Raw genomic sequence first — 56783 nt, 5'->3', positions numbered from 1 at the left:
CCAGGTGCAGGAGGCCGAGAACTACCGGTGGGCCGAGCGGGTGCCGGACGGCCCGACCGTGCAGCGCATGCGGACCCTCGCCCGGGAGACGGGCATGGTGACGGTGGTGCCGGTCTACGAGATCGAGCAGGACGGCTTCTACTACAACACCGCCGCGGTGATCGACGCCGACGGCAGCTATCTCGGCAAGTACCGCAAGCACCACATCCCGCAGGTCAAGGGCTTCTGGGAGAAGTACTACTTCAAGCCCGGCAACCTGGGCTGGCCGGTGTTCGACACGGCCGTCGGCAAGGTCGGCGTCTACATCTGCTACGACCGCCACTTCCCGGAGGGCTGGCGTGCGCTCGGCCTCGCGGGAGCACAGCTGGTCTACAACCCCTCGGCGACCCACCGCGGGCTCTCCTCCTACCTGTGGCAGCTGGAGCAGCCGGCCGCGGCCGTCGCCAACGAGTACTTCGTCGCCGCCATCAACCGGGTCGGCCAGGAACCGGTCTACGGCGACAACGACTTCTACGGCACGTCCTACTTCGTCGACCCGCGGGGCCAGTTCGTGGGCGACGTCGCCTCCGACAAGGAGGAACAGCTGATCGTGCGTGACCTGGACTTCGACCTGATCCCCGCGGTGCGCCAGCAGTGGGCCTTCTACCGGGACCGCCGCCCTGACGCCTACGGCACTCTGACGGAGGCGTGAACACGTCCATGACCATCACCGAGAACCCGCACGCCGCGCTCCTCTCCCGCCACCGGGCCGTGATGCCGCAGTGGCTCGCGACGTACTACCGGGAGCCCATCGAGATCACCCACGGCGAGGGCCGCCACGTCTGGGACGCCGAGGGCCGCCAGTACCTCGACTTCTTCGGCGGCATCCTCACCACCATGACCGCGCACGCCCTGCCGGAGGTCACCGCGGCGATCCGCGAGCAGGCCGGGAGGATCCTGCACTCCTCCACGCTCTACCTGAGCTCCCAGGCCGTCGACCTCGCCGAGCGCATCGCCCGGCTGTCGGGCATCCCGGACGCCCGGGTCTTCTTCACCACCTCCGGCACCGAGGCGAACGACACCGCGCTGCTGCTCGCCACCACCTACCGGAAGTCCAACCAGATCCTGGCGCTGCGCAACAGCTACCACGGACGTTCCTTCTCCGCGATCGGCATCACCGGCAACACCTCCTGGTCGCCGACGAGCCTGTCACCGCTCCAGACGCTGTACGTGCACGGCGGCGTCCGCCACCGCGGCCCTTACGCGCACCTGTCCGACGCCGAGTTCACGGCCGCGTGCGTGGCGGACCTGGAGGACATCCTCGGCCAGGCCAACGGCCAGGTCGCCGCCCTGATCGCCGAACCGGTCCAGGGCGTCGGGGGCTTCACCTCGGGTCCCGACGGGCTGCTGGCCGCCTTCAAGGAGGTCCTCGACCGGCACGGCATCCTGTGGATCACCGACGAGGTGCAGACCGGATGGGGACGGACCGGTGAGCACTTCTGGGGCTGGCAGGCGCACGAGGGTTCCGGCCCGCCGGACATCCTGACCTTCGCCAAGGGCGTCGGCAACGGGCTGTCGATGGGCGGCGTCGTCGCCCGCGCCGAGGTGATGGACTGCCTCACCGCCAACTCCATCTCCACCTTCGGCGGCAGCCCCATCACCACGGCGGGCGCGCTGGCCAACCTCCAGTACCTCCTCGACCACGACCTGCAGGGCAACGCGCGGCGCGTGGGCGGTCTGCTCAGGTCGCGGCTGGAGGCCATCTCGGCCGGGCTCCCGGTGGTGCGCGAGGTGCGCGGCCGCGGGCTGATGCTCGGCCTCGAACTGGCGTCGCCGGCCGCGGCGGGCGTCGTCCTCGAGGCGGCGCGTGAGGGCGGTCTGCTGATCGGCAAGGGCGGCCGGGCCGGCGACGCGCTGCGCATCGCCCCGCCGCTCTCCCTGACCGTCGCCGAGGCGGAGGAGGGCGCCTCGATCCTGGAGGCGGCGCTCAAGCAGGCGCAGAGCGAGCTGGGCGACGGCCCGGCCTGAGGGGACGTCACGACATCGCGTGGACCGGGTCCTTGGCCCGGCCCGCGCGATGCCGTCAGAGCTCCAGGTCGACGACGAGCGGCCGGTGGTCGGAGACCGGCACGGCCGGCGCCGCCGCGGAGCGCACGGCGGCCCGCCCGATGCCCGCCGCCAGTACGTGGTCGAACTGCACCAGGGGACGGTGCGAGGGGTAGGTGCGCGTACGGGCGAGCGCCCGCCAGGCCCCGCCCAGCGCCAGCGGCGGCACCGGGCCCACCAGGTTGAGGTCGCCCAGGAGCAGGTGGGGCCGGGGCAGGCCGGCGATCCAGCGGCGGACCGCCACCAACTGGCCCACGTTCCAGCCGGGGACGAACGACAGGTGCACCGCGACCACCGTGAACGGCCCGCGCGCGCCCTCCAGGACGGCGGCCAGGGCGCAGCGCGGCTGGTCGGTCATCATCCGGAGCCCGGCGAGTCCGGGCACCCGCAGGGGCAGCCCGACGGGCGAGGGGGACAGCCGCCGGGCCCGCCACTCCCGTACGGGAAGCCGGGTGGCCAGGGCTGTCCCGTGCGACGGCGGGCCGTCGCCGTCGGCCGCGTCCCGCGGACCGTAGACGCGCAGCCCGGGCTCGGCCGGATCGGGCACCCAGCCCCTGCCCGGCACCGAGCTGCCATGCACCGCCGACGCGTAGCGCCAGTCCCGGGCGCCCGACGCCGCGGCGGCGGCCGCTGCCTGGTCCACCCGGCCGGACCGTTCCTGGAAGCGGTCCAGCTCCTGCAGCGCGAGGACGTCGGCGTCCAGGGACGCGACGGCCCGCGCGAGGGGTTCCCCGGCGTCACCGCCGGGGAAGGGGGCCGGTCTGCCGTCACTGATCGGCAGGCCGTGCAGCACGTTGAACGTCGCGAACCTCATGGGCCCGCCGCCCGTGGTCCGGTGGCGGCGGGGGAGGGCGCCGGGGTGCCGGCCCGCTGCCGCGGACGGCCCGGCCTGCGGAAGTGGGCGTACGGCGGGTACGCCTTGAAGGCGACGTCGAGTTCGGGCCCGCGCCCGCGGCCCGCGGACTCCAGCAGAGGAGTGAGCTGTTCGACCAGGGCCATGCGCCCCTTCACCACGCCCTTCTTGCGCGGCCCCTGACCGGCCGCCCACGCCAGCTGCGTGGCGGCGCAGGAGAAGGTGCCGCGGCCGCCGACGAGGAACAGCGTCCGGGCGTGCCCGACAGGCCGCAGCCGGTCACGGGAGTCCGCGTGGCCGTACCCCTGCCACCAGGCGTCGGCGTCGCGCGCCGTGCGCGCCTCGTCGGTACGGACCGTCAGGGGCACCCCGCCGGTCAGCCGGCGGCGCAGCCGGGGCCACTCGCTCACCCGCAGGCCCAGCGAGTGATGGACGAGGACGAGGTCGACGCGGCCGCCGGCCGCCTCCAGGTACGCCTCCTCGTCCAGAGGGACTCCGCGGCGCAGCGGCACGTGGACGACGGTGCGCCGCGAGCACGCCGCGAAGGAGAACAGCCCGGCCAGCGCCGAGAGCCCCGCATGGTCGCCGACCAGGAAGCCGTACCCGGCCGGGTCGGTGAGGGCCGTGTGGCGCGGGGGATGCCAGGGCTGCACGATCCGGTGCTCCACCGGGCCGGTGCGCGGACGGAAGTGACGCAGCCTCAGCCGCATACGGGATCCTCCATGCGCCCATCGTCGCCGTGCCACCGCGGCCGGGGCAACGCGATTTCACACCTCGTCACCTACAGACCCGAACGCCCGGTTCATGGCATATTGTGAGCGTTCGCCGTACGGGGGTGCGGGGTCGCAGCGATCGTCCCCGTAGATGGAGAGCAGCGGTATTGCCACCGTGGGTGACCGGTCATACGTTTTCCACCATGGCGGGGTCTACGTGCGTAGAGCCGTTCCGACATGGCATCGAGGTTTCCGGGGACCCCGCCCTCAGCCATTGGAAGGAGTGGGAGCATGAGCCGCATCGTCATCCGGGGCGGACTGGTCGTCACCGCCGCGGAGGAGGTCCACGCGGACGTCCTCGTCGAGGGGGGCAGGGTCGCCGCCCTCGCGTCGCACGACTCCGACCCGGCACGGGGCTGGACCGCGTCCGCCGACCGCGTCATCGACGCGACCGGGAAGTACGTCATCCCGGGCGGCGTCGACGTGCACACCCACATGGAGCTGCCCTTCGGCGGCACCCATGCTTCCGACACCTTCGAGACCGGCACCCGGGCCGCCGCCTGGGGCGGTACGACGACGATCGTGGACTTCGCCGTCCAGTCGGTCGGCGAGTCGCTGCGTGCCGGACTCGACGGCTGGCACGCCAAGGCCGACGCGCAGTGCGCGATCGACTACGGCTTCCACATGATCCTCTCCGACGTCAACGAGGACACCCTCAAGGAGATGGACATCCTCGTCGAGGAGGGCGTCACCTCCTTCAAGCTGTTCATGGCCTACCCCGGGGTCTTCTACAGCGACGACGGCAGGATCCTGCGGGCCATGCAGCGCGGCGCCGACAACGGCGGCCTGATCATGATGCACGCCGAGAACGGCATCGCCATCGACGTCCTGGTCGAACAGGCCCTGGCGGCGGGCCGGACCGACCCCCGCTACCACGGCGAGGTACGGCACGCCCTCCTCGAGGCCGAGGCGACCCACCGCGCCATCCGGCTCGCTCAGGTCGCGGGCTCCCCGCTCTACGTCGTGCACGTCTCCGCCCAGCAGGCGGTCGAACAGATCGCCCTCGCCAGGGACGAGGGGCTGAACGTCTTCGGAGAGACGTGTCCGCAGTATCTGTTCCTGTCCACGGACAACCTCGCGGAGCCGGACTTCGAGGGCGCCAAGTACGTGTGTTCCACGCCGCTGCGCCCGAAGGAGCACCAGGCGGTTCTCTGGCGGGCCCTGCGGACCAACGACCTGCAGGTGGTGTCGACGGACCACTGCCCGTTCTGCTTCGTGGGGCAGAAGGAGCTGGGCCGGGGTGACTTCTCGAAGATCCCCAACGGGCTGCCGGGGGTGGAGAACCGGATGGACCTGCTGCACCAGGCCGTGGTGGACGGTCAGATCAGCCGCCGCCGGTGGATCGAGATCGCCTGCGCGACGCCGGCGCGGATGTTCGGCCTCTACCCGCGCAAGGGCACCATCGCGCCGGGCGCGGACGCCGACATCGTGATCTACGACCCGGGCGCGGAGCAGGTCGTGTCCGCCGCCACCCACCACATGAACGTGGACTACTCCGCCTACGAGGGCAAACGCCTGCGCGGCAAGGCCCGCACCGTGATGTCCCGCGGCACGGTCGTCGTCGACCAGGACCGCTACCTGGGCCGGGCCGGCCACGGCCGTTACCAGACCCGCGAGACCTGCCAGTACCTCGTCTAGCCACCCCAGGGAGCAGAGCCATGGACTTCGGACTCGTCCTGCAGACGGACCCGCCCGCTGCGGGGGTCGTGGAGCTGATGCGGCGCGCGGAGCGCAACGGCTTCACCCACGGCTGGACCTTCGACTCGACCGTGCTGTGGCAGGAGCCGTTCGTCATCTACAGCCAGATCCTGGCGCGGACGGAGCGGATGGTCGTCGGCTCCATGGTCACCAATCCGGGCACCCGTACCTGGGAGGTGACCGCCTCGACCTTCGCCACGCTGAACGAGATGTTCGGCAACCGGACGATCTGCGGCATCGGCCGGGGCGACTCGGCGATGCGGGTCGCGGGCCGCAAGCCCAACACCCTCGCGCGCATCGAGGAGGCGATGCACGTCATCCGCGAGCTCGCCGAGGGCCGGGAGGCCGACCTCGGCAGCGGGGCGGTGGTGAAGTTCCCGTGGGTGCGGCCCGGTGCCGAACTCCCGGTGTGGATGGCGGCGTACGGGCCCAAGGCGCTGGCGATCGCCGGGGCGAAGGCGGACGGGTTCATCCTGCAGCTCGCCGACGTCTATCTGACGGAGTGGATGGTCAAGGCCGTCAGGGACGCCGCGGTCGCCGCCGGCCGGGATCCGGCCGAGGTGAAGGTGTGCGTGGCGGCTCCGGCGTACGTCACCGAGGACGACTCCCCGCAGGCGCTGGCCCACGCCCGCGAGCAGTGCCGCTGGTTCGGCGGCATGGTCGGCAACCACGTCGCCGACCTCGTCTCCAAGTACGGCGAGCACTCCGCCTCCGTGCCCGACGCACTCACCGACTACATCAAGGCCCGCCAGCGCTACGACTACTCCCACCACGGCCGCTCGGGGAACCCCGACACCGCGTTCGTCCCCGACGAGATCGTCGACCGCTTCTGCCTCCTGGGCACCCCGGAGCGCCACGTCGAGAAGCTGCGCGCCCTCAAGGCCCTCGGCGTCGACCAGTTCGCGGTCTACGACATGCACGACGCCAAGGAGTCCACCATCGACGCCTACGGCTCCGCCGTCATCCCCGTACTCCGCGGCTGAGGGGGAGCACCGCGCCCATGACGGCCCCCACGCCGCCCGCCCAGATCACGCACCCCGACGGCCGCGTCGAGCTCCGACTCGACGCGGCCGTCCCGCACGGCCCGTACGCCAACCAGGACCTGCTGCCGATTCCCATCGCCAAACGGCACTGGACCACCTACAACTTCACCGCGCTGTGGATCGGGATGGCGCACAACATCCCGTCCTGGACCCTCGCCTCGGGCCTGGTCGCCCTCGGCATGGACTGGAAGCAGGCGGTGTTCACCATCGCCCTCGCCAACGTCATCGTGCTGGTGCCGATGCTGCTCACCGGCCACGCCGGCCCCAAGTACGGCATCCCCTTCCCGGTGCTGGCGCGTTCCTCGTTCGGGGTGCGCGGCGCGAACCTCCCGGCGCTGCTGCGCGCCGCCGTGGCCTGCGCCTGGTTCGGCATCCAGACCTGGATCGGCGGCCAGGGCATCTTCGTCCTGCTGGGCAAGATCTGGGGCGGCTGGGCGGGCGCCGCGCACGTCGCGGGCTACCCGTGGACGCTGTGGGTCTGCTTCCTCGCCTTCTGGGCGCTGGAACTGGCGATCATCTACCGGGGCATGGAGACGCTCCGCCGGTTCGAGAACTGGGCCGCGCCCTTCGTCCTCGTCGGCGCCGTCGTCCTGCTGGTCTGGATCACGAACAAGGCGGGCGGCCTCGGCCACCTGCTGGACCAGCCCTCGGAACTGGGCTGGGGCGGGGACTTCTGGAAGGTCTTCTTCCCCGCCCTCATGGGCATGATCGGCTTCTGGTCGACGCTCTCCCTCAACATCCCCGACTTCACCCGCTTCGGTGCCGGGCAGCGTGCCCAGGTCTGGGGCCAGACGCTCGGCCTGCCGACCACGATGACCCTCTTCGCCGTCCTGTCGGTGCTCGTCACCTCCGGCTCCCAGGCGGTCTACGGCGAGGCCATCTGGGACCCGGTCGAGCTGGCCGGCAAGACCGACAACGTCCTCGGGCTGCTCTACGCCCTGGTCACGGTGCTGGTGGCCACCCTCAGCGTCAACATCGCGGCCAACGTGGTCTCCCCGGCGTACGACCTGTCCAACCTCGCGCCCCGGCACGTCGACTTCCGCACCGGCGCGCTGATCACCGGCGTCGTGGGGGTGCTGATCTTCCCCTGGAAACTGACCTCCACCCCCGAGCTGTACATCTTCACCTGGCTGGGCGTGGTCGGCGGCGTCCTCGGCACCGTGGCCGGCGTCCTCATCGCGGACTACTGGGTCGTGCGGCGCACGCACTTGGCGCTGCCGGAGCTGTACGAGGCGGGTGCCGGGCGCTACTGGTACCGCCGTGGCTGGAACTGGCGGGCGGTGCTCGCCCTCTTCATGGGCGGCCTGCTCGCGGTCGGCGGCTCGTACTCCACCGTCGACGCCGAGGGCCGCAAGCAGGGTCCGTTCCCCGTCGACGGACTGATCCCGCTGCTGAAGCCGCTCGCGGACTACGGCTGGGCGGTGGGCCTGGTCACCTCGTTCGTGCTGTACACCGCCCTGATGCGGAAGGCGGGACCCGCCGCGCGGACGGCGTGAACCCGCCAAAGCCACGGCGGGTGCGCGGCGCCGCGGCCGATCTGGTCTGATGGAGGAGTGATCGATGACGCACTCTTCAAGGCCGTCGAGGACACCGTGCGCGCGGCCGCCGAGGCGGAGGTCGTGCCGCGCTGGCGACAGCTGGGCGCCGGCGACATCAGCCACAAGACCGGACCGGGGGACCTGGTCACCGTCGCCGACCGCGAGGCGGAACTGCGGCTCGCGCGGGAGCTGCCGGCGCTGCTGCCCGGTTCCGTCGTGGTGGGGGAGGAGGCGGTGCACGCCGACCCGGGCATCCTGCGCCGCATCGGCGGCGACGACCCGGTGTGGATCGTCGACCCTGTGGACGGCACCGCCAACTTCGTCGCCGGCAGGCCCGAGTTCGCCACGCTCGTCGCCCTCGCCCACGGCGGCGAGGTCCACGCCTCCTGGACGTACGTGCCGCGCCTGGACCTGATGGCCACCGCCCGCCGCGGCGGGATCGCCCGGCTCAACGGCGAGCCGATCCGCACCGCCGGCGACTCCGGCGGGGCCGCGCTCAAGGTCGCCACCTCGCAGTTCGCCTTCCTCGACGAACAGGAGCGGCGCCGGTTCGAGGGGCTCGGCACCGACGGCGTCGAGGCCCGCCAGTGCACCTGCGCCGGGCTGGACTACCTGGAGGTCGCCCGGGGCGCCATCGACGCCGTCGCCTTCACCTGGGAATCGCCCTGGGACCACGCGGCGGGCGTGCTGCTCGTGGCCGAGGCCGGCGGCGCCAGCGTCACCGCCGGGGGCGTGCCCTTCCGGATCGGCGGCGGCAACGCCTTCCCCTTCTCCGTGGCGCGCGACGAGGCGACCGCGCGACGGGTCGTCGACCTCATGGCGGGTGACCGATGAGCAGGGCACACGTCACGGACGTCATCCTCGTCGGCGGCGGGCCCAACGGCCTGACCGCCGCGGTCGAACTCGCCCGGGCCGGGCACTCCGTGGAGCTCTTCGAGGCCGCCGACCACGTCGGCGGCGGCGCCCGCACCGAGGAACTGACGCTGCCGGGCTTCCGCCACGACCCCTGCTCCGCCGTGCACCCGTTCGGCGCCGGCTCGCCCGCGTTCAACGCGATGCCGCTCGCCGAGCACGGACTGCAGTGGCTCCACCCCGAGCTGCCGCTCGCGCACCCCTTCGACGACGGCACCGCGGCGGTCCTGGCCCGCACCGTCGGCGCGACCGCCGCCTCGCTCGGACCGCGCGACGCGGGCACCTACCGCCGGCTCCTGGCCCCGTACGTCGGCCGCTGGGACACCCTCGCCCACGACTTCCTGCGCCCCCAGTGGCGGGGACTGCCGAGCGACCCGCTGCGCTTCGCGGGCTTCGGGCTGACCGGGCTGCCGCCGGTGGCCGTGCTCGCCCGGCTGTTCCGCGACGAGAAGGCGCGCGGGCTGCTGGCCGGTCTCGCCGCCCACGCCATCGCGCCGCTGACCAGCCCGCTCACCGGCGCGACGGCGCTGCTGTTCGCCGTCTCCGGCCACGAGGTCGGCTGGCCGGTCCCGCGCGGCGGCTCCCAGTCGATCGCCGACGCCCTCGCCTCCTACCTGCGGCTGCTCGGCGGCACCATCCACACCGGCGTCATGGTCCGCAAGCTCGACGAGCTGCCGCCGGCCCGGGCGTACGTCTTCGACACCTCGCCGACCGCGCTGGCGCGTATCGCCGGGCTCGGCGACGCGTACCGGAACTACCGCTACGGCCCCGCGGTCTGGAAGATCGACTACGCCCTCGACGGCCCCGTGCCCTGGACCGCCGCCGAGCCCCGGCGGGCCGGCACCGTGCACATCGGGCCGAGCTTCGCGGAGATCGGCGACGCCCTGAACCGGGCGGTGCGCGGCCGCCCGCCGCAGACCCCGTTCCTCATCACCGCCCAGCCCACGGTCGTCGACCCGGGGCGCGCCCCCGAGGGCAAGCACGTCTTCTGGGTGTACGGACACGTGCCCAACGGCTGGCGCGGCGACGCCACCGAGGCCGTCGAGCGGCAGATCGAGCGCTTCGCCCCCGGTTTCCGGGACCTCGTCCTCGCCCGGGCGGTCAGCGGCCCGGCCGAACTCGCCGCCCGCAACGAGAACTACGTCGGCGGCGACATCGGCAGCGGCGCCTTCGCCGGCCTGCAGATGGCCTTCCGCCCCAAGGTGAGGTGGAACCCCTACGCCACCTCGCGCCCCGGGGTCTTCCTCTGCTCCTCCGCCAGCCCGCCCGGCCCCGGTGTCCACGGCATGTCGGGCCACCACGCGGCCCGCGCCGTCCGCCGCCACCTGGCGGGCGCCGCCCGCCGGTAGCCCCTGCCCCGTCGGCGGCGGGCGGCGGGGCAGCGACTAGCATCGAAGGCATGGAGCAGCGCGTATTGGGCAGGACGGGCCGCAAGGTGTCCGTCGTGGGTCTCGGCACCTGGCAGCTGGGCGCCGACTGGGGCGAGGTCCGTGAGGAGGACGCACTCGCCGTCCTCGACGCGGCCGTGGCGGAGGGCGTGACCCTCTTCGACACGGCGGACGTCTACGGCGACGGACGCAGCGAGCAGCTGATCGGCCGCTACCTGCGGGAGCGCCCGGACGCCGGGATCTTCGTCGCCACGAAGATGGGCCGCCGGGTCGCCCAGGTCCCCGAGAACTACGTCCTGGACAACTTCCGTGCCTGGAACGACCGTTCCCGGGCCAACCTGGGCGTCGACACCCTCGATCTCGTGCAGCTGCACTGCCCGCCGACCGCCGTCTACTCCTCGGACGCCGTCTTCGACGCCCTCGACACCCTCGTCGAGGAGCAGCGCATCGCGGCCTACGCCGTCAGCGTCGAGACCTGCGAGGAGGCGCTGACCGCGATCGCCCGCCCGGGCGTCGCCAGCGTGCAGATCATCCTCAACGCGTTGCGGCTCAAGCCCCTGGAGCAGGTCCTGCCGGCCGCCGCCGAGGCCGGCGTGGGCATCATCGCCCGCGTCCCCCTCGCCTCCGGCCTGCTGTCCGGCCGCTACACCAAGGACACGGTCTTCCCGGCCGACGACCACCGCACCTACAACCGGCACGGCGAGGCCTTCGACCAGGGCGAGACCTTCTCCGGCGTCGACTACGCGACCGGCCTGGAGGCCGCCGCCGAGTTCGCCGCCCTCGCCCCCGAGGGTGCCACCCCGGCCCAGACGGCGCTGCGCTGGATCATCCAGCAGCCCGGCGTCACCACGGTGATCCCCGGCGCCCGTTCCGTCGAGCAGGCCCACGCCAACGCCGAGGCCGCCGCCCTGCCGCCGCTGCCGCAGAGCACGCTGGACGCCGTCCGGGACCTGTACGACCGGAGCATCCGCGCCCAGGTCCACCACCGCTGGTAGTCGCGGCGCAGGACCTGCCGTGAGCCGTGCCCCCGGAGATGCCGTCCGGGGGCACCCGCGTCAGCCGGTCGGGGCCTGCCGGGCGATCCCGTCCAGGAGCGCGGGCAGTGAGCTCCCGATCGGCTCGCGCACCAGCTCGTCCGCGATGTCGTCGTACGGCGTCGGCTCGGCGTTGACGATCACCAGCCGCGCGCCGTGCTCCGCCGCCATCCCGGCGAGCGAAGCGGCCGGCTGCACCTGCAGGCTGGTGCCGACCGCGACGAGGACCGTGCACCCCTTGGCGATGGCCATCGCGTTGCCCAGGACCACGGGATCCAGCCGCTGCCCGAACATCACCGTCGCCGACTTCAGGATCCCGCCGCACTTCCCGCACGCGGGGTCCGGCTCGCCCGCCCGGACCCGTGCCAGCGCCTCGTCCATGGGCGTACGGTCGTGGCACCGCGTGCACTCCACGCTACGGGCCGTGCCGTGCAGCTCCAGCACCTTGCGCTCGGGCAGCCCCGCCATCTGGTGCAGACCGTCGACGTTCTGCGTGATCACGCGCACCGGCACCCCCGAGCGCTCCAGCCGGACGATCGCCTCGTGCGCGGCATTGGGCCGCGCCTCCAGCGCCGCGCTGTCCATGCGCATCAGCCACGACCTGCGGCGCACGTCGGGATCGGCCATGTAGTGCTCGTACGTCACGAGCTTTTCGGCCTCCGGATCGCGCCGCCACAGCCCGTTCGGACCGCGGTAGTCCGGGATGCCGGAATCGGTGGAGATACCTGCGCCACTGAGAATGGCTACGAGAGGCCTGACCATGAGCCGAGAGTAGGACGCCCGCAGGCCTTCGAGCGAACGGATATCGCGCCGCGCGGCACGCGCCGCCCGTCCCCGCCGGCCTTCGCCGCATGCTCGCCCACCTGCGATTTTGTCTCGATTAACAGCGGTCGAGAACAGTCTCGTAGCACTGGACCTAGCAGGGAAAGGCGACCATGAAGCAGTCAGCAGAGGTCTCGCGAGCTCCCCGATCCTTGAGCGTTCACCGGGGGGACTCCCTCGAGTTCGTCGAGTCGCACCCGAGTGAGCCGGGCAAGGGCGTGCGTGTGGCGCACTTCCTCGGCCCGGACGATGGCGCCAGTCATCTGTCGATCGCGATCGTCGAACTCGAGCCCGGTGGCCACGTCGTCGGACACCGGCACCCGTTCGAGGAGTCGTACTTCGTCCTGGAGGGCAACCCGCTGCTCGCGGTCGCCGACCACCACTACGCCCTGCGCCCACAGGACTTCGGCCTCGTGCCCTACGCCGTCGGCCACGCGTGGAGCAACCCGACCGATCAGCGGGTGCGCATGCTGCGCGTGCACGCCCCCCAGCCGCGCCCCATCGACGGCAGGGGGACGTGGGGGGTGTTCGAGGCGCCCGGGACGCACGTGCCCACACAGGGCGTGCCCGTCGACGAACTCGACCCGGCCAAACCGTACGCCGGTCACTTCGACCAGGCGGACATGGCGCCGCCCGGGTCCATCTCCATGCCGGGTTACCACGGTGCGAACGTGCAGAACGTCCAGATCCGCATGATGGTGGACGATCTCCTCGGGGCGCGCCACCATGCGATGTTCATCGTCCAGTTCACGCCCGGCGTTGTGGACAACGCTCCTCTCAAGACCGCGAAGGAGCACTTCCACCCCTTCGAGGAGATCTACTACCTGATCTCCGGGCAGGCGCGCTCCTTCTGCGACGGCGAGCAGGACCTGGCCGGGGCCGGCGACCTCGTCTTCGCGCCCGTCGGCGCGTCGCACGGCTTCGCGGCGCTGGGCACGGAGCCCCTGTGCTGGATCGAGGTGCAGTCGCCGATGCCGCCGGCGAGCGGCGGATTCACCTTCCACAACGACTGGTCGCAGCAGACCAACATCGGGTGACCGTCGCCGCCGCGCGCGAGACGGGTCCACGGGGAGGGCGTCACCGGTTCCGCGCCCTCCCCGGGGGACGCGGCCGGCCGCAGGCGGGCGTCGGGTCGCCGCCCGGGGTTCCGCCTCCGGGTCAGCCCAGCGCCGTCCGGACCTGTCCGACCAGCGCCGACGCGTCCTCCACCGCCGCCACCGGGTCGCCGAGGCCGGCCAGCACGGCCTCGGCGCGGGCCCGGAAGCCGGGCGGGGTGTCCGGGAGGGCGCCCGCGGCGGCGAGGGCCCCCTTCTCGTTGAGGCACCACTCGCGGTGGTGGGCGTGGAGCGACTGCGTCAGCACCCCGACCGCCCGCGACAGGCAGAGCGCGGCGTGCAGGACGTCCCCGGCACCCGCGGACTTGCGGGCGTTCACCACGAGGAAGTCCGCCTCCCAGGACGCCCCGACGAGCGCCTCGCGCAGCGGCTCGGGGTAGACCAGCGTGGCTTCGCGCAGCGCGGTCAGCTCGCCCGCCGGATCCGCCAGGACACGGCCGAGGGCGACCTCGCCGGCGTACACCGGGGACCAGAAGCCCAGCGGATGGCCGGCCTGGACGCCCACCTCGTAGCGGCCGGCGCGGCAGTCGTCCCACACCCGCCGCACACGGTCCAGGTCCCGCAGGATCCAGTCGACCTGCAGGCCGCCGACGCGCAGCCACGCCCCGCCGTTCACCCAGGGCCCCCAGCCGCCGGGGCCGGCGATCTCCACCGGCCCGCCCGTCGCCTCGGCGGCGAGCGCGGCGAGCGCCTCCAGGTCCGGTTCCCCGCGGTAGTACACGCCGAGGTCCCAGTCGGAGTCGGGGCGGTGCGTGCCGCGCGCCCGGCTGCCGCCGAGCATCACCGCGACCACACCGGGGACCCGGGCGAGAGCCCGCGCCATGGGGGAGACCGGGGGTACGTGTTCGGGCTCGTGGGGCACCGTGCGAGTGTAGGAGGACCCCCGGCGCGAGGAGTACCGAATTGTTCACGACCCGGCCCACCCTCCAGGGCACCTTCGGAATGGCCTCCTCCACGCACTGGCTCGCCTCGCAGTCGGCGATGGCCGTGCTGGAGAGCGGCGGCAACGCCTACGACGCGGCGGTGGCCGCCGGGTTCGTCCTGCACGTGGTCGAGCCGCACCTCAACGGACCGGCGGGCGAGGTGCCGATCATCGTCGCGCCCGCCGGCGGTCCCGTACGCGTGCTCTGCGGCCAGGGCCCCGCTCCGGCAGGGGCGAGCGTCGACCACTACCGTGCGCTGGGCCTGGAGTTCGTCCCCGGCACCGGTCCGCTCGCGGCAGCCGTGCCCGGTGCCTTCGACGCGTGGATGGTGCTGCTGCGCGACCACGGCACCAAGCCGCTCACGGACGTGCTCTCCTACGCCATCGGCTACGCCGAGCAGGGCCACCCCGCGGTGGAGGCGGTCGGCGCCACCGTCGGGTCCGTGCAGGCGCTGTTCGAGACGGAGTGGACCACCTCGGCCGGGCTGTACCTGGCCGGCGGCCGTCCGCCCCGTCCGGGCGCCCTCCTGCGCAACCCCGATCTGGCCGCCACCTGGCGGCGGTTGCTGCGGGAGGCGGAGGCCGCCGGCAGCGGCCGGGAGGCGCAGATCGAGGCGGCCCGCAAGGTGTGGCGCGAGGGCTTCATCGGCGAGGCGCTGGCCGCCTTCGCCGCCCGTCCCGCGATGGACGCCACCGGCGAGCGCCACGCCTCCACCCTGACCGGGGACGACCTCGTCGCGTACGAGGCCCGCCACGAGGACCCGGTGACCTTCGCCTGGAACGGCTGGACGGTCTGCAAGGCGGGAGCCTGGAGCCAGGGCCCGGCCTTCCTGCAGCAACTGGCCCTGCTGCCGGACCCCGCCGACCTGGAGTACGGCACCGCCGACTACGTGCACACCCTGGTCGAGGGCACCAAGCTCGCGATGGCCGACCGCGAGGCCTGGTACGGCGACGGCGAGGACGACGTCCCCCTCGCCGAACTGCTCTCACCCGCCTACAACGACGCGCGGCGCGCCCTGGTCGACCCGGCCAAGGCCTCCCACGAGCTGCGCCCCGGCAGCCCGGGCGGCCGCACACCGCGGCTGCCCCGTTTCCCGCTCCACGACCCGGCGGCGGCAGCAGGCTTCGACGCCATGGGTGTCGGAGAGCCGACCGTCGCCCACAACGGGGCGACCCGCGGCGACACCTGCCACCTCGACGTCGTCGACCGCTGGGGCAACATGGTCGCAGCCACCCCCAGCGGCGGGTGGCTGCAGTCCAACCCGGTGGTCCCCGGGCTCGGCTTCCCGCTCGGCACCCGTCTGCAGATGACCTGGCTGGAGCCCGGACTGCCGAACTCCCTCACCCCGGGCCGCCGTCCGCGCACCACGCTCACCCCCTCGCTCGCGCTGCGCGACGGCGTGCCGGTGATGGCCTTCGGCACGCCGGGCGGAGACCAGCAGGACCAGTGGTCGCTGCACTTCTTCCTGGGTGTCGCCCTGCGCGCCCCCGTCCGGGGCGGCCTCGACCTCCAGGGCGCCATCGACGCGCCCAACTGGCACAACGACAGCTTCCCGAGCTCCTTCCACCCGCGGGAGATGCGGCCGGGCAGCCTCACCGTGGAGAGCCGCTTCGAGGAGTCCGTCATCGCCGCGCTGCGCGGCCGCGGCCACGACGTCACCGTCGCCGCCCCCTGGTCCGAGGGCCGTCTGTGCGCCGTGGCCCGCGACCCGGAGACCGGCGTGCTGTCCTCGGCCGCCAACCCGCGCGGGATGCAGGGCTACGCGGTGGGCCGCTGACCGGCCCCTGGGGCCGTGTGGGTCGGGTCGGTCGTGTCCGTGACCCGGCGCCGGGCGTGCGCCCGCCGTGACCCGGCGCCGGGCGTGCGCCCGCCGTTGGCCCTTGCGGGACGCGCGTGGACACCGCAGGTACCAACGGCGCGTCCCGGCCGGGGCCGCCCCCGACCCTGGGGGCCGGCCCGTTCGCGCCGCCGGGGGCGGGCCGCCGACCCCCGCGGGATGCAGGGCTACGCGGTGGGCCGCCGACCGGCCGCCGGAGGAAGGCCGTTGACCAGCTCGACGGGGCAGACGCCGTCCTCCAGAGCGGCCAGAGCGGCACGGACCCGGCGGTAGAGGCCGGGGGAGAGGTACTCCTCGGCCTCCTCGGGCGTCGCCATCCGCCAGGCGGACAGCTCCTCCTCCTGCAGCACGATCGCGCCGAGCGCGGCCTCGTCGAGCACCCCGCCGTCGTACATGTACGAGGTCAGCGGCGGCCGCCCGGACGGCCCCTGCACCCAGTCGACGGTGAGCAGGGCGCCCGGCTCGACGTCCAGCCCGACCTCCTCCAGGGTCTCCCGGCGCGCCGCCTCGCGGGGCGTCTCCCCGTCGGCCGACTCGATGGTGCCGCCGGGCAGCACCCACTTGCCGTCCTCGCGGTAGGTGGTCTCGGCGATCAGGATGCGGCCCCCGGCGTCGCGGAAGAGCGTGCTGGCCCCGGCGAGGACCTTCGGCAGGCTGTCGATGTACGCGGAGAAATCGGTGGTGGTCACGCGCCCCAACCTACGGGGTCGCGGCCCTCGACGGCGGCGGCCACCTGCGCCGGCTCCAGGCTTCCGGGGGCGCGGCGGTCGCGTGCCGCGCGGTTCGCGAGCCGCCGCAGCGTCTCGTTGACCGGCACGGGTATCCCGTGGAGCCGCCCGAGGAGCACGATCTCGCCGTTGAGCCAGTCCGCCTCGACGCTCCCGGTGCCCCGGGTCAGGCTCTGCCAGGACGAGCCGCCGCCCCGGGCGAAGCTGTCGACCGGCCGCAGGCTCACCAGGTCCCCGCGCACCGCCGCCTGCTCCTCGACGCCCGCGTACGGGATGCCGGCGGCGTCGAGCACCGCGGTGCCCTCCGCCTTCGCCCGTTCGAGGAGGCCGGCGGCCGTGTCGTCCCAGCCGCCGCACAGGGCCTCGACGGCGTTGCCGAGGTTCGACAGCAGCTTGGCGTACTTCCAGCGCATCACGTCGGGCACGACCGGGGCCGCGAAGGAGGACTTCTCCAGGTCCGCGGAGACGGCCCGCGCCAGGTCGTCCGTCCCGTGCGGGTAGCGGCCCAGGTGGAGGATCCCCGTCAGCGGCCCGCAGGGGGCGACCACCTCACCGGGCTCCAGGTGGGTCGACGGCAGCCACACGCACATCCCGTAGACGTCGCGGAAACGGCGCAGCGCCATGCGTTCGTTGGCCACGCCGTTCTGGGCGCAGACCAGCGGCAGGCGGTCCGCGACCGGGGCCCAGGCATCGAGCGCGGCCTGTGTGTCCTGCGTCTTCACGGCCAGCACCAGTACGTCGTCCGCCCGGAGTGACAGCTCCTGCGGACCGGCGGCGACCGGGACGGGCAGCTTCAGCGTCCCGTCCGGCGTCCGCAGCGTGAGCCCGCGATCGCGCAGCGCCTCAAGGTGCGCTCCCCGCGCGACCAGGACGACCTCGTGACCGCTCTCGTACAGCCGTCCGCCGATCGTCGCGCCCACCGCGCCCGCTCCCACAACGATGTATCGCACACGCGAGACCCTACGGCACCAGAAGAACCGTGCGGCGGGCCAGTTCGCTGATCGCCGCCCCGTCGAAGCCGAACACGGCGCTGCGCACCCGGTCCTGCAGCGGCTCGGTCCACTGCGGGGGGATCGCGGCCGCGCCGCAGAGCACCCCGGCGACCGAACCCGCCGTCGCGCCGGCGGAGTCGGTGTCCAGGCCGCCGCGTACGGTCAGCGTGATGGTGGCGGTGAAGTCGCCCGCGCCGTAGAGCAGTCCGGCGGTGACGAGCGCGGCGTTGGGGACGGTGTGGATCCAGTGCAGCCCGCGGGTCTCCTCGTCCAGCTCCGCCATCGTGGCGGCCCAGTCGAGCCCCGCCTCGTGCAGCGCCATGGTCCCCCGCACCGTACGGGCCAGCCGGCAGCCCGGCGGGACGTGCTGCAGCGCCGACTCCAGCGCGGCCCGGGCGCCGGGCGCCGTGAACGCGGCCGCGATCAGCGCCGCCGCCCACATCGCGCCGTACACCCCGTTGCCCGTGTGCGACAGCACCGCGTCCCGGCGGGCGAGCGAGGCGGCCCGGCGCGGATCGCCGGGGGAGGTCCAGCCGTGGACGTCGGCGCGGATCAGCGCCCCGATCCACTCCTGGTACGGGTTGTCGGCCGTGGCCGTCAGCGGCGGCCTCAGCCCGTTGGCGAGGTTGCGGTACGCCGCCCGCTCGGCGGTGAAGGTCTGCAGGTAGGGGAGGCGCAGCAGCCACAGTTCGCCGACCTGCTCGGTGGTGAAGTCCGGGCCGTACGTCTCCAGCAGGTCGAGCCCGAGGATCGCGTAGTCGACGTCGTCGTCCCGCGCGCTGCCGTGGATGTTGCCGCGGGTGCACTGCGGCCACTCCGGGCGCAGTGCGAACTCGGCCGGGTCCGGCGGCGGGTCGAGCACCGGGATGTAGTCGGTCAGCGGCAGCGCGCCGGCCATGCTCAGGTAGCGGTCGATGCGCTCGCGGGTCCAGTGGTCGCCGCGCTCGACGGGCTTGCCGAGCATGTTGCCGGCGATCCGGCCGAGCCAGCCGCCGAGGACGCGGTCTTCGAGGGAGAGGGCGGAGAGGGCCATGCCTACGGTGTACCGCCCGGGCACCCCGGGATAGGGTCCAAGCGGCGCGACCTGCCGTAAGGGAGATCAAAGTGACGGACGCACGGCCTGTGCGGGTGCTCATAGCAGCGGACAAGTTCAAGGGTTCGCTCACCGCCGTCGAGGTGGCGGAGCGGCTCGGGGCGGGACTGCGGCGGGCCGCCCCCGGTCTCGTCGTCGAGTCCGTGCCGGTGGCCGACGGCGGGGACGGCACGGTGGACGCCGCCGTCGCCGCGGGGTTCGAACGGCGGCTGGTGGAGGTCACCGGGCCGCTCGGGGAGCCGGTCACCGCCGCGTACGCGCTGCGCGACGGCACCGCCGTGGTGGAGATGGCCGAGGCCTCGGGACTGCGGCACCTGCCGCCGGGAGTCTTCGCGCCGCTGACGGCGACCACCCGCGGCACCGGTGAGCTGCTGAGGGCGGTGCTCGACGCGGGGGCGCGGTCCGTCGTGCTCGGCGTCGGCGGCAGCGCGACCAACGACGGCGGCGCGGGCATGCTCGTCGCGCTCGGCGCCCGTCTGCTGGACGACCGGGGCGAACCGGTCGGTCCGGGCGGTGCGGCGCTCGCCGGGCTGGCCTCGGCGGACCTGTCCGGTCTCGACCCGAAGCTCGCCGCCACCGAGGTCGTCCTCGCCAGCGACGTCGACAACCCGCTGCTCGGCCCCAAGGGCGCCGCCGCCGTCTACGGTCCGCAGAAGGGCGCCACGCAGGAGGACGTCGCGACGCTGGACGCCGCGCTCGCCCGCTACGCCGAGGTGCTGGGGGCCGGTGCGGCCGCCGAGTCCCCGGGCGCGGGCGCGGCCGGCGGGGTCGGGTTCGGGGCGCTGGTGGGCCTGGGCGCCTCCTTCCGGCCCGGCGTCCAGGTGCTCCTGGACATGCTCGGCTTCGCGGAGGCCCTGGAGCGGGCCGACCTGGTCATCACCGGCGAGGGCTCGCTGGACGAGCAGACCCTGCACGGCAAGGCCCCGGCCGGTGTCGCGGCCGCCGCCCGTGCCCGGGACGTGGACGTGGTCGCCGTCTGCGGCCGTCTCACGCTGTCCGGGCCGGCCCTGGGCGCGGCCGGCATCCGGCGGGCGTACGCGCTGACCGACCTCGAGCCCGACCCGGCGCGCTGCATAGCGGAGGCCGGGCCGCTGCTGGAGCGCCTCGCCGGGGACATCGCGCGCGACCTGGCGGCCTGACCGGGGAACGCCAGGGGCCCCGAGCCTTCCCGGCTCGGGGCCCCTGTCACGTACCTCGTACGGCTGTGCGGCCGTACGGCTACGGAAGCTGCGCCGTACGCGCCTCACGGCGGTTGTTGCGGATCGTGTTGACCCGGCGGGTCGTCGCGAAGAGCGGGATCACCGCCGCGGCGCAGATCTGCAGGGCCGCGCCCGTCTGCAGCAGCACGTCACCGCCGGGGACGGCGAACGCCCAGCAGACCAGGCAGCCCATGCTCAGCACGATCCAGGCGAGCGTGATCGTCGCGAGCCGGCCACGCGGCTTCGGGTACTCGACCCGGCTGACCATCAGCCACGCCACACCGACGATGGCCAGCACCGTCGGGATGAAGGGCAGCTCCAGGAGCACGACCGAGATGACCGTCATCGCCCCGAAGGGGCTCGGCATGCCCTGGAAGATCCCCTCCCGCACCGTCGTGCAGGAGAAGCGTGCCAGGCGCAGGACGACCGCGAGCAGCACCACGACCGCCGCCACCGCCGACACCTTGCCGTAGGCGTCGTCCGAGATCAGGCCCCAGACGACCACGAAGTAGGCGGGGGCCAGGCCGAAGCTGATCAGGTCCGACAGGTTGTCCAGTTCCGCGCCCATCGCCGAGCTGCGCAGCTTGCGCGCCACGAGCCCGTCGAAGAGGTCGAAGACCGAGGCCATGAGCATCAGCAGCACGGCGGTGGCGGCGCTGTGCCGCGTCATGCCGCCGTCGGTGTTGCCCATCAGGTGCGGGACCAGCACCCCGGTGGTGGTGAAGTACACCGCCATGAATCCGCAGATCGCGTTGCCGAGGGTGAGGCCGTCCGCTATCGACAGGCGCGTCGACAGAGGCATGTCATCGTCGTCGTCCTCGTCCACCGAGGCGACCCATGGTGCCTGGGTGTCGGGATCAATCACGGTCAAGGCGCGTCACCCCAGCCACGGTGGTCTGGCCGACCTCGACGGCGGGCTCGACGCCCTCCGGGAGGTAGATGTCCACACGGGAGCCGAAGCGGATCAGGCCGATGCGCTCGCCCTGCTCCACCTTGGTGCCCTGCGGCACGTAAGGGACGATGCGGCGCGCCACGGCTCCGGCGATCTGCACCATCTCGATGTCGCCGAGCTCGGTGTCGAAGTGCCAGACGACGCGCTCGTTGTTCTCGCTCTCCTTGTTGAACGCCGGAACGAATCCACCGGGGATGTGCTCCACGGACGTGACCGTGCCGGCGAGCGGCGCGCGGTTCACGTGGACGTTCAGCGGGCTCATGAAGATCGCGACGCGGGTGCGCCCGTCCTTCCACGGCATGATGCTCTGCACCACGCCGTCGGCCGGCGAGATGACGCGGCCCTGGGCGATCTCGCGCTCGGGGTCGCGGAAGAACCACAGCATGCCCGCCGCGAGGGCGGTGGTGGGGACGGCCACGGCCGCCCAGCGCCCGGAGCGGCGGGCGCGGACGAGGCTGACCGCCGCGGTGGCGACGGTCGGGAGGAGCCACGGCGACGCTCCGCGCGCGAGGCGTACGCCGGCCCGGCTGTCGCGTTGTGCAGAGGAATGGCTGTGGGGCATGGAAGACCTTCGTAGCGGAGGGTGCCGCAATGATGGTGCAGGGGACGGCGGCTTTCCGTGAATGGTATCGGGAGTCCCCGGCAACTGGGCAAGCCAGCAGTCGAGTCAGTGGCCGGTATTTGATGACTGGGTGTGACCTTTGGCTCGCACAAAGTGTCACAACCCAGACATTCACCCCTGGATCCGGTACTCCTCGAGCAGCCGGCGGCCGATGATCATTTTCTGGATCTCGGCGGTGCCCTCGCCGATGAGCAGCATCGGTGCCTCGCGGTACAGGCGCTCGATCTCGTACTCCTTGGAGAAGCCGTAGCCGCCGTGGATGCGGAAGGAGTCCTCCACGACCTCCTTGCAGTACTCCGAGGCCAGGTACTTCGCCATGCCGGCCTCGAGGTCGTTGCGCTGGCCGGAATCCTTCTTGCGGGCCGCGTTCACCATCAGCGCGTGGGCCGCCTCGACCTTGGTGGCCATCTCCGAGAGCTTGAACTGGATCGCCTGGTGCTGCGCGATCGGCTTGCCGAAGGTCTGCCGCTGCTGGGCGTACGCGATCCCCAATTCGAAGGCCCGCTGTGCGACACCGCAGCCCCGGGCCGCCACGTTGACCCGGCCGACCTCGACACCGTCCATCATTTGGTAAAAGCCGCGGCCGCTCTGACCGCCCAGGACGCGATTTGACGGAATCTTCACATCCTCGAGGATGAGTTCGGTCGTGTCGACGCCCTTGTAGCCCATCTTCTCGATCTTGCCGGGCACGGTGAGACCCTTCACCTTCGGGTTCGGGCCGAAGCCCGGCTCCTTCTCGATGAGGAAGGTCGTCATGGACTTGTGTGGGGCCGCGCCCTCGGGCTGACCCTCGTCGGTCCGGCACAGCACCGCGACGAGGTTGGACGTGCCGCCGTTGGTCAGCCACATCTTCTGGCCGTTGATGACGTAGTCGTCGCCGTCCCGGACCGCCTTGGTGCGGATCGCCGAGACGTCGGAGCCGAGGCCCGGCTCGGACATCGAGAAGGCGCCGCGCACCTCACCGGTGGCCATGCGGGGCAGGAAGTACTCCTTCTGCTCCTCGGTGCCGTGCTGCTTGAGCATGTAGGCGACGATGAAGTGCGTGTTGATGATGCCCGACACGCTCATCCAGCCGCGGGCGATCTCCTCGACCGTCAGGGCGTAGGTGAGCAGGGACTCGCCGAGGCCGCCGTACTCCTCGGGGATCATCAGCCCGAAGATGCCGAGTTCCTTGAGGCCCTCAACGATGTCGGTGGGGTACTCGTCCTTGTGCTCCAGCTCGTTGGCGACCGGGATGATCTCCTTGTCGACGAAGCTGCGGACGGTGGAGAGGATCTCCTGCTGGATGTCGGTCAGCCCGTCGGTCTGCGCGAGGCGGCTCATGTCTGCGGTCTCCTAGGCGTTCAGCTCGGGGCGGCCGGGCTGCTCGCCGCCGCGCTCCTTGATGTAGGTGGCGGTGGGGACCATCACCTTGCGGCGGAAGACGCACACCAGGGTGCCGTCCTGCTTGTACCCCTTGGTCTCCACGTGGACGATCCCGCGGTCGTCCTTCGACTTCGACGGCCATTTGTCCAGCACGGTCGTCTCGCCGTAGATGGTGTCGCCGTGGAAGGTCGGCGCCACGTGCTTGAGCGACTCGACCTCCAGGTTGGCGATCGCCTTGCCGGAGACGTCCGGCACCGACATGCCGAGCAGCAGGGAGTAGACGTAGTTCCCCACGACCACGTTCTTCCCGAAGTCGGTGGTCTTCTCGGCGTAGTTCGCGTCCATGTGGAGCGGGTGGTGATTCATGGTCAGGAGGCAGAAGAGGTGGTCGTCGTACTCGGTGACCGTCTTCCCGGGCCAGTGCTTGTAGACGGCGCCGACCTCGAACTCTTCATACGTACGGCCGAACTGCATCTCTCCTACGCCTCCGGGGTGTCGAACGTGTTCGTACGGGTGTTCGTCGCGGGGGTCACGCGGCGACCTCCAGCGGGTCCAGCTTGTTGGCCCTGCGGATCTCGTCCACGATCCTGCCGATGATCTCGGTGATCCCGAAGTCCTTCGGCGTGAACACGGCCGCGACACCGGACTCGACCAGCTTGGCCGCGTCCGCCGGCGGGATGATGCCGCCCGCGATGACCGGCACGTCGTCCACGCCGGCCCTGCGGAGCCGGTCCAGCACGTCCGGCACCAGCTCGGCGTGCGACCCGGAGAGGATCGACAGGCCCACGCAGTGGACGTCCTCGGCGACCGCGGCCGAGACGATCTGCTCGGGCGTCAGCCGGATGCCCTGGTAGACCACCTCGAAGCCGGCGTCGCGCGCCCGTACGGCGATCTGCTCGGCGCCGTTGGAGTGACCGTCCAGGCCCGGCTTGCCCACCAGCAGCCGCAGCTTGCCGGTGCCCAGCTCCCCGGCCGTCCGCGCCACCTTGCGGCGTACCTCGGCCATCGGCGTGCCCGGCTCGGCGGTGACCGCGACGGGGGCGCCGCTCACGCCCGTCGGGGCGCGGAACTCGCCGAAGACGTCGCGCAGCGCCCAGGACCACTCGCCCGTGGTGACGCCCGCCCGGGCGCACTCCAAGGTGGCCTCCATGAGGTTGCCGGTGCCGGCCGCCGCGGCCTTGAGGGCCTCCAGCGACCGCTGTGCCCGTACCTCGTCCCGGTTGTCGCGCCACTCGTGGAGGGCGGCGACGACCCGCGCCTCGTTCTCCGGGTCGACGGTCATGATGGCGCCGTCCAGATCCGAGGTGAGGGGGCTGGGCTCGGTGCCCTCGTAGCAGTTGACGCCGATGATCTTCTCCTCGCCGGACTCGATCCGCGCCCGGCGCTCGGCGTGCGAGGAGACCAGCTGCGACTTCAGGTAGCCGGACTCCACGGCTGCCATGGCGCCGCCCATCTCCTGGATGTGCCCGATCTCGGCCAGCGACCGCTCGACCAGCTCGGCCACCTTCGCCTCGACGACGTGGCTGCCGTCGAAGATGTCGCCGTACTCCAGCAGGTCGCTCTCGTGGGCCAGCACCTGCTGGATGCGCAGGGACCACTGCTGGTCCCAGGGGCGCGGCAGGCCCAGCGCCTCGTTCCAGGCCGGCAGCTGCACGGCTCGGGCCCGGGCGTCCTTGGAGAGCGTCACGGCCAGCATCTCCAGCACGATGCGCTGGACGTTGTTCTCCGGCTGCGCCTCCGTCAGGCCGAGCGAGTTGACCTGCACCCCGTAGCGGAAGCGGCGCTGCCTGGGGTCCTCGATGCCGTAGCGCTCGCGGGTGACCTTGTCCCAGATGCGGGTGAAGGCCCGCATCTTGCACATCTCCTCGACGAAGCGGACGCCCGCGTTGACGAAGAAGGAGATCCGCGCGACGACGTCGCCCATCCGCTCCTGCGGCACCTGGCCGGAGTCGCGGACCGCGTCGAGGACGGCGATCGCGGTGGACATCGCGTACGCGATCTCCTGCACCGGCGTGGCCCCGGCCTCCTGCAGGTGGTAGCTGCAGATGTTGATCGGGTTCCACTTGGGGAGGTGGTTGACCGTGTACGCGATCATGTCCGTCGTCAGCCGGAGCGACGGGCCGGGCGGGAAGACGTACGTCCCGCGCGACAGGTACTCCTTGACGATGTCGTTCTGCGTCGTCCCCTGGAGCCTGGTGACGTCGGCGCCCTGCTCCTCGGCGACCACCTGGTAGAGCGCGAGCAGCCACATGGCGCTGGCGTTGATGGTCATCGAGGTGTTCATCTCCTCCAGAGGGATGTCCTGGAAGAGCCGGCGCATGTCGCCGAGGTGGGCGACCGGGACCCCGACCCGGCCCACCTCGCCGCGGGCCAGGATGTGGTCGGGGTCGTACCCGGTCTGCGTCGGGAGGTCGAACGCGACCGACAGGCCGGTCTGGCCCTTGGCGAGGTTGCGGCGGTACAGGGCGTTGGACGCCTCGGCGGTGGAGTGCCCCGCGTACGTCCGCATCAGCCACGGACGATCCTTCTGACGCTCGTTCATGGTCCCTCCCGGTCTCAGACGTTCCGGAAGCGGTTGATGGCGTCGATGTGCCTGGCCCGCAACTCCGCGTCGCGGACGCCGAGGCCCTCCTCGGGGGCGAGCGCCAGCACGCCGACCTTGCCCTGGTGCACGTTGCGGTGCACGTCGTGGGCGGCCTGGCCGGTGTCCTCCAGGCGGTACGTCTTCGACAGCGTGGGGTGGATTTTGCCCTTGGCGATGAGGCGGTTGGCCTCCCACGCCTCGCGGTAGTTCGCGAAGTGGGAGCCGACGATGCGCTTGAGCGACATCCACAGGTAGCGGTTGTCGTACTCGTGGTTGTAGCCCGAGGTCGAGGCGCAGGTGACGATCGTGCCGCCCTTGCGGGTGACGTAGACCGAGGCGCCGAAGGTCTCGCGGCCCGGGTGCTCGAAGACGATGTCGACGTCCTCGCCGTCGGTCAGCTCGCGGATGCGCTTGCCGAGGCGCTTCCACTCCTTCGGGTCCTGGGTGTGCTCGTCCTTCCAGAACCGGTAGTTCTCGGCGGTGCGGTCGATGATGGCCTCGGCGCCCATGCGGCGGCAGATCTCCGCCTTCTGCGGCGAGGAGACCACGCAGATCGGGTTGGCGCCGCCGGCCAGCGCGAACTGGGTGGCGTAGCTGCCGAGGCCGCCGCTGGCGCCCCAGATCAGGACGTTGTCGCCCTGCTTCATGCCGGCGCCGTTGCGGGAGACCAGCTGGCGGTAGGCCGTGGAGTTCACCAGCCCCGGGGCCGCGGCCTCCTCCCAGCTGAGGTGCCTGGGCTTGGGCATCAGCTGGTTCGACTTGACCAGCGCTATCTCGGCGAGGCCGCCGAAGTTGGTCTCGAAGCCCCAGATGCGCTGCTCGGGGTCGAGCATCGTGTCGTTGTGGCCGTCCGCGGACTCCAGTTCGACGGACAGGCAGTGCGCGACGACCTCGTCGCCCGGCTTCCAGAGGTTCACGCCGGGCCCGGTGCGCAGCACGACGCCCGCCAGGTCGGAGCCGATCACGTGGTACGGCAGGTCGTGCCGCTTGGTCAGTGGGGAGAGCCTGCCGTACCGCTCGAGGAAGCCGAACGTCGACACGGGCTCGAAGATCGAGGTCCACACCGAGTTGTAGTTGACCGAACTGGCCATGACGGCCACCAGGGCCTCGCCCGGGCCGAGCTCGGGCACGGGCACCTCGTCCAGGTGCAGCGACTTGCGCGGGTCCTTCGCGCGGCTGTCCACGCCCTCGAACATGCCGGCCTCGTCCTTGTGGACGGTGATGGCGCGGTACGACTCGGGCAGCGGCAGGGCGGCGAAGTCCGCGGCCGTGCTTTCGGACGCCATGATTGCGTCGAGGATGTCCTTCACGGTGATGCCTCCGGCGAAGCGCGACGTAGGGACGCTTGAGGGAACGTCGGGGGTTTGCTGGGGGTGGTGCCGTCGGTTCGGCGGTGGTTCCGGCTGTCCGTGGCGGTCGCACGGATGGAGCGGAGCGCGTGGTGGCGCGGTGAATGCCTGTGACGCAGGCGCCCGGGCCTTGGGGGACAGACGGCGTGCGACGGATCCCGGCACGCCGCCCGCCCGGACAGCTCTCACGTTATGGCACCGCGTGCCACCCTGCAAGACACTGGGTGCCAACAATTATTCTCAGATGGCACCACGGCTACACGTTTGAGCAACACAGGCAGGCGCCCCCGGCACGAAGGCCTGGGGGCGCCGGTGGGAAGGCGGAGGTGCAGGAGGGCGCCGGGGGCGCGAACGGGCGGCTACGCGCCCTTCAGGGCTTTTTCGATCGTCCGCATGACCTCGGCCGGAGAGGCGTCCGTGCGGGCCACGGCGATGACGACCTCGCCCTGCTGGGAGGCGAGCACCGGGGCGGGGGAGGGGCGCCGGCCGATGCCGGTGCCGAAGGTCTGCTTGATCACCTCGAAGGCGTGGTCGAGCTGCGACTCGACGTCCCCCTTGCCGCCCGCGCGGAGCCAGCGGCGCAGCACATGGTTGTGGGCGGCGACGACGGCGGACGCGGCGACCTCCGCCAGCAGCGGGTCGTCGTCCCCGTCGTGGTGGGCGCCCTCGTCGAAGTGGCCCAGCAGATAGCGGGTGAACAGCCGCTCGTAGCGGGCCACCGAGGCGATCTCGCGCTCCCGCAGGATCGGGATCTCGCGGGTCAGGCGGTAACGCTCCACCGAGACCTCGGGAGCCTCGGCGTACATGCGCAGCACCTCGGTGATGCCGCGGCACACCGTGTCGAGCGGGTGCTCGTGCGGTTCGGCGGAGTCCAGCACCTGCCCCACGCGCACCAGGGTGTCGTCGTGGTCGGGGAAGATCGCCTCTTCCTTGGAGCGGAAGTGCCGGAAGAACGTCCTGCGCGCGACCCCGGCGGCCGCCGCGATCTCGTCGACCGTGGTCGCCTCGTACCCCTGGGTCGCGAAGAGATGCATCGCCGCGGCGGCCAGTTCCTGGCGGACACGATGGCGCTGGGCGGTGCTGGAGGACGCGCGGGCGGGCTTCACGGGCTGGGGCATACCGCGAACGTACTGCATTCCCGCTGAGGCGTGGACCGAGCCCGGTGTGCGGAGGCGGTGGGGCGGTCCCAGGAGACCGCCCCAGCCGCCAGGATCGTCCCGGCCGTCCCAGGCGCCCGTGTGATCAGCGGCGGGCATACTCGCGGAAGCCGCGGCCCGTCTTGCGGCCGAGGCAGCCCGCGGACACCAGGTGCTCGAGCAGCGGCGCCGGCGCCAGGCCCGGGTCGCGGAACTCCTTGTGCAGCACCTGCTCGATCGCGAGCGAGACGTCCAGCCCGACGACGTCGAGCAGTTCGAAGGGCCCCATGGGGTAGCCGCCGCCGAGCTTCATCGCCGAGTCGATGTCCTCGACCGTCGCGTAGTGCTCCTGGACCATCTTCACGGCGTTGTTGAGGTACGGGAACAGCAGCGCGTTGACGATGAAGCCGGCCCGGTCGCCGCAGTCCACGGGGTGCTTCCTGATCCGTCCGCAGACCTCCTGGACCGTGGCGCGCACGTCCTCGGCGGTCAGCACGGTGCGCACCACCTCGACCAGCTTCATGGCGGGCGCCGGGTTGAAGAAGTGCATGCCGACGACGTCCCGCGGGCGCGTGGTGGCCGTCGCGACGGCCACCACGGGCAGCGAGGACGTGGTCGTGGCCAGCACCGCGCCCGGCTTGCAGACCTTGTCCAGGGTCGCGAAGAGCTGCTGCTTGACGGGCAGGTCCTCGGCGACCGCCTCGACGGCCAGGTCCACGTCGGCGAAGGCGTCCAGCGAGCCGGCCGCGGTCACCCGCGCCACGGCGGCGTCACGCTGCTCCTGGCTGAGCCGGCCCTTGGCGACGGACCGGTCCAGGGACCTGGCCAGCGCCGCGACCGCCTTGTCGGCCTTCTCCTGGCCGCGTGCGGCCAGCACCACCTCGTACCCGGCCTTGGCGAAGACCTCAGCGATGCCGGTGGCCATCGTGCCCGAGCCGGCGACGCCCACGCTGCGCACGGGACGCCCGCCGCCAGCACCGGCGGCATCGGCCGGCGTCTCGGCGTCCGCGACGACCGTCGCGCTGCCGGGGGCCTCGTAGGTGTAGAAGCCTCGCCCGGCCTTGCGGCCCTTGAGACCGGCGGCGGTGAGCTGCTTCAGGACGGGCGCGGGGGCGTGCAGCCGGTCGCGCGAGGCCTCGTACATCGCCTCGAGGACGGTCTGCGCCGTGTCGATGCCGATCAGGTCCAGCAGCGCGAGCGGGCCCATGGGCAGGCCGCAGCCCAGCCGCATGGCCGCGTCGATGTCCTCGCGGGTGGCGTACCGGGCCTCGTACATGGCCGCGGCCTGGTTGAGATAGCCGAAGAGCAGTCCGTCGGCGATGAAGCCCGGGCGGTCGCCGACCGCCACCGGCTCCTTGCCGAACGAGCGGACCAGGTCGGTCACGGCGCCGGTGGTCTCGGGGGAGGTCAGCACGGTGGAGACCACCTCGACCAGCTTCATGACCGGGGCGGGGGCGAAGAAGTGCAGGCCGAGGACGCGGTCCGGGCGCGAGGTGTGCGAGGCCAGCCCGGTCACCGACAGCGCGTTGGTGCCGGTCGCGAGGACGGCGCCGGGCTTCACGATGGCGTCGAGGGCCGTGAGGACCTCGCGCTTGATCTCGAAGTTCTCGGTGACGACCTCGATCACCAGGTCGGCGTCGGCCGCCGCCTGAAGGTCGGGGAAGGTGCGGAACCGGGCCAGGATGTCGCCGCGCTCGGACTCGGTGATCCGCTCGCGCTGCACGGCGCGGGCGGTGGAGGCCTCCAGGGCGGCGACGGCGCGCTGTGCGGCCGCGTCGTCGATCTCGATGCCGATGACTTCGTGGCCGGCCCGGGCGACGACCTCGGCGATGCCGGTGCCCATGGTGCCGAGACCGATGATGGCGACGGTGGGGAAGGGACGTGGACGGTCCATCGCGGAACTCCGAATGCTGAGGGTCCGCGCCGTGCGTCTCTGCTGCGCAGGCGCGGGGGCGGGAGAGTCGAGGAGCCGCGGGCTGCGTACGCGTGTGTGTGCGTACCCGCGTGAGATCCGGCGAGCCCTGTCCCGGGGCTGCGCCACGATGGTGCCGAACCGACAACGGCTGCACACGGCGGCTGCGTCACCAGGCCGCTGCGTGCGTTGGTTAGAGGGTAACCGGTGAGTAACCTCGGCGCCAGACCTCCGCCCATGTGATTTGCACCGCCTACAGATGAGCGCGCCATTAGGGTGAGCGCAGGGGGAGAGGGGGCACCGTGGAACGGGTACAGGGGGGCGCCGGTCACGCGGCGCGGCGCGCGGCCCAGCTGTACGGGGCCGTGCGGGCGGGGGAGACGGACGTCGCGCGGCTGCGCGGGCGCGGGGAGCCGCGCCGCGTACTGGGTCTGCTGGAGTTCGCCGGCCAGGGCCGGCGCGAGGAACGCGGCGCCTATCTGCGGCGGCTGGCGGCCTCCCCGGACGCCGCCGCCATGGTGCGGCCCTGGCTGGGGCCCGCGGAGCGCGGGCACCTCGACGTCGCGGGCGGGTGGGCCCCCGCCGTCCCGCCGCTGCTGGTCAAGCTTCCCCGCGGCACGGAAGACGAGCGCCGCTACGCCTTGGAGGCATTGGCGGTCAAGCGCCCCATGGAGGCGACGGGACCACTTTTCGGCCTGCTCGCCGCACTCGCTCCTGACGAGCCCTCCTGGTACCCGGAGCTGATCGAGGACACCGTCAGTCGGATCGTCATCGGTGGTCAGCCGACCTCGTGGCGCCGTACGCCCCGGACCGACCCCGTACTGCCCGGCGCCTGCGTGCCCATGCTGCTGCGCCAGGCCTGCCAGGCGGTGCCCCGTGTCAGGCGGCTGGCCCTGACTCTGCTCGGCTGCGGCCATGACCCGGCGCATCTCGGCCTGTTCACCGCAGCGGCCGGCGACCCGGACCGGGGGGTGGCCTCGGCGGCGCTCGTCGCGCTGGGGCGACTGGACGATTCCACGGCCCGGGACCACCTCGCCGCCGTGCTGACCGAGCCCTCACGCTCCCTGGACGAGCGGGAGATCGCCGCCGTGATGCTCGGCCGGGCCGGCGACCGGAGGGCGTTCGAGACGCTGGTCCTGCTCCTCAACCATCGCGACGGCATCCGCAACGCCTCGGCGGCCGAAGCCCTCGCCCGGCTCGGCGACCCGCGGACCGCGCGGGCCGCCGCCACGCTCGCCACGAACCGGCTGCGGATCGCCTACGCCCTGGCCGCCGTGCGCCTGCTGGGGCGTATGCGGGCGCCGGAGTCGCTGCCCGCGCTGACGTCCACCCTGACCTGGCTGCTGGACGAGGACCGCACGGCCCAGCAGGCCGCCGCCGGGTGCGTCGAGGAACTGGGACGGCTCGGCGACGCGCGCGCCGTACCCGTCCTGACCCGGGCGGCCGGGGATCCCCGCCTGCGTGCCGCGGCCGTGGACTCCCTCGGCCGGATCGGGGGTCCCGACGTGCTCGGGGTGCTGCTGGGGGTCGCCTCCGACGAGGACGGGGACGTACGTGCCGCCGCGGCGCGCGGGTTGGCCCGCTACGAGGACGAGCCCCGCGCGACGGCCGCCCTCGCGGGATTGTGCGCGCTGCCGTACCCCCGGCGGATCGTGCGGGCCCTGGTGCGGTCGGGCGACCCGGCGGCCGCACCGGTGCTGGCCGCGGTGCGGGACGGGGCGCCGAGTGCCGCGACGCGCCGTCTCGCGGGGCGCTTCAGGCCGGATCCGTCGCGTACCGCAGCTCCTTGAGCGGGACGCCGTCGTACATCTCGATCTGGTCGGTGCCGTCGGGCGCGAACCCGGCCCGCTCGTAGAAGCGCAGTGCCTGAGCGTTGTCCGCGAGCACCCACAGGCGCAGGCTCCGGAAGCCGCGTTCGCCGGCGCGGGCCCGTACGGCGGCCATGAGCGCGCGCCCGGTTCCCCGGCCGATCCGGTCGGGGCGTACGTAGATCGCGTACAGCTCACCGGCCTCGGCGTCGTCCGGCTCGCCGCGGTAGGGGCCGAGCGCCGCCCAGCCCGTCACCTCGGCGCCGTCCGTGGCGACCAGGTTGTCCACCCGCTTGCCGCCCGCGTCGAACCACTCCTTGCGGCGCTCCGCGTCCGCCCCGGCGTCCATCGCGTCGAGGTACGACTGCGGCACGATCCCCGCGTAGGCCGTCTGCCATCCCCGTACGCGGACCGCCGCCACGGCGTCGATGTCGTCGCGGGTCATCACTCTCACATCCGTCATGGCCGCGACGTTAAGGGGGGTGGAGCCCGGCGGGCACCCGCTTTTACCGGGCTCAGATCAGGGTCAGCTGGGTCGGCTGGGCCGGATCCGGCGCGGCGGGCGGACCGGGGGCCTCCTCCTCGGGTGCGGCGATCCGGCGCGCGGCCCCGGAGCGGCTGGGCCCGATCCCGAACTCGGCCGCGAATTCGTGCACTTGGCGGGTGATGCGCCGCTGGTACCAGGTGGGCGCGTAGGCGCCGCCCGCGTAGAGCGCCTTGTAGCGGGAGATCAGCCGGGGGTGGTGCACGGAGAGCCAGGCCATGAACCACTCCCTCGCCCCGGGGCGCAGATGCAGCACCAGCGGGGTGACGGACGTGGCGCCCGTCCCGGCGATCGCGCGGACCGTCTCGCGCAACTGCTCCGGGGAGTCGCTGAGGTACGGCAGCACGGGTGCCATCAGGACGCCCGAGGGTATGCCGTGCTCATTGAGCGTGCGGCAGACCTCCAGCCGCTTCGCGGGAGACGGCGTACCCGGCTCCACCGTGCGCCACAGGTCCCGGTCGACGAAGCCGACGGAGACCGCGGTCGACACGTCGGTGACCTCGGAGGCCTGCACCAGGAGGTCCAGGTCGCGCAGGATCAGTGACCCCTTGGTGAGGATCGAGAAGGGGTTGGCGTGGTCGCGCAGCGCGGCCAGGATGCCCGGCATGAGCCGGTAGCGGCCCTCCGCGCGCTGGTAGCAGTCGACGTTGGTGCCCATGGCGATGTGCTCGCCGTGCCAGCGGGGCGAGGCGAGCTCACGGCGGAGCAGCTCGGGTGCGTTGACCTTCACGACGATCTGGGAGTCGAAGTCCAGGCCGCTGTCGAGGTCCAGGTAGGCGTGCGTCTTGCGCGCGAAGCAGTACACACAGGCGTGGCTGCAGCCGCGGTAGGGGTTGATCGTCCACTCGAACGGCATCCGGGACGCGCCCGGTACGCGGTTGACGATCGTGCGGGCGCGCACCTCGTGGAAGGTGATCCCGCGGAACTCGGGGGTGTCGAACGTACGGGTCACGGCGTCCACGCCGAAGAGCGCGGGTGTGGTCGCCGCCGTGTCGCGGCTCAGGTTGTCCCACCTCATGCCGCCTCCTTCGTTGCTCTCCTCCCGAGAATAGAACATCTGAGCGAATAGCGTCGAGGGGGATCCGGGGGATTCCTGGGGCCACTGTGCGTGACCGCGTACGACGCGGGCCCCGGGCGCCGCCGACGGCGGCGCCCGGGGCCCTGCCGGACCGTCCGCCGTCACTGCGGCCGGAGGCCCAGGACGAGGTCGCGCGGCAGGCCGTGGGTGTCGTGGAGGTAGTGGAAGTCCTCCTCGTCCAGCGGACCCCGGAACCGGGGGCGGGCCAGCACCTGACGGCCGCGCTCCAGGAGCCGCCGGAACCGGCGCTCCTCCTCCAGCAGCACCCGGCGTGGCTCGTCCGGGTCCAGGGTCTGGCGGAAGTGGTCCAGGGTGTGCCGGACCAGCTCCTGCGGCAGGTCCCCGAGGCCGCGGGAGGGATCGTCCCGCCACAGGGTGGTGAGGACCCGCCGCACCAGCCGCCGCAGCACGTAGCCGCGGCCGGTGTTGGCCGGGCGCACCCCGTCCCCGATCACCACCACGGCCGAGCGCAGGTGGTCGCTGACCAGGCGCAGCGACGGTTCGTCCAGCGGCCACAGGGGCGGTACGAGGCGCCGCCAGGGGGCGAGGACGTCGCACTCGAAGACCGACGTCCGGCCCTGCAGCAGCGAGGCCAGCCGCTCCAGGCCGAGGCCGGTGTCGACGTTGCGCTGAGGGAGCGGCACGAGCGAGCCGTCCCCGAGCCGGCGGTGGCGCATCATGACGTGGTTCCAGACCTCCACCCATCGGTCGTCGCCCGTGGGCGTGGAGCGCGGCGGGGTGTCCCCGGTCCACAGGAAGATCTCCGAGTCGGGGCCGCACGGACCGGTGGGCCCGTTGGACCACCAGTTGTCCTCGACCGTGAGCTCCACCGGGACCCCGTGCTTCTCCCACAGCTCCAGGGAGGCGGTGTCGGGACCCGTGCGGTCGTCGCCGCCGAACACCGTGGCGTGCAGCCGCCCGGGGTCGACGCCGAAGCCCTCGGTGAGCAGCCCGTAGCCCCAGTCCAGGCTCTGCGGGCCCTCGTAGTCGCCGAGCGACCAGGTGCCGAGCATCTCGAAGACCGTCAGATGGGTGGGGTCGCCGACCTCCTCCAGGTCCGTGGTGCGCAGACAGCGCTGCACATTGACCAGCCGGCTGCCGAGCGGGTGCGGGCGCCCCTCCAGGTGGGGGGTGAGCGGATGCATGCCCGAGGTCGTGAACAGCACGGGGTCGCCGGGCGGCGGCAGCAGGGTCGATCCGGTGATCCGGTGGTGGCCGCGGTCCTCGTAGTACTCGACGAACGTGCGGACGATCTCTTCGGTGTCCATGGGGGGTGGCTCCTTCGCGTGGAGGGCGGGGAGGCACCGGGCAATCGGTCCGCACGATCACCGGGATCGGGGCGGGAGCCACGAAACCACCGGCGGGCCGTTCCCGGTCGCCGGTGGTGAGGAAGGGAGGTACGTCAGGCGGCGGCAACCGGCGAGCTGGTCGCTCGCGCGGTCGCGGTGCTGCTGTGGCCGGTGACGTTCATACGGCAGACGATAACGCGCCGCGAGCCGACGGGCACGTGATTTCCGGCCGGGCAGTGGGTCATCGGGACGGGCATCGGGAGGGGCATCGGCAGGGGCATTGGGAGGGCGGCCCGATTTCGCGGGCAAGCGGCCGTGGTGATTGGCTTGTCGGCGACGGCACACGGATCGACGGAGGACGGCGATGGCACAGGTCGAGGCCACCACGCAGCGCGAGATCGCGGCGAGCCCGGAGAGCGTCTTCGCGGCGCTCGCCGACTACACGGGCACCCGGCAGAGGCTGCTTCCCGAGCAGTTCAGCGAGTACGAGGTGCGTGAGGGCGGCAGCGGCGCGGGCACTCTCGTGCACTGGAGGCTGCAGGCCACGGAGAAGCGGGTCCGGGACTGCCTCCTCGCGGTGACCGAGCCGACCCCGGGGCAACTGGTCGAGAGCGACCGCAACTCCACCATGGTCACCACCTGGACGGTCACCCCGGCCGGCGAGGGCCGCGCCAAGGCGGTCGTCACCAGCACCTGGACGGGCGCCGGCGGCATCGGCGGCTTCTTCGAGCGCACGTTCGCGCCCAAGGGCCTGAACCGCATCCACGACGCGGTGCTCGCGCGGCTCGCCGCGGAGACGGAGAAGTAGCAGGCGGCACAAGGGAGGCGGCCGGAGCCGGGTGACGTCCGGCCGCCTCCCTTGATGCGCCGGTCCTCCCTTGACGTGCCGGACGTGCCGGTCATGCCGGCCGTGCTGTACGCGTCCTGCGTGCGCGCCGTCGCCCGGTGGGCGCACGCCGGTGGGCACGTCACTTGAAAGGGTGGATCTGCCGCACTCCGGCGCATCCCCGGCGCCCCGGATCGTTGTCGCAGGGCAGGCGCGACGAGGGGAGCGGTAGGCAGATGGGCGGCACCACCGGGACGACCCTGTCCGAGGAGACCGGCACCCTCACGGACACGACCGGCGCCGGCACGGGCTCCGAGGGCCGACCCGCAGCCGTCCCGCCGGAACAGGGCGCGCCTGTCGGCGGACTGAGCCCGCGCAGGGTGCGACTGGTCTTCCTCGGGCTGATGCTGACCCTGCTGCTGGCCGCCCTCGACCAGATGATCGTGGCGACCGCCCTCCCCAAGATCGTCGGCGAGCTGCACGGCCTGGACAAGATGTCCTGGGCCGTGACCGCCTACCTGCTCGCCTCCACCGTCGGGCTGCCGATCTACGGGAAGCTCGGCGACCTCTTCGGGCGCAAGAGCGTCTTCCAGTTCGCCATCGTGGTGTTCGTCATCGGATCCGCCCTCGCAGGCTGGTCGCGCTCCATGGACGAGCTGATCGCCTTCCGCGCCATCCAGGGCGTCGGCGGCGGCGGGTTGATGATCGGTGTCCAGGCGATCATCGCCGACATCGTCCCGCCCCGGGAACGCGGCCGCTACATGGGCCTGATCGGCGCCTCGTTCGGCCTGGCCTCCGTGGCCGGGCCGCTGCTGGGCGGCTTCTTCACCGACCACGCCTCGTGGCGCTGGTGCTTCTACATCAACGTGCCCTTCGGTCTGCTGACCCTGGCCGTCATCGCCGTCGTGCTGAAACTGCCGCGGCCGGCCGTACGCCCGCGGCTGGACGTGCTGGGCGCGCTGCTGCTGACGGCCGGCTCCACCTGCGTGGTGCTGCTGACCAGTTGGGGAGGGACGACCTACGCCTGGCGTTCTGACGTGATCACCGGGCTGGGCGCGGCAACGCTCGTGTGCGCCGTGCTGTTCGTGGTGGTGGAACGGTTCGCCGTCGAACCGCTCATCCCGCTGCGGCTCTTCCGCGACGGCGTCTTCACCGTCTCCGCCCTCATCGGCGCCGTCGTCGGCGTCGGCCTCTTCGGTGCCGCCAGCTACCTCCCCACCTTCCTGCAGATGGTGAACGGCGTCAGCGCGACCGAGTCCGGGCTGCTGATGCTGCCCATGATGCTGGGCGTCGTCCTGGCCTCCGTGGTCTCCGGCCACATGATCAGCCGTACCGGGCGCTACCGGGTGTTCCCGCTGGCGGGCGGGGCGCTCTCGGTGGCCGGCATGTGGCTGCTGTCGCTGCTGGAGAGGGACACCCCGCGCGTCGAGTACAGCGTCTACATGGGCGTGCTGGGGCTGGGCATCGGCCTCGTGATGCCGGTGCTGATCCTCGCCGTGCAGAACTCCGTGCGGCCCGCCGACCTCGGCACCGCGACCAGCGCCAACAACTACTTCCGGCAGATCGGCGGCTCGGTCGGGGCGGCCGTCTTCGGCACCCTGTTCGCCAACCGGCTCGCGGACGGGCTCGCCGACCGGCTGCCGGGCGGCGTCGACCTGCCCGACCCCCAGTCCATCACCCCGCACATGGTGCACGCGATGCCGGCGCCGCTGCGCGACGCCTATGTGCAGGCGTACGCGGAGGCCATGCCGCGCATCTTCCTCTACCTGGTGCCGGTGCTCGGCCTCGGCTTCCTGCTCGCCTTCCTGCTCAAGGAGAAACCCCTGGTGACCCAGCACGTCCCCACCGCCCGCAAGGCCGAGACCGTCGGCGTCCCGGTGTGCGGCACCGTCCAGCACGCCGACGGCAGCACCGTGGGCCGGGCGGCGCTCACCCTGATCGATGTGACCGGCCGTCAGATCGGGCGCGGCGCCACGGGCGAGGACGGACGCTACGCGCTGAGCACCCCGGGCAGTGGCAGCTACGTCCTGATCGCCGCCGCCGGAGGTCATCAGCCGCAGGCCGTCAGCGTGACCGTCGGGGAACGCCCGGTCGAGCTCGACGTGGTGCTCGGCGGCGCGGGGCGGCTCGCGGGCACCGTGCGCACCGCCGACGGCACGCCCGTACGGGAGGCCACCGTCACCCTCACCGACTCCCGTGGCGACGTGGTGGCCACCACCCGCACGGGGAGGGACGGCGACTACGTCCTGAGCGACCTCGTCGCGGGGGAGTACACGCTCGCCGCCAACGCCCCCGCATACCGGCCCGCGGCGCTGCCCGTGTCCGTGCACGCGGCAAGGGAGACCCGGCAGGACGTGGAGCTCGCCGGCGGTGCGCTGCTGCGCGGCACCGTGCGCGGCCCGGGCGGCAGCGCGGTGGAGGACGCCCGGGTCACCCTGCTGGACGCCGCGGGCAACGTCCTGGACACGGTGACGACCGGCCCGGACGGCGTCTTCCGCTTCGTCGACCTGGCCGCGGGCGAGTACACCGTCGTGGCCTCGGGGTACCCGCCGGTGGCCACCGTGCTGCGGCTCAGCGGCGGCGAGCGCACCGAGCGCGACGTCCACCTCGGCCACGAGGACTGACCGGCCGCCGACAATCCCTGACGGTCCCTCAGGGTCGGGGCGTGCGCCCGCGCATGCCCCGGCGCGTTCACGGCTCTGAGCGGGCGCGCACCGGATTCGCCCAATGCGCTACGCGGCACCCGGTGTCGGTCGTACCGTGGATGCGGAGCCGCAGATCTTGCGCCGGGGGCCGACCACCTCCGGTCTCCGTCGGGATCCGGGCGCCGCAGGGGAAGGAGCCGGACGCGTCATGCAACGTCGCACTCCGCCGGGGGAGGGGAGCCGCGCCGCGCTGCCGGAGCAGCGGACCGCACTCTCCGGACGCATCCCTCTCGCCGTGGTCGTCGTCGACGGCGACGGGCTCGTCTCGCACTGGAGCACGGGTGCCCGCAAGCTCTTCGGGCGCGCCCGGGAGGAGGCCGTGGGCCGTCCTGCCGTCGACCTGCTGCCGGTCTCCGGCGCGCTCGGCGAGGAGCCCGGGCAGGACGGCCCCGAGGCGCCGGCCGGAGCCGACCTCGACGTCACGCTCAGCGGCGCGATCCCCTACCCGACCGCCGGACGCGCCCGGCTCAACCAGGGGCCCGCCCCCGACCCCGGAGGCCTCCCGGCGGACGTCCTGTGGTGGGCCTACCCGCTGGTCGGCCCGGGTCCCGAGCGCCTGCTCGTACTGGCCGCCGACGCGGCCCTGGTGCACGGCGAGGACGACGCCCCGCCCGGGGAGTCCGAGCGGATCGCGCCCGGCTTCGCCCTGCACACCGAGTTCCCCGGCGCCGACGGGCTCGCCAAGCGGCTCCCCGAGATCCTGCCCAGCATGAGTGTCGCCGAGAGCGGGCGCATCGTCTCCCAGGTGCTGGAACTCGGCTACCCGGTCCTGGAGATCAGCCGGCACGACCGGGTGCCCGTCACCCCCGACTGGGGCGTGCCCCGGCGGGAGGAGCGCAGCGCCCTCAGGCGGCGCGCCGCCCGTGAGGCCGGCGTGGAGCCGCGCGGTACCGCGTCGGAGGAGCTCGAACCCGATTTGGAGTACGCCGCCGTCCGCGAGCGCCTGGAGTTCCTCAACGAGGTCAGCGGGCGCATCGGCACCTCCCTGGACCTGACCCGCACGATCCGGGAGGTGTGCGCCGCCGTCGTCCCGCGCTTCACCGACGTCGCGGGCACCTACCTGCGCGAACAGGTGCTCGCGGGCGAGGGCTTCCCCGACGGCCCGCCCGACGTCACCACCATGTGGTACCGGGCCGCCCTGGAGCACACCGACGAGCCCGGCCGCTGGGACGACGTCGTACCGGTCGGCGAGTCCATGCCGTTTCCCGAGCACACCCCGTTCTTCCAGTGCATGACGAGCGGTCAGCCGGTGCTGGTGCCCAGGATCACCGAACCCATGGGTGAGGCGATCGCCTCGCAGTTCGAGAAGCGCGACATCCGGCCGCTGATCACCGGGCGGTCGATGCTGGTCGTGCCGCTGAAGGCGCGCAACGTCGTGCTCGGCTTCATGATCCTGCTGCGGCACGGGGAGCGCCCGCCGTTCAACGACATGGACCGTGTCACGGGCGCGGAACTGGCCGCCCGCGCAGGGCTCGTCCTGGACAACGCGCGCATGTACACGTACCAGGAGAACGTCGCCGACACGCTGCAGGACAGCATGCTGCCGCAGATCACCCCGCGGATGCCGGGGTGCGACGTGGCGACCCGCTACCTGCCCGGCACCCGGCTCGGCCGCGTCGGCGGTGACTGGTTCGACACCATCAAGCTGCCCGGCTCCCGGCTCGCCCTGGTCGTGGGCGACGTCATGGGCCACGGCCTCAACGCGGCCGCCATGATGGGCCAGTTGCGCACCGCCGTGCAGACCATGGCGGCGCTGGACATGCCGCCGGCCCAACTGCTGCGCAATCTCGACGACCTGGCGCAGCGCCTCGGCGAGCACTACCTCGCCACCTGCCTGTACGCCGTGTACGACCCGATCCGGTCCGAGCTGCACATCGCCAACGCGGGCCACATCCCGCCCGTGCTGGTGCGGGCGGAGGACGGCCGCAGCGAGCTGCTCGACGTGCCCACGGGCGCGCCGATCGGCATCGGAGGGGTGCCCTTCGAGACGGTCAGGGTCGCCGTCGGCCCCGGCGACCGGCTCGTGCTGTGCACGGACGGGCTGGTCGAGGTGCGCGGGCAGGACATCGGAGCCGGTCTCGCCGCGCTGTGCGAGAGCGCCGCGCACCCCGCCGCCTCCATGGACGACGCCTGCGACACGATCATCCGCGCGCTCAACCCGCCGGGCGGCCGCAAGGACGACGTGGCCCTGCTGATGGCCCGGCTCAACGGCATCCCCCGTGAGGACGTCGTCAGCTGGCAGCTCGCCCTCGACCCCCGCGAGGTGGGCAGGGCCCGCATCCTGACCCGGGGCGCCCTGGAGCGCTGGGGGCTGGACGAGGCAGCGGAGGCGGCCGAGCTGATGGTGGGAGAGGTGGTCACCAACGCCGTCCGGCACGCGCACTCGCGGCACGTCGAGCTGCGCCTGGTCCGCACCGACGCGCTGCTGTGCGAGGTCTCCGACGACGACCACGCCGTGCCCGTCCTGGTGGGGGCCGGGCCCGAGGACGAGTCGGGGCGGGGACTGCGGATCGTGAGCCGGCTGGCCCGTGAGTGGGGCGCCAGCCGTACGGCGCAGGGCAAGACGGTCTGGTTCGAGCAGGCGCTGCCGTGGCGGCGGACCGCGGGACGCTGCGGTGTCCCGGCGGGTGCTCGAACGTAGCGAACAAGCTGCTGTCACGACTTCTCCCGCACGCTTGCCCGCGCCGGTCGACGCCTGTAGCACAGAGCTGACGGGGGCTTCGGCCGCGCGGCCGGACCGGTCCGCGGCGACGGACACGTGGACCTGGGGAGATCGCATGGACGTCACCGGCACGAATCTGCAGGCGTGGGAGGGCTTCTGGCGCGACGCCCCCGGAGGGCCGGGGTCGGTGCTCTGGGACGCGGGGGCGGAGGTCACCGCGGCGGCCCACCTCTCCTTCTTCGAGGCCCACTTCGACCCGTCGCTGCCGGTCGTGGACCTCGGCTGCGGCAACGGCACCCAGACCCGCTTCCTGGCCAAGCGGTACGGCCGGGCCGTCGGGGTGGACCTCGCGGCGGCCGCGATCGGCCACGCGCGGCATCAGGACCCGGGCGGTGTCGCCGAGTACCGGCAGCTCGACGCGGCCGACCCCGAGGCGGTCCGGCGGCTGGCCGAGGAGCTGGGCGAGGTGAACGTGTACATGCGTGGAGTGCTCCACCAGTGCCGTCCCGAGGAACGCGCACCGCTGGTCGAGGGCATCGCCGTGCTGACCGGCGGGCGCGGCCGGGTGTTCGCGGACGAACTCGCGGCGTCCGCGAAGGACGCGCTGATGGGGCTCGCGCAGCGGCCGGACGGGCCGCCCGCCAAGCTCGCGGCGATCTTCGCGCACGGGATCGCGCCGGCCGAGATGCCCGACGCGGCCGTCCCGGAGCTCTTCCGCGCGGCGGGGATGGAGGTGCTCGCACGCGGTGAGGTCGCGCTCGTGACGACGGAGCGGCGGGCGGACGGTTCGTGGTTCGAGGTGCCGACGAACTGGCTGGTGGCAGGGGGTGCCGGCTGACCGCCACCGGTCTGGGCCACTGAAGTTTTCCACAGGCGGGGCGGGGGCCTGGTGCGGGGCGGTGACTTTGCGTAACGTTCCATGCCATGAAGATCCTGATCAGCGCGGACATGGAGGGCGCCACCGGGGTGACCTGGCCCGGTGACGTCCTGCCCGGCACGGAGGGCTGGCAGCGGTTCCGGCATCTGTTCACCTCCGACGTGAACGCCGCGATCGCCGGCTTCTTCGACGGCGGCGCCGACGAGGTCCTGGTCAACGAGGCCCACTGGTCGATGCGGAACCTGCTGCTGGAGCAGTTGGACGAGCGCGCCGAGATGGTCACCGGGCGGCACAAGGACCTGTCCATGGTCGAGGGCGTGCAGCATGGCGACGTGGACGGCATCGCCTTCGTCGGCTTCCACACGGGCGCGGGGACGGAGGGGGTGCTCGCCCACACCTACCTCCCCAACTCGATCACCGGCGTGTGGGTCGACGGCAGCCCGCCGGCGAGCGAGGGCCGGCTGAACGCGCTGGTGGCGGCCGAGTACGGGGTGCCCGTCGTGCTGGTCACGGGCGACGACCGGACCGGAATCGACGCCCGGGACTACGCACCGGCGGCGCGCACGGTCGCCGTCAAGGACTACGTCTCGCGGTACGCGGCCGTGTGCCGTCCGCCGGCCCGCACGGCGGCGGACATCCGCGCCGCCGCCAAGGACGCGACGTCACTCGCGGTGCGGCACGAGCCGGTGCGGGGCGGGCCGTTCACGATCGAGGTCGAGTTCGACGCGGCCCACCTGGCGGGAGCCGCCGCGATCGTGCCCGGTGTGGAGCGCACGGGCGAGCGCCGTGTCGCCTACACCTCACCGACCATGTACGAGGGGATCCGCTGCTACAAGGCCGTGACCACCCTCGTCTCGGCAGCTGTGGAGGAGCAGTATGGCTGACACCCGGGCACTGGACGAGGCGGTCCGTTTCACCTCGGAGCTGATCCGGATCGACACCACCAACCGCGGTGGCGGGGACGGAAACGAGCGTCCGGCGGCGGAGTACGCCGCGCGACTGCTCGACGAGGCCGGGATCGAGGCGCGGGTCCTGGAGTCGGCGCCGGGGCGGGCCAACGTCGTGGCGCGGATCGAGGGCGCCCCGCGCGCCGGGAACGGAGCGGGCGCGCTGCTCGTCCACGGCCACCTGGACGTCGTGCCCGCCCAGGCAGAGGACTGGAGCGTGCACCCCTTCTCGGGCGAGGTGCGGGACGGGGTGGTCTGGGGGCGCGGCGCGGTCGACATGAAGGGCACGGTGGCGATGGTGCTCGCCACCGTGCGCTCCTGGGCGCGCAGGGGCCTGCGCCCCGAGCGGGACATCGTGCTCGCGCTGACCGCCGACGAGGAGGACAGCGCCACCTACGGGGCGACCTACCTCGTCGAGCGGCACGCGGAGCTGTTCCGCGACTGCACCGAGGGCATCAGCGAGTCCGGGGGCTTCACCTTCCACGCCGGGCCCGGGCTGAGGCTGTACCCGGTGGCGGCCGGGGAGCGCGGGACGGCCTGGCTGAAGCTCACGGCGCACGGCAGGGCGGGTCACGGCTCCAAGGTCAACCACGCCAACGCCGTGACCAGGCTCGCCGCGGCCGTCTCCCGCATCGGCGAGCACCGCTGGCCGGTGCGGGTCATCCCCACGGTCCAGGCGGCGCTGACCGAACTGGCCGCGCTGCACGAGGTCGAGCCCGACTTCGACGACGTCGACACCCTGCTCACCAAGCTGGGCACGGCCGCCGCCCTGGTGGAGCCGGTGATCCGCAACAGCGCCAACCCGACGGTGCTCGAGGCCGGCTACAAGGTCAACGTCATCCCCGGTACCGCGGTCGCCTACGTCGACGGACGGGTCCTGCCCGGCGGCGACGAGGAGTTCGCGGCCACCATGGACGAACTCACCGGTCCCGACGTGGAGTGGGAGTTCCACCACCGCGAGATCCCGCTGGAAGCCCCCCTCGACGCGCCGGTCTACGCCGCGATGCGGGAGGCCCTGATCCACTTCGACCCGGACGCCCACGTCGTGCCCTATGTGATGGGCGGCGGCACCGACGCCAAGCAGTTCTCGCGGCTCGGCATCCAGGGGTACGGCTTCTCCCCGCTGAAGCTGCCCGAGGGCTATGACTACGCGGGGATGTACCACGGCGTCGACGAACGGGTCCCGGTGGAGGGGCTGCACTTCGGCGTCCGCGTACTCGACCGGCTCATGCTGGGCCGGCAGGACACGACCGACGGAGTTGCCCGATGACGCGCGCCCCGATCATCGCCCCCTATGGCGCCTGGGAGTCGCCCGTCGACGCCCGCACCGCCGCCTCCCACGACGGACGCCCCGAGTTCCCCGCGTTCGTCGGTGACGAGGTGTGGTGGACCGAACCCCGGCCGGCCGAGGGCGGCCGCCGTGCCCTCGTGCGCCGCCGCGCGGACGGCACGGCCGGCAGCCCGCTGCCCGCGCCGTGGAACGTCCGTACCCGCGTCATCGAGTACGGCGGCCGGGCCTGGACGGGCACGGCACGCCCCGGGACGGGACCGCTGATCGTCTTCTCCCACTTCCCGGACCAGCGGCTCTACGCGTACGAACCCGACGTCGCGGGCGCCGTGCCGCGGCCGCTGACCCCGCTCTCGCCGGTCGGCGACGGGCTGCGCTGGGCCGATCCGCAGATCCACCCGGACCGCGGTGAGGTGTGGTGCGTGCTGGAGGAGTTCACCGGGGAGGGCCCGAGCGACGTACGGCGGGTGGTCGCCGCCGTACCGCTCGACGGCTCTGCCGCCGAGAACCGTGCCGCCGTGCGTGAACTCTCCGACGACTCGCACGACTTCGTGACCTCGCCGCGCCTCTCCCTGGACGGCCGGCAGGCCGTGTGGATCGCCTGGGACCACCCCCGGATGCCCTGGGACGGCACGGAGCTCAAGCACGCCGCAGTCGGACCGGACGGCGACTTCGGCGCCGCCCGGACGATCCTCGGCGGCCCCGCCGAGTCCGTCGCCCAGGCGGAGTGGACACCGGACGGCACCCTGATCGCGGCCACCGACCGCGACGGCTGGTGGAATCTGCACCGTGTCGATCCGGCCACCGGCGAGGCGGTCAACCTGCACCCGGCACAGGAGGAGTTCGCCGGGCCGGGCTGGCAGATGGGGGCGCGCTGGTTCGCCCCGCTCGCCGCCGGGACACTGGCGGTGCTGCACGGCAGGGGCGCCCAGCGGCTGGGGATACTCGACCCGGCGACCGGCGAGCAGGTCGACGTGCCGGGGCCGTGGAGCGAGTGGACGGCCGCGCTGTCCACGCAGGGCACCCGGGTGGTCGCCGTGGCCGCCTCGGCCCGCAGTTCGTTCGAGGTCCTCGAACTCGACACCTGTACCGGCCGTACCCGGGTCATCGGCGCCGCCCACCACGACACCGTGCCCCCGGAGTTCCTGCCCGATCCCGTGGAGCGCATCTTCACCGGGCCCGGCGGACGGGAGATCCACGCCCAGCTCTACCCGCCGGCGAACCCCTACTTCGCCGCGCCCGAGGGAGAGCTGCCGCCGTATGTCGTCTGGGTGCACGGCGGCCCGACCAGCCGGGCACCGCTCGTGCTCGACCTGGAGATCGCCTACTTCACCTCGCGGGGGATCGGGGTCGTCGAGGTCAACCACGGCGGCTCCACCGGCTACGGGCGCGCCTACCGCGAACGGCTGCGCGAGCAGTGGGGCGTCGTCGACGTCGAGGACTGCGCCGCCGTCGCGCGGGCGCTGGCCGAGGAGGGAATCGCCGACGGGCGGCGGCTCGCGATCCGCGGCGGCAGCGCCGGCGGCTGGACGAGCGCGGCCTCCCTCACCGGCACCGACGTCTACGCCTGCGGCGTGATCAAGTACCCGCTGCTCGACCTCACCGGCTGGGCCGCGGGCGGTGAGACCCACGACTTCGAGTCCCGCTACCTCGACTCGCTCGTCGGGCCCTACTCCGAGGTCCCCGAGCGCTACCGGGACCGCTCGCCGGTGACCCGGGCCGACCGGCTCACCGTGCCCTTCCTGCTGCTGCAGGGGCTGGAGGACGTGATCTGCCGGCCCGTGCAGTGCGAGCGGTTCCTGGAGCGGATCAAGGGGCGCGGCGTCCCCCACGCCTACCTCACCTTCGAGGGCGAGGGCCACGGCTTCCGCCGCGAGGACACGATGATCACCAGTCTCGAGGCGGAACTCTCCCTCTACGGGCAGGTCTTCGGCTTCACCCCGCCCGCCGTACCAGTTCTGGAGCTCACCAAGTGACACCGCTCGTCCCGCTCACCCGCCCCCGCCGCCTCGTCCCCGGGGACCGGGTCGCCGTCGTCGCGCCCAGTGGACCCGTGCCCCGGGAACGGCTGGACGCGGGGCTCGACATCCTCCGCGGCTGGGACCTCGACCCGGTGGTGGCGCCGCACGTCCTGGACCGGCACCCCGTCTTCGGCTACCTGGCCGGAACGGACGCGGCGCGCGCCCGAGACTTCCAGGAGGCCTGGTGCGATCCGTCGGTGGCCGCCGTGCTCTGCGCCCGCGGCGGCTACGGCGCCCAGCGCATGACCGACCTCCTGGACTGGGAGGCGTTGCGGGCGGCCGGGCCCAAGACGCTCCTCGGCTTCAGCGACATCACCGTGCTGCACGAGGCGTTCGCGGTCCGGCTGGGCCTGTCCACCCTGCACGGCACCATGATCGCGGCGCACGGCTTCCTCAAGGACGAGCCCACCCGTGCCCAGTTGCGGGACACCCTCTTCGGGCCCGAGCGGACGCGCGTCCTCGGCGCCCCGACCGCCCGGGCCCTCGTCCCCGGCACGGCACGCGGTGTCACCGTGGGCGGCTGCCTGGCCCTGCTCGCCTCCGGCCTCGGCACACCGGACGGGCGGCCCGGGGTGCCCGGCGGCATCCTCCTGCTGGAGGACATCGGCGAGGAGCCCTACCGGATCGACCGGATGCTGACCCAGTTGCTGCGGGCCGGCTGGCTGGACGGCGTGGCGGGTATCGCCCTCGGCTCCTGGCGGGAGTGCGGCCCCTACGAGGAGGTGCGGGCGGTGCTCCTGGACCGGCTGGGCGGACTCGGCGTCCCGGTCGTCGAGGAACTGGGCTTCGGCCACTGCGAGACGAGCCTGACCGTGCCGCTCGGCGTCCCCGCCGTCCTGGACGCGGACGCAGGCACCCTCACGGTGGAGGCGGCCGTGACGGAGGACTGACCGGGCGGCACGATCGCGCAAGTGGGCGTCTGTCATGGGCGAGCCCGGCGTACCGCCCGTCGCCACGGGGCCGGCCCCGTGGCGACGGGCGCCCCGGGCCCGAGTCCTCAGGACGGTTCGGCCGCCGAGAGCGCGGTGACGGCGACGACACCGTCGCACTCGGCGAACACCCCGTCGTCCAGAGCGACCTGGTGCCTTCCCGCACCGCCGGGCAGGCCCAGCACCATCGTCGGGTACTGGACCGGGGCCTCGCCCGAGGCGCAGATGCCGTCGCCCTCGCCCTGCACCTGGTGGAACGTCAGCTTCACCCACGCGCGGCCGCCCGGTGCCAGCGCGACCGGCGCGGCCGCACCGGTGTGCCGCACCGTCAGCGGCACGTTCATCTCCGGCGAGCCGTTGGCCGCCCCTGCCACCGTCGGGAAGCCCTCGACAACGCAGGGCGCGTCCGAGGTGTTGGTGAACCCGACCACCGCCGCCCCGGTGCCGGTGCCCTGGGGGCGTACGGCGGCCTGGTGCGCCGCGGTCGCCTCCAGGTCTTCCGCGCCGCAGCGCCCCGCCGGCCCCGCCGAACCCCCGGACCCACCTGAACCCCCGGACCCCGCTGAGTCCCCCGAACCGCCGGGCGCCGGTGACGTGCTGGAGGCCGGGACCCTCTCCCCCGCCGTCCGCGACGGCGCGGCCGTCGGCGATGCGGTCGGCGCGGTCGGTGCGGGCGCGCCACCGCCCGCGGCAGCGTCGTCCCCCTGGCATCCCGTCAGCAGCACCGCCGCCGTCGCCGCCAGTGCCACCGCGATCGCGGCCCGCCTCGTGTTCCTGCGCTCCATGACGTCCCCCCGGGTCCTTCGGCTGCTGTGCTGCCGCGGAACACGAGGCCGTTCCGCTCCCGGGTTCCGTGCGTACACGCCCGGTACGGAACGGTGACGCCACGGAGTCGTCCGCTCCGCGCGGTTGCGGTCGCCGGGATGTGGTGACCGCCGCGGGACCGGGCAGGAGCAGAGGTACGACTCGACAGGGGAGGAGAGCCGTCACATGACCAACGACCGCACCCGGAACCGCACAACGACCCTGCGCGCCGGCGCCGCGACGCTCGCCCTGGCCGTCGTCGCGACGCTGCCGGCGTGCAGCGGCTCCGGCGGCGGAGGGCCCCATGCCGCGGAGCCGCGGCCCGCGATCGCCGTCGCCCCGGCCTCCGGCGGGCGGGCCGTGCCCGTCGACCGCAAGGTGACCGTGCGGACCACCGCCGCGCGGATCGACTCCGTACGCGTCACCGCCCCCGGCCCCGGACCGTTGCGCGGCACGCTCGCGTCCTCCAAGGAGAGCTGGACCTCGGCGGGCCGGCTGGCCCCCGGCGTGACCTACGACGTCCTCGTCCGCGCCACCACGTCCGGCGGCAAGCGGCTGACGGAGCACACCACCTTCACCACCGCCGAGCCGAAGCGCACCTTCGTGGGGGAGTACCACCCCGACAAGGGCACCACGGTCGGCGTGGGGATGCCGGTGTCGATCGTCTTCAACAAGCCGATACGCGACCGGGCGTCCGTCGAGCGCAAGCTCGGCGTCACCGCGAGCCCGGCCGTCGAGGGCGCCTGGAGCTGGATGAAGGACTGGAGCGGCCGCGACCGCGTCGACTTCCGCCCGCGCTCCTATTGGAAGCCCGGCACCGACGTCACCCTCCGCATGGACCTGGACGGGGTCGACGCGGGCGGCGGCCTCTACGGCACGCAGAACCGGGTCGTCCGCTTCCGGATAGGGGAGTCGGTCGTCACCACGGTCGACACCGCCCGCAAGACCCTCACCCTGCGCAGGGGCGGCGAGGTCCTGCGCACCATCCCCGTCTCCACCGGCAAGCCCGGTTTCGAGACGTGGAACGGGACCATGGTCGTCCTGGAGAAGACGCCCAGCATCACCATGAACTCCCGCACCGTGCGCATCTTCGGCCCCGAGGCGTACAACCTGAAGGACGTGAAGTGGGACGTCCGGCTCACCACATCGGGCACCTTCGCGCACGCCGCGCCCTGGAACGAGGGCAAGTTCGGCCGCGTCAACGGCAGTCACGGCTGCATAGGGCTGAGCACGGCCGACGCCAAGTGGTTCTACGACCACGTGTCGCCCGGCGACCCGGTGACCGTCGTCAACTCCACCGACACCGTGCAGGTCAACAACGGCTACGGCGCCTGGAACGCCGGCTGGGCGGACTGGCGGGCGGGAAGCGCCCTGTGACCGCCGCCAGGTGAGGAGGTCAGGGCGTCACCCACCCCGCCACGAGGACCGCGGGGAAGAGCCGGTGGACGGCGAGGAAGCCGAACGGGCGCAGGAACTCCACGCGCACGCGCCTGGCTTGCCGGGCCTGCCCGGGAGCGCTGCCGGCGATCAGGGAGACGGCGGTGACGGCGGCGGCCCGGAAGCCCTTCGCGCCGAAGGTCGCCGTGGCCGCCTGCTTCGCCGCGCCGACGGCCAGCGGCTGCACGCTGATGCCGGGGAAGTGGCCGGTGCCGGCGTCCCGGGCCCGGGCCAGCCCGAACAGCTCGGCGTGGTCGAGGAGGTCGTGCTCGGCGTCCACGGTGAACGGCACCGTGGTCAGGTCGAGCGCGGGCGCCGGGTCGAAGCTCGTGACGTCCTCGACCACGACCCCCGGCCCGGGCCGCCCGTACGGCAGCAGATTGCCGGGGAGCACCTGATACGTCCCGCCGAGGGCGGCCACCCCGGCGGCGAGCACCTCGCCGGGGGCGACGTGGTCGGGGCCGCGCAGCAGGTGGACCTCGATGCCGTTGGTGCCGTTCACCTTCGCCATGGTCAGCGGGCCGAAGGGCGTGGCCGCGACCCCGGCCATGTCCAGATGGCGCGAACTGCGGAAGAGCGTCCCGGTGTGGTGGTCCTGGAAGGGCTCGGCCCAGTCGGTGCGCAGGGCCAGCGCGTTCGCGAGCAGCAGGAGGGTGTTCCGGTCGACGGCGACCGGCATCCTGGGGACCATGCCGTGGGTGCGGTCCGCGGCCCAGGCGTCCAGGGTCTTGCGGTCCGTCTCGACGTCGCCGGTGAAGTGCCCGTGGGCGCCGGCCGGGAGCAGCGAGAGCCAGCCGGGTGCGAGCGGCAGGGAGGCGCGGGTCCACAGGCCCACGGCGGTGTCGACGCCGTCCATGGCGTCCAGCCGGGCGAGCAGCCGTCCCGAGGCGCCGGCGGCCGTCGCGGCGTCCGTGGCCACGGCCTGCTCCAGTTCGCCGCGCGCGGGGCCTGCGGCGCCCGCGGCGAGCAGGGCCAGCAGCGGCCAGACTCCCGCGGCCGAGAAGACCGTCTCCCCGGTGCTGCCGCCGGCCAGGGTCCCGCGGGCCCATCGCGCCGTCAGTCCGTTGACCGCGCCCACCAGCGTGCGGTCGTCCATGTCCCCCACCGTCCCCCCGTCCCCCCGCCGCGCCGGCGCCGTCCGTGCCGTCCGCGCCAGCCGTGTCGGAGGATCATCCCAGCGTCCGGGCGGAGCGGCCAAGAGGCCGTGGCGCGGCCGCGGCACCACCGCAGAGCGCTGCAGGGCCCGCAGCGCAGCAGGGCCCGCGCTTGCCGCGCGGGCCCTGCTGTACTGCTGTACTGCGGTTCGAACGACCTACGAGGTGGGACTCCCTTCGCCGGCATGGTCCGGATCAGGTGCTAGGGGTCGCTCTCCGGTCTCAAAACCTCTTCCCGGACCTTCGAGCCTCTCAGCCCGGCCGTTGAACCCGGTTCCGGTGGAAGCCGCTGCTTCCCGCTCCGCAACCAGTGCTACCGAACTCCCTCGCTCGCCCCGTAGGCCACGTTCCAATCTACCCAGCGCGGCAGCGGACGACTAGTGGTAAATCATGCCAAACCATAATTTTCCGCACTTAATTCCGCCTCTTGTGCTTCTTGTGCCCCCTGTGCCCCTGCTCTCCCGTCCGCGACACGGCTGTCATCGACGAGCCGTTGTGCGATCCGTTGACGCCGTCGCGCGGCGCCCCTACCGTCACTTGGCGCGCCACCCAATGAACGACAGTTCACTATGCGAACGGAACTGATCAGATCAGGGAGTGCCCATGCGTCGCACCTTTCCCCTGCTCCTGACGGCGGCAGCGCTCCTCGCCGCCGGGGTCACCGCCTGCGGCGACTCCGGCGAGCCCGCCGGCAAGGGCGCCTCGTCCGGTTCCGGCGGAGGCACGCGGAGCGTCACGATCGGCGCCATCGCCATCGTCGACACCGCTCCCGTGTATCTCGCCCAAAGTCAGGGCTTCTTCAAGAAGCACGGCATCGACGCGAAGATCACCTCGGTGCAGGGCGGCGCCGCCAGCATCACGGGCGTGATGGGCGGTCAGTTCGCGTTCGGCTTCGCCAACACCACCTCCCTGCTCACGGCCCAGCAGCAGGGGCTGCCGCTCAAGGTCGTCGCCAACGGCGTCGCCTCCACCGGCGAACGGGACACCGACTACAGCGCCGTACTCGTCCCGGAAGGCAGCCCGGTGAAGTCCGCGAAGGACCTCGCGGGCAGGACCGTCGCGGTCAACCAGCTGAAGAACATCGGCGACACGACCGTGCGCGCCGCCGTGCGCAAGGACGGCGGCGACGCCTCCAAGGTGGAGTTCGTCGAGATGCCCTTCCCCGACATGCCGGCAGCCCTGGCCAAGGGGCGGGTCGACGCGGTCTGGGAGGTCGAGCCCTTCGTCACCCAGGCCACCGGCCAGGGGGCCCGCGCCGTCGCCTGGCCCTACGCCGACGCCGCGCCGGACCTCACCGTGGCCATGTACTTCACCACGCAGCCCACGCTCCAGAAGGACCCGGAGCTGGTGAAGGACTTCACCGCCGCCATGAACGAGGCCCTCGCCTACGCCGACGCCCACCCCGACGCCGTGCGCGAGATCCTCAAGTCGTACACCTCGATCCCCGCCGAGGCGATCGCCAAGATCAAGCTCCCCAAGTGGCCGGCGGAGATCAACCGGGAGTCCGTGCAGACCGTCGCCGACGACGCCCGCCAGGACGGCACGCTCACCAAGGACGCCGACGTGGCGGCCCTCCTGCCATGACAGGACGCGACGCCGCGTACGGAGCGGCCGGCCTCGCGGTGCTGTTCGGCGTCGCCGAGGCCGTCCCGCGACTCGGCCTGGTCTCCCGGGACTTCCTGCCCCCGGCGAGCGAGATCCTGCGCACCCTCGGGCACGAACTGACCACCCGTCAACTCTGGTCGGCGCTCGGCGACACCATGAGCGCCTGGGCCCTGGGCCTGGCCATCGCGTTCGTCCTCGCGGTCGCGCTCGGCACCCTCATCGACGCCGTCCCGGGTGCCCGCGCCGCCACCGCCTCCACCGTCGAGTTCCTCCGCCCCATCCCCTCCGTGGCGCTCATCCCGCTCGCCACCCTTCTCTTCGGCGCCGACCTCGGCTCCAGCCTCCTGCTGATCGTCTACGCCGCCTTCTGGCAGGTGCTCATCCAGGTGCTGTACGGCGTCGCCGACGTCGATCCCGTCGCCCGCGAGACCGCCCGCTCCTACCGCCTCGGCCACTGGACGACGCTGCGCCGGCTCGTCTGGCCCACCGCGCTCCCGTACGTCATGACCGGACTCCGGCTCGCCGCCTCCGTCGCCTTCATCCTCGCCGTCACCGCCGAACTGGTCATCGGCAGCCCCGGACTCGGGCTGCGCATCCAGCTCGCCCAGTCCGGCGGCGCCGTGGCCACCGTCTACGCCTTGATCACCCTCGCCGGGATCATCGGGGTCGTCGTCAACCTCGCCGTTCGCAGCCTGGAGCGCCGGCTGCTGGCCTGGCACCCCTCCGTCCGCGGGGAGGCGGCCGCATGAGCCGCGCCGCGCGTCTTATGCTCGGCGCCCTGCGGGTGCTGGGGCTGCCCGTCCTCCTCGTCGCCGGCTGGTGGGCGTGGAGCGTGTGGCGGCCCAGCTTCTACGTGCCCTCGCCGCAGCGGATCGCCGCCGTCTTCGGCGACGTGTGGCTCACCGCCCGCCTCGGCGACGACGTGCTGCCCAGCCTCGTCCGGCTCCTCGCCGGGTACGTGCTCGCCGCGCTGCTCGGCGTCGCCCTCGGCACCGCCATCGGCCTCTCGGGCCGGCTGCGCGCCGCCACCGAACCCGCCCTGGAGTTCTTCCGCGCGATCCCGCCGCCCGTGCTCGTGCCGCTGATCATGCTCGTCGCCGGGCTCGACACCGCCATGAAGGTCCTGGTCATCGCCTCGGGCGCGATCTGGCCCGTGCTGCTCAACACCATCGAGGGCGTGCGCGCCGTGGACGAGGTGCTCTCCGACACCGCGCGGGTCTACGGCCTGCGCGGCCCCGCCCGGCTGCGGCGCCTCGTCCTGCCCGCCGCGAGCCCGCAGATCATGGCGGGACTGCGGCAGGCGCTGTCCATCGCCATCATCCTCATGGTCATCGCGGAGATGTTCGCCAGCACTTCGGGCATCGGCCACACCGTCGTGCTGTTCCAGCGGCAGTTCCAGATCCCGGAGATGTGGAGCGGCATCGTGCTGCTCGGCCTGGTCGGCTTCCTGCTCTCGCTCGCCTTCCGCGCCCTCGAGCGCCGGGTCCTGCACTGGCACTGGCACCAACGGGAGACACATGCTTGAGATCACCGGACTGCGCAAGGTGTACGAGGGCCGCGGCCGCGTCGTCGAGGCGCTGCGCGGCATCGACCTCACCGTCGAGCGCGGCGAACTCGTCTGCGTCGTCGGCCCGTCGGGCTGCGGCAAGACCACCCTGCTCAAGTGCGTCGCCGGACTCCTCGCGCCCACCGCGGGACAGGTCCGGCTCGCCGGGCGCGTCGTCGACGGGCCGCCGCCCGGCATGGCGGTGGTGTTCCAGGAGTACGGCCGCAGCCTCTTCCCGTGGCTGACGGTCAGCCAGAACGTCGAACTCCCGCTCCGCGAGAAGCGGGTGCCGGGCCCGCGCCGTACCGCCCTCGTCCAGCAGGCGCTCGCCGCCGTCGGCCTGGCCGACGCGGGCTCCGCCCACCCCTGGCAGCTGTCCGGGGGCATGCAGCAGCGCGTCGCCATCGCCCGCGCCGTCGCCTACGAGCCCCAGGTCCTGCTCATGGACGAGCCGTTCGCCGCCGTGGACGCGCAGACCCGTGCCGACCTCGAGGACCTCCTCCTCGGGCTCTGGCACCGTCTCGGCATCACCACGATGCTCGTCACCCACGACATCGACGAGGCCGTCTACCTCGCCCGCCGGGTCGTCGTCCTGTCCGCCGCGCCCACCGTCGTCCAGGAGGACCTGCACGTCGACCTGCCGCACGACCGCGATCAGATCATCACCCGATCCGACCCCCGCTTCGCGGAACTGCGGGCCCACGTCTACGGGCACATCCGCGCCGCCAAGACGGATCCGGGACGACCGCCGGCGGGCACCATGAAGGCATGAGACGGTCCACGGCCGCGCTCGGCAGCGCGGCATTCCTCCTCGCGGCGCCCGGCGTCGTGGCGGGACTCGTGCCCTGGTGGCTCACCCGGTACGCCTCCGGCGACGGCCCCTGGCCGGTACGGGCGGCCGGCGGTCTGCTCGCCCTCGCCGGGGCGGCGGTGCTCCTGCACGGCTTCGCCCGCTTCGTACGCGAGGGGCGCGGCACGCCCGCGCCGGTCGCCCCCACCGAACGCCTCGTCACCGGCGGCGCGTACGCCCGGGTCCGCAACCCCATGTACCTGGCCGTCGTGGCGCTCGTCGCCGGGCAGGGACTGCTGCTCCTGCGGCCGGTCCTGCTCCTCTACGCGGCCGCCGTGTGGCTGACCGTCGCCGCGTTCGTGCGCTGGTACGAGGAACCGACGCTGCGCGCCGCCCACGGCGAGGCGTACGAGGCGTACCGCCGGGCCGTGCCCGCGTGGCTGCCTCGGTGCGCTCAGACCCGGTCGAAGGGCTCCGCGTAGCGGAACGCCCCGCTCACCGACGGGGTGTAGCCGGACAGCGGGCGCACCTGGAAGTACGGCCCCCAGGCCGGGTCCGGCGGCGTGATCCGGTAGTCCGTGCTCGCCCGGAAGCCGTACCGGCCGTAGTAGTCCGGGCTGCCCAGCAGTGCCACCAGCGGTTCCCCGAGGGCGTCGGCGGCGCCCAGCGCGGTGTGCACCAGGGCCAGCCCGACGCCCTTGCGCTGGTGCTCCGGCGCGACGCTGAGCGGGCCGAGACCCACCACGGGCGTGCCCCCGGCGTGCGCCCGTGTGCAGACGACGTGGCCGATGACGCTCTCCCCGTCGGCGTCCACGGCGACCAGGGACAGCTCCGGCAGCCAGGCGGCGCTCTTCCGCAGCTCGGCCAGCAGCGTGACCTCGACGGGAACGGGACGGTCCGCCGAGGCGAACGCCTCCCCGGTGAGTGCCTGCACGGCGGGGACGTCGTCGGGGGTCTCGCGTCGAATCAGCACCCGGGCAGTCTGAACGCCCCGCCCCTGCCCGGCAAGCGCATTTCGAGCCCGGCCACTCCGTTGGCCGTCCTTCCGGGGTGCCCATGGCGGTTCGCGGCGGCCCGTGGCGCGGGCGGCCGCGCATACGGCGTGGTCACGGGGGCGGTGCCGCGGCGGTTGTCGACCGGGCCGCGCGACGCGCCCGCCCGCCCGGCGGGTTGACGCATGTGCGCGCCTTCGCCCGCGGGTTCGGGCAGGGATGCCCCGGCCGCGGCGCGGACGGCCTTGTGCACCGTGCCGCGGTGGCGAAGGGGTTCGGGTGGTCGACGGCTCCGGTGACGCCGCGAGCGGACGGGGCGTCGCCGTGCCGGTTCGGCAGTGCGCGGACATCCGCCGCGCCGAGTGGGCGGTCCGGCTCGTGCCGTGGTCACCGCGGACCCCGCGCCCGCGCCGCCGTCACGTGCGCCGGGCGGCGCGCGCCCGCGGCCGACGGCTCGGGCCAGGGGTGCCACCCCGCGGTACGCGTCCCGCAGCGGCCGTGCCGCGCCGGGTCGTCACCGCCCTCGGCACGAGTGTGCGCCGCCGCCGCGTCAGACCGGTTCCGTGTCGGCCGGGGCCGACACACGAGGGCCGCGGAGGGTGTCCGGGAAGGGGCCGCGCAGCAGGGAGACGAGCCCGTGGGCGAGTTCCTCGCGCCAGCACAGGTAGTCGTGGCCGCCGTTGTACTCGTGGTGCGCCACTTCGTAGCCCTGGGCCAGCAGGGCGTCCCGCAGCCGGCGGACCGCGGCCGTCAGCCCCCACTCCTGCAGGCCCGCCGACAGGTGGAAGCGGACCGGTCTTCGGGCGAGCGACGCCACGCGCCCGGTCAGCCACTCCTCGGGCAGCGCCTCCGCGCGGTGCCCGGCCGGCCACCAGAAGGCGCCGGACTGCGCGAGCACGTTCCCGAAGCGCTCCGGCCGCCGCAGCGCGGCGTACGCCGCCGCCAGTCCGCCGAGGCCCTGGCCGGCGACGACCGTGCGCGCCGGGTCGCCGCTGACCGGCCACCGACGGGCAGCCCAGGGCAGCAGCTCGCGGGTCAGGAAGGCCACGAAACGGTCGTCGCAGGTGAGTTCGCGGCGCCGGGTGTCGCTGTCCAGCGCGTCCGGCATCAGCGCGACCAGCGGCGGCAGCGCACCGGCCGCCACGAGCCCGTCGAGCAGCGACGAGACGTCGAGGTGCTGCTGCCACACGTCCCCGTCGAGCAGCACGACCACCGGCAGCCCGGCCAGGTCCTCGTAGCCGGACGGCGCGTAGGCCCACACACGGCGCCAGTTGCGCAGATGCGCGCTGCGCATGGTGTGGACGGAGACCTCGCCCGCCGGCGGCCCCGGCCGGCCCCGCCACGCGCCGAGCGGCGCCGGGGCCGCGGGGAGGGCGACCACCGAGAGCGGCTCGGTGCCCCAACGGGTGGGGAAGACGGTCCGGTTGAGGGGGTCGCGGCGCGGGTGGCGGCGCAGCCCGCGCAGATAGGCCTGTCCCTTCGGCCCGGACGGCGCCGCGGCGGCGCCCTCGCCCTCGTCCACGCACAG

At 73.1% G+C, this 56783-nt stretch carries 48 protein-coding genes (2 of these 48 only partly in view); 26 read left to right on the top strand and 22 right to left on the bottom strand.

Features of this window, described 5'->3' with window-relative positions:
* Window positions 1-691, top strand: the 3' portion of a protein-coding gene (locus tag CHF15_RS07235; RefSeq protein WP_089222802.1) for a nitrilase-related carbon-nitrogen hydrolase. It extends 155 nt beyond the left edge of the window; 691 of the gene's 846 nt are visible here — the last part of the coding sequence; the start codon falls outside the window, past its left edge; its stop codon occupies window positions 689-691.
* Window positions 692-699: 8 nt separating this feature from the next.
* On the top strand, window positions 700-2007 hold the full coding sequence (locus CHF15_RS07230) for an aspartate aminotransferase family protein (protein ID WP_089223112.1): 1308 nt from the start codon (window positions 700-702) through the stop codon (window positions 2005-2007).
* Between the two features lie 55 nt (window positions 2008-2062).
* Here CHF15_RS07230 and CHF15_RS07225 read toward each other — a convergent pair whose 3' ends face one another.
* On the bottom strand, window positions 2063-2899 hold the full coding sequence (locus CHF15_RS07225; protein WP_089222801.1) for an endonuclease/exonuclease/phosphatase family protein: 837 nt from the start codon (window positions 2897-2899) through the stop codon (window positions 2063-2065).
* The gene (locus CHF15_RS07220; protein ID WP_089222800.1) at window positions 2896-3648 is read right to left on the bottom strand and encodes a hypothetical protein; all 753 of its coding nucleotides are present in this window, start codon (window positions 3646-3648) and stop codon (window positions 2896-2898) included. The genes CHF15_RS07225 and CHF15_RS07220 overlap by 4 nt, the downstream gene beginning before the upstream one ends.
* Window positions 3649-3942: 294 nt before the next feature.
* On the opposite strand from CHF15_RS07220, the gene hydA reads away from it, so the two are divergent.
* From hydA to CHF15_RS07190, 6 genes are read left to right on the top strand one after another with little or no spacing between them, the layout of a single operon-like run.
* Window positions 3943-5349 (top strand): dihydropyrimidinase, encoded by a 1407-nt coding sequence (hydA, locus tag CHF15_RS07215; RefSeq protein ID WP_089222799.1) that lies wholly within the window; start codon window positions 3943-3945, stop codon window positions 5347-5349.
* Between the two features lie 20 nt (window positions 5350-5369).
* Complete coding sequence (locus CHF15_RS07210) at window positions 5370-6392, top strand: TIGR03842 family LLM class F420-dependent oxidoreductase (RefSeq protein ID WP_089222798.1); 1023 nt, start codon at window positions 5370-5372, stop codon at window positions 6390-6392.
* Window positions 6393-6409: 17 nt separating this feature from the next.
* Window positions 6410-7948: an NCS1 family nucleobase:cation symporter-1 gene (locus CHF15_RS07205; protein WP_089222797.1), complete on the top strand. Its 1539-nt coding sequence runs from the start codon at window positions 6410-6412 to the stop codon at window positions 7946-7948.
* 57 nt (window positions 7949-8005) lie between these two features.
* Entirely contained in the window at window positions 8006-8824 is an 819-nt protein-coding gene (locus tag CHF15_RS07200; protein WP_089222796.1) for an inositol monophosphatase family protein, read from the top strand.
* The gene (locus CHF15_RS07195; RefSeq protein ID WP_089222795.1) at window positions 8821-10251 is read left to right on the top strand and encodes a phytoene desaturase family protein; all 1431 of its coding nucleotides are present in this window, start codon (window positions 8821-8823) and stop codon (window positions 10249-10251) included. Before CHF15_RS07200 ends, CHF15_RS07195 begins: the two co-directional genes overlap by 4 nt.
* Window positions 10252-10301: 50 nt before the next feature.
* The gene (locus CHF15_RS07190) at window positions 10302-11285 is read left to right on the top strand and encodes an aldo/keto reductase (RefSeq protein ID WP_375815854.1); all 984 of its coding nucleotides are present in this window, start codon (window positions 10302-10304) and stop codon (window positions 11283-11285) included.
* A gap of 60 nt (window positions 11286-11345) precedes the next feature.
* Here CHF15_RS07190 and CHF15_RS07185 read toward each other — a convergent pair whose 3' ends face one another.
* Entirely contained in the window at window positions 11346-12086 is a 741-nt protein-coding gene (locus CHF15_RS07185) for an SIR2 family NAD-dependent protein deacylase (protein WP_089222794.1), read from the bottom strand.
* A gap of 212 nt (window positions 12087-12298) precedes the next feature.
* Between CHF15_RS07185 and CHF15_RS07180 the strand changes: the two genes are divergently transcribed.
* Complete coding sequence (locus CHF15_RS07180) at window positions 12299-13183, top strand: cupin domain-containing protein (protein ID WP_179279690.1); 885 nt, start codon at window positions 12299-12301, stop codon at window positions 13181-13183.
* Between the two features lie 121 nt (window positions 13184-13304).
* Here the strand turns inward: CHF15_RS07180 and CHF15_RS07175 are convergent, their stop codons facing one another.
* Window positions 13305-14084 (bottom strand): nucleotidyltransferase domain-containing protein, encoded by a 780-nt coding sequence (locus CHF15_RS07175; protein WP_089222792.1) that lies wholly within the window; start codon window positions 14082-14084, stop codon window positions 13305-13307.
* Window positions 14085-14164: 80 nt separating this feature from the next.
* Here CHF15_RS07175 and CHF15_RS07170 point away from each other — a divergent pair, with 80 nt between their 5' ends.
* On the top strand, window positions 14165-15961 hold the full coding sequence (locus tag CHF15_RS07170) for a gamma-glutamyltransferase family protein (RefSeq protein ID WP_089222791.1): 1797 nt from the start codon (window positions 14165-14167) through the stop codon (window positions 15959-15961).
* Between the two features lie 227 nt (window positions 15962-16188).
* On the opposite strand, the gene CHF15_RS07165 is transcribed toward CHF15_RS07170, so the two are convergent.
* The 3 genes from CHF15_RS07165 to CHF15_RS07155 are packed head-to-tail and all read right to left on the bottom strand — an operon-like array spanning window position 16189 to window position 18774.
* Window positions 16189-16710: an NUDIX domain-containing protein gene (locus CHF15_RS07165; protein WP_089222790.1), complete on the bottom strand. Its 522-nt coding sequence runs from the start codon at window positions 16708-16710 to the stop codon at window positions 16189-16191.
* Complete coding sequence (locus tag CHF15_RS07160) at window positions 16707-17699, bottom strand: ketopantoate reductase family protein (protein WP_089222789.1); 993 nt, start codon at window positions 17697-17699, stop codon at window positions 16707-16709. Before CHF15_RS07160 ends, CHF15_RS07165 begins: the two co-directional genes overlap by 4 nt.
* 10 nt (window positions 17700-17709) lie before the next feature.
* Window positions 17710-18774: an ADP-ribosylglycohydrolase family protein gene (locus CHF15_RS07155; protein WP_089222788.1), complete on the bottom strand. Its 1065-nt coding sequence runs from the start codon at window positions 18772-18774 to the stop codon at window positions 17710-17712.
* A 95-nt stretch (window positions 18775-18869) separates the two neighbouring features.
* Between CHF15_RS07155 and CHF15_RS07150 the strand changes: the two genes are divergently transcribed.
* Complete coding sequence (locus CHF15_RS07150; RefSeq protein WP_089223110.1) at window positions 18870-19973, top strand: glycerate kinase; 1104 nt, start codon at window positions 18870-18872, stop codon at window positions 19971-19973.
* 79 nt (window positions 19974-20052) lie between these two features.
* Here CHF15_RS07150 and pssA read toward each other — a convergent pair whose 3' ends face one another.
* From pssA to CHF15_RS07110, 8 genes are all read right to left on the bottom strand, one after another.
* The gene (pssA, locus tag CHF15_RS07145) at window positions 20053-20904 is read right to left on the bottom strand and encodes a CDP-diacylglycerol--serine O-phosphatidyltransferase (RefSeq protein ID WP_089222787.1); all 852 of its coding nucleotides are present in this window, start codon (window positions 20902-20904) and stop codon (window positions 20053-20055) included.
* Window positions 20891-21547 carry a phosphatidylserine decarboxylase gene (locus CHF15_RS07140; protein WP_018561003.1) on the bottom strand — a complete coding sequence of 219 codons (657 nt, stop codon included), beginning with the start codon at window positions 21545-21547 and terminating at the stop codon, window positions 20891-20893. Before CHF15_RS07140 ends, pssA begins: the two co-directional genes overlap by 14 nt.
* A gap of 171 nt (window positions 21548-21718) precedes the next feature.
* Window positions 21719-22930 (bottom strand): acyl-CoA dehydrogenase family protein, encoded by a 1212-nt coding sequence (locus CHF15_RS07135; protein WP_089222786.1) that lies wholly within the window; start codon window positions 22928-22930, stop codon window positions 21719-21721.
* A 12-nt stretch (window positions 22931-22942) separates the two neighbouring features.
* The gene (locus CHF15_RS07130; RefSeq protein WP_089222785.1) at window positions 22943-23446 is read right to left on the bottom strand and encodes a MaoC family dehydratase; all 504 of its coding nucleotides are present in this window, start codon (window positions 23444-23446) and stop codon (window positions 22943-22945) included.
* 55 nt (window positions 23447-23501) lie between these two features.
* On the bottom strand, window positions 23502-25514 hold the full coding sequence (locus tag CHF15_RS07125) for a protein meaA (RefSeq protein ID WP_089222784.1): 2013 nt from the start codon (window positions 25512-25514) through the stop codon (window positions 23502-23504).
* A 14-nt stretch (window positions 25515-25528) separates the two neighbouring features.
* A complete protein-coding gene (ccrA, locus tag CHF15_RS07120; RefSeq protein WP_089222783.1) occupies window positions 25529-26866 on the bottom strand; it encodes a crotonyl-CoA carboxylase/reductase in 1338 nt (445 codons plus the stop codon).
* 398 nt (window positions 26867-27264) lie between these two features.
* On the bottom strand, window positions 27265-28041 hold the full coding sequence (locus CHF15_RS07115; RefSeq protein WP_179279689.1) for a TetR/AcrR family transcriptional regulator: 777 nt from the start codon (window positions 28039-28041) through the stop codon (window positions 27265-27267).
* A 106-nt stretch (window positions 28042-28147) separates the two neighbouring features.
* The gene (locus CHF15_RS07110; protein WP_089222781.1) at window positions 28148-29935 is read right to left on the bottom strand and encodes a 3-hydroxyacyl-CoA dehydrogenase family protein; all 1788 of its coding nucleotides are present in this window, start codon (window positions 29933-29935) and stop codon (window positions 28148-28150) included.
* 320 nt (window positions 29936-30255) lie between these two features.
* On the opposite strand from CHF15_RS07110, the gene CHF15_RS45630 reads away from it, so the two are divergent.
* Window positions 30256-31743 (top strand): HEAT repeat domain-containing protein, encoded by a 1488-nt coding sequence (locus CHF15_RS45630; protein ID WP_410169624.1) that lies wholly within the window; start codon window positions 30256-30258, stop codon window positions 31741-31743.
* Here the strand turns inward: CHF15_RS45630 and CHF15_RS07100 are convergent.
* From CHF15_RS07100 to CHF15_RS07090, 3 genes are all read right to left on the bottom strand, one after another.
* Window positions 31709-32224, bottom strand: coding sequence for a GNAT family N-acetyltransferase (locus CHF15_RS07100; RefSeq protein WP_245938710.1), 516 nt, complete (start codon window positions 32222-32224; stop codon window positions 31709-31711). The genes CHF15_RS45630 and CHF15_RS07100 overlap by 35 nt on opposite strands.
* A 52-nt stretch (window positions 32225-32276) precedes the next feature.
* Entirely contained in the window at window positions 32277-33323 is a 1047-nt protein-coding gene (locus tag CHF15_RS07095; RefSeq protein WP_089222779.1) for an Rv2578c family radical SAM protein, read from the bottom strand.
* 161 nt (window positions 33324-33484) lie between these two features.
* Window positions 33485-34651 (bottom strand): alanine--tRNA ligase-related protein, encoded by a 1167-nt coding sequence (locus CHF15_RS07090; protein WP_089222778.1) that lies wholly within the window; start codon window positions 34649-34651, stop codon window positions 33485-33487.
* A gap of 385 nt (window positions 34652-35036) precedes the next feature.
* On the opposite strand from CHF15_RS07090, the gene CHF15_RS07085 reads away from it, so the two are divergent.
* The 8 genes from CHF15_RS07085 (at window position 35037) to CHF15_RS07050 (ending at window position 46888) form a co-directional block, all read left to right on the top strand.
* On the top strand, window positions 35037-35480 hold the full coding sequence (locus CHF15_RS07085; protein ID WP_089222777.1) for an SRPBCC family protein: 444 nt from the start codon (window positions 35037-35039) through the stop codon (window positions 35478-35480).
* Window positions 35481-35734: 254 nt separating this feature from the next.
* Window positions 35735-38122 (top strand): MFS transporter, encoded by a 2388-nt coding sequence (locus CHF15_RS07080; RefSeq protein ID WP_179279688.1) that lies wholly within the window; start codon window positions 35735-35737, stop codon window positions 38120-38122.
* 229 nt (window positions 38123-38351) lie between these two features.
* Entirely contained in the window at window positions 38352-40844 is a 2493-nt protein-coding gene (locus tag CHF15_RS07075; protein WP_089222776.1) for an ATP-binding SpoIIE family protein phosphatase, read from the top strand.
* A 136-nt stretch (window positions 40845-40980) separates the two neighbouring features.
* Window positions 40981-41703 (top strand): class I SAM-dependent methyltransferase, encoded by a 723-nt coding sequence (locus CHF15_RS07070; RefSeq protein ID WP_089222775.1) that lies wholly within the window; start codon window positions 40981-40983, stop codon window positions 41701-41703.
* 86 nt (window positions 41704-41789) lie between these two features.
* Entirely contained in the window at window positions 41790-42626 is an 837-nt protein-coding gene (locus tag CHF15_RS07065; protein ID WP_018560988.1) for a M55 family metallopeptidase, read from the top strand.
* Window positions 42619-43959 (top strand): M20/M25/M40 family metallo-hydrolase, encoded by a 1341-nt coding sequence (locus CHF15_RS07060; protein WP_089222774.1) that lies wholly within the window; start codon window positions 42619-42621, stop codon window positions 43957-43959. The genes CHF15_RS07065 and CHF15_RS07060 overlap by 8 nt, the downstream gene beginning before the upstream one ends.
* Entirely contained in the window at window positions 43956-45953 is a 1998-nt protein-coding gene (locus CHF15_RS07055) for a S9 family peptidase (RefSeq protein WP_089222773.1), read from the top strand. The genes CHF15_RS07060 and CHF15_RS07055 overlap by 4 nt, the downstream gene beginning before the upstream one ends.
* On the top strand, window positions 45950-46888 hold the full coding sequence (locus tag CHF15_RS07050) for a S66 peptidase family protein (RefSeq protein ID WP_089222772.1): 939 nt from the start codon (window positions 45950-45952) through the stop codon (window positions 46886-46888). The genes CHF15_RS07055 and CHF15_RS07050 overlap by 4 nt, the downstream gene beginning before the upstream one ends.
* 107 nt (window positions 46889-46995) lie before the next feature.
* Here CHF15_RS07050 and CHF15_RS07045 read toward each other — a convergent pair whose 3' ends face one another.
* Window positions 46996-47712: a DUF4232 domain-containing protein gene (locus tag CHF15_RS07045; protein ID WP_089222771.1), complete on the bottom strand. Its 717-nt coding sequence runs from the start codon at window positions 47710-47712 to the stop codon at window positions 46996-46998.
* A gap of 205 nt (window positions 47713-47917) precedes the next feature.
* Between CHF15_RS07045 and CHF15_RS07040 the strand changes: the two genes are divergently transcribed.
* Window positions 47918-49108, top strand: coding sequence for a L,D-transpeptidase (locus CHF15_RS07040; protein WP_089222770.1), 1191 nt, complete (start codon window positions 47918-47920; stop codon window positions 49106-49108).
* Between the two features lie 19 nt (window positions 49109-49127).
* Here CHF15_RS07040 and CHF15_RS07035 read toward each other — a convergent pair whose 3' ends face one another.
* A complete protein-coding gene (locus tag CHF15_RS07035; protein WP_089222769.1) occupies window positions 49128-50264 on the bottom strand; it encodes a serpin family protein in 1137 nt (378 codons plus the stop codon).
* A gap of 661 nt (window positions 50265-50925) precedes the next feature.
* Between CHF15_RS07035 and CHF15_RS07030 the strand changes: the two genes are divergently transcribed.
* From CHF15_RS07030 to CHF15_RS07010, 5 genes are read left to right on the top strand one after another with little or no spacing between them, the layout of a single operon-like run.
* A complete protein-coding gene (locus tag CHF15_RS07030) occupies window positions 50926-51906 on the top strand; it encodes an ABC transporter substrate-binding protein (protein ID WP_089222768.1) in 981 nt (326 codons plus the stop codon).
* A complete protein-coding gene (locus CHF15_RS07025; protein ID WP_089222767.1) occupies window positions 51903-52676 on the top strand; it encodes an ABC transporter permease in 774 nt (257 codons plus the stop codon). The genes CHF15_RS07030 and CHF15_RS07025 overlap by 4 nt, the downstream gene beginning before the upstream one ends.
* Window positions 52673-53452 carry an ABC transporter permease gene (locus CHF15_RS07020; RefSeq protein WP_089222766.1) on the top strand — a complete coding sequence of 260 codons (780 nt, stop codon included), beginning with the start codon at window positions 52673-52675 and terminating at the stop codon, window positions 53450-53452. The genes CHF15_RS07025 and CHF15_RS07020 overlap by 4 nt, the downstream gene beginning before the upstream one ends.
* Complete coding sequence (locus CHF15_RS07015; RefSeq protein WP_089222765.1) at window positions 53445-54245, top strand: ABC transporter ATP-binding protein; 801 nt, start codon at window positions 53445-53447, stop codon at window positions 54243-54245. The genes CHF15_RS07020 and CHF15_RS07015 overlap by 8 nt, the downstream gene beginning before the upstream one ends.
* A complete protein-coding gene (locus CHF15_RS07010) occupies window positions 54242-54745 on the top strand; it encodes a methyltransferase family protein (protein WP_089222764.1) in 504 nt (167 codons plus the stop codon). The genes CHF15_RS07015 and CHF15_RS07010 overlap by 4 nt, the downstream gene beginning before the upstream one ends.
* Here CHF15_RS07010 and CHF15_RS07005 read toward each other — a convergent pair.
* Both CHF15_RS07005 and fes read right to left on the bottom strand, forming a co-directional pair.
* Window positions 54718-55236 carry a GNAT family N-acetyltransferase gene (locus CHF15_RS07005; RefSeq protein WP_089222763.1) on the bottom strand — a complete coding sequence of 173 codons (519 nt, stop codon included), beginning with the start codon at window positions 55234-55236 and terminating at the stop codon, window positions 54718-54720. The two genes, CHF15_RS07010 and CHF15_RS07005, sit on opposite strands and share 28 nt — an antisense overlap.
* Before the next feature lie 569 nt (window positions 55237-55805).
* Window positions 55806-56783, bottom strand: the 3' portion of a protein-coding gene (fes, locus tag CHF15_RS07000; RefSeq protein ID WP_179279687.1) for an enterochelin esterase. Its footprint extends 375 nt past the window's final position; only the last 978 of its 1353 coding nucleotides appear in the window; the start codon falls outside the window, past its right edge; it ends in the stop codon at window positions 55806-55808.

This window comes from Actinacidiphila glaucinigra, from assembly GCF_900188405.1.
GTDB classification, from domain to species: Bacteria; Actinomycetota; Actinomycetes; order Streptomycetales; family Streptomycetaceae; genus Actinacidiphila; species Actinacidiphila glaucinigra.
This window is presented reverse-complemented; position numbering and strand designations above follow the sequence as displayed.

Bases quoted from the DNA above. Each gene is read 5' to 3' on its own strand.
- CHF15_RS07230 (WP_089223112.1), top strand. From the start codon at position 700: ATGACCATCACCGAGAACCCGCACGCCGCGCTCCTCTCCCGCCACCGG.
- CHF15_RS07010 (WP_089222764.1), top strand. From the start codon at position 54,242: ATGAGACGGTCCACGGCCGCGCTCGGCAGCGCGGCATTCCTCCTCGCG.
- CHF15_RS07220 (WP_089222800.1), bottom strand. From the start codon at position 3,648: ATGCGGCTGAGGCTGCGTCACTTCCGTCCGCGCACCGGCCCGGTGGAG.
- CHF15_RS07135 (WP_089222786.1), bottom strand. From the start codon at position 22,930: ATGAGCCGCCTCGCGCAGACCGACGGGCTGACCGACATCCAGCAGGAG.
- CHF15_RS07045 (WP_089222771.1), bottom strand. From the start codon at position 47,712: ATGGAGCGCAGGAACACGAGGCGGGCCGCGATCGCGGTGGCACTGGCG.
- CHF15_RS07210 (WP_089222798.1), top strand. From the start codon at position 5,370: ATGGACTTCGGACTCGTCCTGCAGACGGACCCGCCCGCTGCGGGGGTC.
- CHF15_RS07065 (WP_018560988.1), top strand. From the start codon at position 41,790: ATGAAGATCCTGATCAGCGCGGACATGGAGGGCGCCACCGGGGTGACC.
- CHF15_RS07195 (WP_089222795.1), top strand. From the start codon at position 8,821: ATGAGCAGGGCACACGTCACGGACGTCATCCTCGTCGGCGGCGGGCCC.
- CHF15_RS07015 (WP_089222765.1), top strand. From the start codon at position 53,445: ATGCTTGAGATCACCGGACTGCGCAAGGTGTACGAGGGCCGCGGCCGC.
- CHF15_RS07075 (WP_089222776.1), top strand. From the start codon at position 38,352: ATGCAACGTCGCACTCCGCCGGGGGAGGGGAGCCGCGCCGCGCTGCCG.
- CHF15_RS07155 (WP_089222788.1), bottom strand. From the start codon at position 18,774: ATGGCCCTCTCCGCCCTCTCCCTCGAAGACCGCGTCCTCGGCGGCTGG.
- CHF15_RS07025 (WP_089222767.1), top strand. From the start codon at position 51,903: ATGACAGGACGCGACGCCGCGTACGGAGCGGCCGGCCTCGCGGTGCTG.
- CHF15_RS07205 (WP_089222797.1), top strand. From the start codon at position 6,410: ATGACGGCCCCCACGCCGCCCGCCCAGATCACGCACCCCGACGGCCGC.
- CHF15_RS07020 (WP_089222766.1), top strand. From the start codon at position 52,673: ATGAGCCGCGCCGCGCGTCTTATGCTCGGCGCCCTGCGGGTGCTGGGG.
- CHF15_RS07030 (WP_089222768.1), top strand. From the start codon at position 50,926: ATGCGTCGCACCTTTCCCCTGCTCCTGACGGCGGCAGCGCTCCTCGCC.
- CHF15_RS07035 (WP_089222769.1), bottom strand. From the start codon at position 50,264: ATGGACGACCGCACGCTGGTGGGCGCGGTCAACGGACTGACGGCGCGA.
- CHF15_RS07130 (WP_089222785.1), bottom strand. From the start codon at position 23,446: ATGCAGTTCGGCCGTACGTATGAAGAGTTCGAGGTCGGCGCCGTCTAC.
- CHF15_RS07190 (WP_375815854.1), top strand. From the start codon at position 10,302: ATGGAGCAGCGCGTATTGGGCAGGACGGGCCGCAAGGTGTCCGTCGTG.
- CHF15_RS07090 (WP_089222778.1), bottom strand. From the start codon at position 34,651: ATGGACACCGAAGAGATCGTCCGCACGTTCGTCGAGTACTACGAGGAC.
- CHF15_RS07140 (WP_018561003.1), bottom strand. From the start codon at position 21,547: ATGCCCCACAGCCATTCCTCTGCACAACGCGACAGCCGGGCCGGCGTA.
- CHF15_RS07060 (WP_089222774.1), top strand. From the start codon at position 42,619: ATGGCTGACACCCGGGCACTGGACGAGGCGGTCCGTTTCACCTCGGAG.
- CHF15_RS07110 (WP_089222781.1), bottom strand. From the start codon at position 29,935: ATGGACCGTCCACGTCCCTTCCCCACCGTCGCCATCATCGGTCTCGGC.
- CHF15_RS07070 (WP_089222775.1), top strand. From the start codon at position 40,981: ATGGACGTCACCGGCACGAATCTGCAGGCGTGGGAGGGCTTCTGGCGC.
- CHF15_RS07225 (WP_089222801.1), bottom strand. From the start codon at position 2,899: ATGAGGTTCGCGACGTTCAACGTGCTGCACGGCCTGCCGATCAGTGAC.
- CHF15_RS07125 (WP_089222784.1), bottom strand. From the start codon at position 25,514: ATGAACGAGCGTCAGAAGGATCGTCCGTGGCTGATGCGGACGTACGCG.
- CHF15_RS07080 (WP_179279688.1), top strand. From the start codon at position 35,735: ATGGGCGGCACCACCGGGACGACCCTGTCCGAGGAGACCGGCACCCTC.
- CHF15_RS07055 (WP_089222773.1), top strand. From the start codon at position 43,956: ATGACGCGCGCCCCGATCATCGCCCCCTATGGCGCCTGGGAGTCGCCC.
- CHF15_RS07185 (WP_089222794.1), bottom strand. From the start codon at position 12,086: ATGGTCAGGCCTCTCGTAGCCATTCTCAGTGGCGCAGGTATCTCCACC.
- CHF15_RS07115 (WP_179279689.1), bottom strand. From the start codon at position 28,041: ATGCAGTACGTTCGCGGTATGCCCCAGCCCGTGAAGCCCGCCCGCGCG.
- CHF15_RS07100 (WP_245938710.1), bottom strand. From the start codon at position 32,224: ATGACGGATGTGAGAGTGATGACCCGCGACGACATCGACGCCGTGGCG.
- CHF15_RS07175 (WP_089222792.1), bottom strand. From the start codon at position 14,084: ATGGCGCGGGCTCTCGCCCGGGTCCCCGGTGTGGTCGCGGTGATGCTC.
- CHF15_RS07085 (WP_089222777.1), top strand. From the start codon at position 35,037: ATGGCACAGGTCGAGGCCACCACGCAGCGCGAGATCGCGGCGAGCCCG.
- CHF15_RS07040 (WP_089222770.1), top strand. From the start codon at position 47,918: ATGACCAACGACCGCACCCGGAACCGCACAACGACCCTGCGCGCCGGC.
- hydA (WP_089222799.1), top strand. From the start codon at position 3,943: ATGAGCCGCATCGTCATCCGGGGCGGACTGGTCGTCACCGCCGCGGAG.
- CHF15_RS07095 (WP_089222779.1), bottom strand. From the start codon at position 33,323: ATGAGGTGGGACAACCTGAGCCGCGACACGGCGGCGACCACACCCGCG.